We start from the raw sequence: 57671 nt of genomic DNA, 5'->3' as shown, positions 1-57671 counted from the left end.
TAAGCCTGCTGGTGGCGTGGGCAATAAGGGAGAGGTTGTGGATGTCAGTAATATCAAACGTCATAAGGTCGTTAAAAAAAGCCGTTTACTCAGATTGTGAGTGGTTGAGGTGTTATGAGGTAGAGGCATTAACTGCCTTCTACCTACACATTACGGAAGAGGATAAAGGTAAACTAATTCAGCAATTTAAACGTCTGGATATGATGGAGCGTTCCAAGAGTGGGAAGTTGCTACAGATATTTGATGGGCTGGATACAGTTAGAAAAAAATGGCTTAAAGAAATAAAAATATGCCCTGACGAACCTGTAACTGGATATAAATTTGCTCTTAAAAGAAATGGCAAGGAATATGCGATATTTAATATTTTCCTTGGTAGGGGAGGTATAGGTGAGATTCAGTTTGAGAAGATGCCTAGTAAATTCCAAAGTAAAGTAGCAAAGGTAGGCGATATAAAAGCTCTCTTATTCAAAGAAAAAGAATTGCCCCGTGAAACAACTTATGTCTTTAAAGGTGTAGTCACAGATGATGAGGAGCAAAAGTTAGAAGAGGATTTGCATAGAGGTTGAAGTTGCTCATCTAAACATGCGTTGAAGTGATTGAACTCACTGGGATTGACTGACCTCTATGAACCTTTTTCACTACCACCAGCGGATTAAGCCAGCTGGTGGCGTGGGTGTGCTCTATGTTTATGGCCTCGATGGCGAGTTACTTGCCGAGGTGGATGCCGGAACTGGGAAAACCAGCGCAAATATGAATATCAAGGAGATAAAATGGCTAGTCAGTATCAATACAATCCATTTTTAATAGGGAAAGATACATTTACCTCCAGCAAAGTAGAGCTTTGTGAAGATGAGGTAAGACAATCGAAGCCACACTATCAGTTAATTTGTTTCGGTAGTTCTTCTCGGTATCCTCTATGGATAGAACTAGGGACCAACCAACTAGTTGGTGGTAATTATCATTGTTTCTATAATGATGATGAACTAAAAGCGTTATACACGTTATTTCAGCAAGATGCGCAACGACAAGGTTATTCTGACCAGAAGCAAAACTGTTGGGCTAAAACACCTAATCCTTTTCCTATCGAGTTTCTTGAGGGGATGCCACAAAGTCTATGGGCTTACTTTTACGAAAGTGGCCGTAGACAAGCCGCTTGTGAAAAAAGTGTTCAGGAATTACTACCCATGTTCGAAAAGTGATAAGTGCTTGACTGAATGTAATATTTAGCTTGAAAATCAGTCGAGTAAATAATGCCACTTTGAACAATGTAACAGGAACAAGAATGATGAAGAAAATTGGACTACTGCTAGCGACGTTAACTGCATTTTCAGCTCAAGCGGATGTTTTCCCTAAAACAGAAGTTGATGCGTATCTAATGGCGATGCACTCTATGGCCCCAGTTAACGCGAAATACACCATTCAATACAAGGCCGCAGTGGAAAGTAGCTGTAAGACAAAGCTTAGTATTGAACAATTAAGCTCACGCGACTTTGCCAATGTTGTACAAGCGCTTGTTAGTAGTGAAACCGTTGACCGCTTAGGGCTTGATGCTAGTGGTGGTTCCCTCACTGACACGCTTCAACTGGTAGGGGCTAATATTAATTGTTCCGACCTAAGTGCCCCGTATAAAGCGGTATTGAGTGATGTTGAGTTCAACAAGAAGCATCAGCATTTGTCGAAGGTACTGCACACTTGGGATCAAGTTGTTACTGAAAGTCAGTTGAACTAATTGTGCTATATTGCTGGGGGATGTGTTTGAGACTTTGGACAATTAGTTAAAGTTTGTGCAAAATTACATCACTGACCTGGCTGATGGCGTTTCTGCTTCGAACCTCAGCTTATTACTTATCGTGCCCCAGCAATAAAACCTCTTTGATTTCCCCCTTTAAATCGACATAATGAGCATATGTAGTCAATATAATGGTGATATGTATGTCTGGAGTCGTTTTCCATCAAGTAAAAGAAGGTGAGTTCCGCCGTCTCGCGGAGACTCGAACAATGACCAAACTAATTGCGCAGGAATCTAAACTGCATCCTAATAAGTTTCATTTGGTTGGGATTGATAGTGGTAAAGGAATCGCGTATGCAATTAGACATGGAAGAACCAGTGACTTGAGAGTGTGGAGGCTTGATATCCTGGTAAATCAGGTTAGAGACATGGGGTTTGAGAATATAGAAGTACAACTCATAAACAAAACCCACGCATGAAGCATGGGCTGATAGTCTTAACATGCCGAAAGGCACTTATTTTTCAAGAATATAATCACGAAAGTCGTGGTTCTCAATTTCCAACTTCCCACGCTCTGGGCTGTAAATTAGCTCAAGCGACTTCAATCGTGTGACTGCATTTTTCACCGACCATTTTGTAACGTCTGTTTCTGGGTCGCCAGTGAAAGCTTTCACTTTGTCTAGTCCTGTTTTGGTATAAAGACCTTTTGACTCATTGGCAGCAACAAGCTTTAGGATCGCCACTTCGATAGGTTTCAGTTGTTCGTATGTTTTTGAAAAGTGGTCCTCTGACTCGATACGATCAACGTCATAACGATGGACACCAATATCTAGGTCATGAACCATGTTCAGGGCCATATTCTTTAACATTTCAACAAACCGAGCGGGAGCGCGATTTTGTTTGATTAAGATTTCTAGGGCTTTGTGTTTGTCGAGTTCGACACCACCAGTGACATTTTTGAATGCGGCCAACTCGAATTCAACGAAATCCATATCCAGCTCTTCAAATATCTGGGTTTGGCTGGAGTTGTAGAATGGAGCCTTGTTGTCTTTGAATAAGCGACTTAACCCCTCTCTACTTGAACCTGTGAAGATGCATTTGACGTTGTTATCCTCTCTGTTCACTACAAAACTGCGTAGAGCTGCCGTAAACGAGTCAAATTCTTTGCGAGTAGCCAAATGTTGAACTTCGTCAAGCAACAGTAAAACAGGCATATCCAGCTCGTTTAAGCGTTGAAATACAGCGAACAAGTCAGCTCTCAGTTCTCCCTGAGAACGCTCTACTTCAACTTTGCCACCAGCTGCACTAAAACCTAACTTTTTGAAGTTGAGAGCTTTGCCAAGCTTATGTAGAAATCCTTCATTCCTTTCACAAGCATCAATGACGGATTTAATGAAGATGCCTTCTGGGTCGTCTTTTTGCATCCAAAAATCTACATAGATAGGTAAGACACCAAGTTCACGAGCCATAGGAATGATATCTTTTTGAATGAATTGAGTTTTTCCTCGCTTGCGTGGAGCGAAGATTGAAACTCGTTGAAGAAGACCTTTGTCCATCCCGTTAAGGATAAACGTAGCAAGCTGTGTACGAGGATAATGCCAGATATCCATTGTCGTGCTCCTTTGGTAAATTGTGTTATCAATGATACCACAAAATAGAATTGTGGTAGATTATTTAACACAACCAACCACAAATAGGATTGCCATCCTAAAGCAGATCACTCTTTTACTAAGTAGCTCTTTGTCATGTCCCTCAATTTGCCCAAAAAAGGGCAAGTTCTCATCTCTTAAAAAAATGTCATGTCGGTACACTAAGAGCATGATGCTCTGGAGATTGATCTTATGGATATGATAAACGGCTGGCTATATGAAGTTCAGAGAGCCCTTGATAGTTCTTTAGGTGATATACCCTTTGATTGGCGCTGGATTGCTGCTGTGATTGGGTTCTTTTTAATATGGAGGCTGTTCTCTTTTGGCTTTGCCATCGTTAAGTTTGTCATCGTTGCGGCAATAGCTGCTGCCATTTATGCTGCTGTTGTTGGCGATTCGTCAGGACTTGCTGGTGGTAGTTTCTTTGGATTTTAGTACAGTTTGGTAGCTAAATATGAGCATTCTGATATCGGATGGAAGTGAAACGCTCGATGCAGCAACCGCAATTTCTGAGTTGCCAGATTCGTACACGGGTCATTGTTCTGTCGTAACAATCAATGAAGAAATAGTTGCCACTGTACCTAACCCTCAAATTGCATTTTCTATTGCGTGTTACGCGATTGGAACAGAAGGGGGTTATGGAAGTGTTTATGTTCGTCCGGCCAAAGACGGTGAAATTCTCACCCATACAGATTTTGACAGTTGGGCGTACTAGCTGGACTTTCACATGTGAAAGTCTGCATAAAGAACTCGCATTTAAAAGGTGTTGATATGCCAATTATTACAACAAAGGCTATTAAAGCAGAAAGTAACTCAGAGGATAGTCGTATCATTGCAGGTGAAAAACAAGAGCGAGATGTGGCTTTTTATTTACGTCGAGCGTTTAAAGATAGCGAAGAAATTCACGTATTTAACGATTTTACCTTCACGTATAATGGTGAAAAAGCACAGATAGATCACTTAGTATTGCATAAATACGGTTTCCTAATACTTGAATCAAAAAGTATCTATGGGGAAGTCAAAGTTAACGAGAGTGGTGAGTGGTCCAGAAGTTATAAAGGTTATTGGTCAGGTATTCCTTCTCCGATCAAACAAGCTGAGTTGCAACAGCAATTATTGAAGAAAGCTCTTGTTGATAACGCTCCTAAGTTCCTGGGGAAAATGTTAGGTGTCCAGCAAAATGTTGGTGGCCGACGGTGGGACTCGTTATGCGTTGTTTCTAACTCGTGTATTTTGCACAGAGATAATATACCTGCTGACATTAACGAAAGAATCATTAAAAGCGAAGCTGTAGCTGATGCCGTTAGGAGAATAGGTGAAAAAGGAAAGCTTAAAGCGTTTTTAGCAACAGAACCTTTTTTTACTAAAGAAGAGTTGCATAGCATAACTGAATATTTATTGGATGAACTTTGTTCTAACAGGTCAGTCGATAACTCTGGCTCATTACATAAAGAACAGGAAAACGAAATGCTTGTTCGTAATGAGGTTGATTCAAAAAAAATCCGCTGTAAAAAGTGTGGTGAGGCTGAGCAGCTTACAGCATGTCATGGGAAGTTTGGTTACTTCGTAAAGTGTCTTTGTTGTGACACTAACACTTCAATGCGAACTCCTTGTGCTCATTGTGGAAGCAAGAGAGCTAAGGTAACAAAGAAAAAGTTAGAGTACTGGTTAAAATGTGAATGTTCAGAATCGTATTTGGTGTTTGTGCAAAAAGAGCGCGTGGAGTCTGAGCAAAATACCGTTTCTTAGACTTTCACATGTGAAAGTGGAGGGGAGGGGTTGCGTTTTCAAAAAGCATGATAAAGTAAGTATGAATATTAACTAAATGAGGTCCTTACGGCGATGCCGGAAGGGATCTTAAATACCGGAGATAAGACTATGATGATTCTAACCACTCTTTCTGAAAAACTAGATGACCAAACGAGCCGAGTATTCTGGCGTGTGGGCACTAAACGCAGTGGAATTCTTGATGTAAAAATCGACTTTTCCCATGAAGATTCTGATTTGATTTCAGAATTATCAGCCATTCAATACCTACTCTTTGAAGAAAAAGTAATGGGTCGAGAGCCGGGTTCTGGTTCTGGCTACAAACTCGTTGTGTCAAAGGGAGCAATCAAAAAGCTTGCCCGTGGTAAATCTACGAAAAAACATGCACAAAAGTTTGCAGCATTTCTTCAAAACCGAATGGCTGGAGTGCAAATAGAGGTATCACAAAGTCGTGAGTTCATGGCCGACCCAAAATCATGTGTAACAGTGCTCTTAGATGCAAATCGCCAGGAATATGCAAATACGCATGATGCCGTTGAAACACCAGCAATGGGGACCGTTTATGTTACCGCTCACGCTGTTGAACAGTATAAAGAGCGATTGAGCACTGGAGATCCCAAAAAGCCCTGGGCGAGTTTAGTCAATCGACTTAAACATCCTGAGTTGAGAATTCGAAATTTGCCTGCAAATGTTTTGGCCCATAAAGCGAAAAAATACGGTACTGCCGACAATGTAGAAGCTTGGGGGCATCCAACTTCCAAATTCACATACCTTATTGTTAACGATAATGGGCGTCGCACCTTAGTAACTGTTTTTGAGCGCGAACAATAACCTTGGAAGGAATAAAATTGGATAGTGCAACTAACTACATAAAGGATGGTCACGCACGGATTATGGGTAACAGAAAAATCGCTGTATTAATTGATTCAGAAAACACTCCACACTCAAAGCTAAACCTGATTATTGAAGAGCTTTCTAGTTTTGGGCAGATCATCGTTAAACGTGCATATGGCGATTTTTCTGCTGAACAACTAAAAAACTGGAAGCAGCCTTTGAATGAGTTAGCGATTCAAGCTAAGCAGCAATTTGCCTATACATCTGGAAAAAACTCGACAGACTCTTTAATGATTATTGATGCAATGGATCTCTTGTACAGCCAAAGGTTTGATGCTTTTGCTTTGATATCCAGTGATAGTGACTTTACAAGTCTTGCTACGAGATTAAGAGAGTCGGAGATACACGTCATCGGTGTAGGAAAAGCGATGACTCCGACTTCGTTTAAAAACGCTTGTGATGACTTTGTAGCGATAGAGAACTTAAACGCTGATGTTGATCTTGGGGAGGCACAACCAAGCTCTAATCAAGACTCAGAACGCGAATTATGGCGATTAATGCATCAAGCTTGGCAGAACTATCGAGATGAATCGGGCTGGGCAAAACTAGGTGAAATAGGCAAGTACTTAAAGAGACTGAAGCCAGATTTTGACCCTCGAAACTACGGGTTGAAGAAGTTATCTGACTTTTTTGATAAATATCCAACGCGCTATAGAACCCGTAACACTAAACGCACTGGTATGGAGTTTCAGCTGATAACAAAGGCAAGCAAACAAAAATGATGTGCTGCCTTCGCTGACGACATACTGCAATCGGGTAACTCAAAAATGCCCCATTCTAAGCTAGAGCTGTTCTGTACCTCATTTCTAAGCGAGGTTATTTGACCTATTTTTTCTTATGTCACAAAGTGCCTATGGATTTGGTGGCAATTCAATGTACTCGCCATCTGTAGGAGTGAATTTTATAGGTAGGGTTGGCATGTTTGAAGTGACTAAGAGTAACCCTTTAGTTATTAGTTTCATCTTGTGCTGATATTGCACTGCGATCTAACCATTTAAGGTATTGAATAAACTTTGTATATAAAGAATAAAAATGGCGTTACCCAACACAACGAGTTCAAAATTAGAAAGGGGCCTGATGGTGTCCACTTATTTAGCCGCCAAAATGGGCTTAACATACTTCTAGATGATGAAATCCCACCTGAGTCCGATTGGACTCTTAGTCCTAGGCAGGTTTCTATCGCACTTACTAATAACTGTGACTTGAGGTGTGCGCATTGTTATGCGCCAAAGCATCGTTCAACTCTGGATAAAAGTAGAGTAAAAGATTGGTTGCTTGAAATGGATAGTATGGGTGTGTTTGGTATCGGCTTTGGTGGAGGTGAGCCAACATTGCATGAAGACTTGGTTGAACTTTGCCAGTTTGGACAAGAAGAAACCAAGCTAGCAATTAGCTTTACGACGCATGGTCATAGTTTAACTCCTGAACTAATATCTCAGCTAAAAAGTCATGTGAACTTTATTAGAGTAAGTATGGATGGAACTTATAGTAATTATGAGTCTATAAGGAAGAGACCATTTAAGCAGCTGTTAAGCAATTTAGAATTATTTAAAGGGCGTCTCCCATTTGGGATAAATTACGTAGTTAACAGCAAAACTATTGACGACCTACCAAATGCCTTGGAACTGTGCAAGGAGCTAGGTGCTGATGAGTTTCTGATTTTACCAGAGGTACCTGTGGGGTTTGGTAAAAAAATCGATGATGTAACACTAAGTAAATTAAAAGAAATTGTCGACAGTCGAAGAAAAACCACAAAAAGTATGAGGGTATCTATAAGCTCTGATTACAAAAATCAATTTGTCACTGCTATCGGTCTTCAGAAAGAGAGCGACCTGCAAGGCTTTGCGCATATAGATGCGTCAGGTGTTTTAAAACTGAGTTCGTTCGACAAGAATGGAGTTCCTATAGGTGGTGGTTCTCTAACTAATGCTTATCGTCAGTTAACAAATACTATAAGGGTTGAATTAGAATGAAAATTTGGCAGGGCTACGGTGCGGAGCACTCTTTAAATCTAGTAATCGTTGGTGAGTTCAAGGATGTAGAAAAGGCTGAAAATTTTGAGCAATTAGTATCAACGATTAGTTCTTTTCTATGCAGTGATGAATCGAATTTTGACGTGGATGCAGATAGATATGGTGATGAAGTGCTTGAGTTCCTTCGCAAGCAAAATCTGTTTTGTTTTTCTCCCCAACAATTAGCGCAATTTATGTATGACCAACGCCTCGAAAGAAAAGGTTCAAAGATAACCATATCTTCAGATGACGACCTGAATGTATTCATATCTTTACTGATTCATGAAGGAGCGAAGGTCGAATGCTTTTCAGCACACGATTATCCTGATTTAGTTAAAAAAGAGGATTAACTAGTGCTTGATTGGGCTAAGTTTGAACATGTAGCTGGAGAGCATCCTAACGCGCATGCATTTAGTTTTGAAAGCTTATGTAGAGGAATAGTCATTCGACAATTTCGAAATCATGGGCCAATAAAAGAGTTAAAAAATCAACCAGGAGTGGAGTTCCATCTTGAGCTTGATTGTGATGACCCAAGATTGGGAACAAAAGGGTTAAAGGTTGGATGGCAATGCAAATGGTTCCAATATAAGAGTGACGGTGGCTTAACTACCGGGGCAAAGAGCCAGATTAAACACTCGCTGGATACAACGAAAAAATACTTACCAGATTTAAATGTATGGATTCTTTGGACACACAAAACCTTAGCGAAGGCTGACCAAACTTGGTTCTATGATTTACAAACAAAATATGGCTTTACATTACATCTTTGGAATGAAAACGACTTAGAGTCTTATCTCTCAGGCCCAGCAACAGAGTTAAGGGCTAGTTATTTTGGAGAGCTGGCTTTAACACCAGATATGTTAAATGAACAGCATACGAATTCAGTGGCTCCGATTAGAAATCGTTGGATTCATGAAGTTCATCAATCTACGGGCGTAGAGAGAGATATAAGAAGAGTGCTCGGTGAACCTAGCGCATGGTCTGATATATATGCTGCGAAAGTTAAACTAGACGGTTATTTGTCAACTATTTCTGAGTTATCGAGGCATAAGGATTATGTAGATCTTTCGTCTGGTCTAGAAGAATTTATAGCCTTTTGTAAACAGGTTATATTTAGCTGTAAGGTCTTTGAGTCTACAGTGTCAGGCAGAGAAATAGGTAGAATTGCGAACTTTGCTCAATCTTCAGAGCAGACAAAAAACATAAGTCAGTTACTAAGGTTAACAAGAAGGCAGAACCTACCGCTTTCTCTTTATTTGACCAATGCGAATGCAGTTATCAAAGATATCAAAAAGCTGTTGTCAGAAGCTGTAGAACTGTTTTCTCATCAACTAGTAGCTGTTATTGGTAAAGCTGGCAGAGGTAAAACACAATTAGCTGCTGAAGTTACAAGCCAAAATGATGACAGGCTAGCTGGAATACTTCTTCATGGAAAAAAACTTCGTAAGGGGGGAACGCTTGATTCTCTGGTTCAAAATATGTCCTTTGCCTCTAACGAAGTTAGATCGTTTGAATTGTTGCTTTCAGCTATAGATTCGGCGGGAGAAAGAAATCGTTGTCGAGTTCCAATAGTTATTGATGGATTAAATGAGGCTGAAGACCCAAGAGAATGGAAGAACTTATTGGCAAGCATAGAGACTGTATTACCTCGATATCCAAATGTAGTTCTCGTCTGTACATTGCGAGATGGTTATCAGTCTCGGAAACATGTCGGTGCTGTCAGAGCTAATAGTTCATCAAGAGAAGGGTTTGCACAGCAAGCGCTCCCCAATGATTGCTTTGAGTTACTGTTAAAAGGGTTTAGTGACGAAGTAACTGTCCAAGCTATAGGTGCATACTTTAGATATTATAAGATTAGTGCTAATCCAATAGCGGCTCCGCAAAGTTTCTTCAGTCATCCTTTAAACTTGAAAATCTTTTGTGAAGTTATGAATCGCCCAAGGAAGACTTGTGTGGTGGTTCAAAGTTTTCCGTCATCCATATACTCATTGTTTAAAGAGCAAGTCACACATATCGGACAAACTATCTCTGAAATGACTAACCTGTCTATCAGATACACAATTACTGAGGTAGAAAACGCAGTCTACTACTTAGGCGAAGCTCTGTGGGAAGCAAACGGTAGAGGTGTTTTAGAAACAGACTTTTTGCGGAAGTATAATCCACAGTCGACAGATTGGGACAGTAATATTGTCAACTTGCTATCTCAAGAAGGTTTGATATTCAGAGATCTGGTTCGTCGTGGAGAATATCGCTTAAGCCCAGCGTATGATCGACTAGGTGGATACATTATAGCTTTCTATTTAATGGAGCACTATTGTCTAAATCGAGACGTATCGCTATTTAGTTCACAAGGTTTTTTAGCGAAAATTTTCGAAGATGTGACTTTACAGCATGAGCTGTCAGAGGACATCCTACATGCACTTGTCGCTATTGCACCGCAGTATAATCTGCCACACATTTGGCAAATAGTTCCTTCAACATACAAAAACGAAGTTTTAAGTTTGTCGCATTTGATTGAACCTAATTTCATTTGTGATGAAACAGTATGCGAATTGAAAAACTTAATACTTAATGAAGGGTTGAAACAAAAATATATTGAATCTTTAGGAGACGTACGATTCGCAATATCTCACCCTCTAAACGCAAAGTTTCTAAGTGATATATTGTTAGACATGTCTATGGTGGACAGAGATCTTTCATGGGGAGAGTACTTTCGAAGAAACCATGATGAATTGATAAAAGGCATTCGATTTAGGGCTGAATGTTGGAAAAATAGAGAGTTTTCAGATCCAGAAATAGAAAAACTAAGGCTAATTACAACAATTTGGTTCCTTAACTCAGTCGTAACTGAGCTAAGAGATGTTTCAACTGAGGCTTTAGTCTACTATGGAGTGCATAACACTAAGAGTTTCCTAGAAATAGTCAAACCTATTCTAGTGGCTGATGATGAATATATATTAGAGCGGATAATTGCAGCATGTTACTCAATAGTCAGTATTTCTTTGGATAAATCTGAAAACTTAGGTGAGATAGAGGCGTTCAGCAAACACATAGTAGCTGTTTTTTTCAGCCATGATTCGAAGTACGCTACAACCAACATATTGGTTAGAGAATATGCCTCATGTCTAGTGAAGCGTGCGAGTTTGGAATCTCAAATTAATATTAGTGAATCAGAAGTTAAAGCAGCTACTGAACCTTTTGAACAAATGCCCAGAAGTGAATGGAATGAAGAAATAACTGATGGTATGAGCGGGCATTTATCTCCTCTTAAAATGGATTTTGAGAACTATACTATTGGTCGTTTGGTTAAAGATCGTAGCAATTACGACTATGAACATGAGGCTTATGCGAAAATTCGTAATCAGATACTATGGAAAGTATATGATTTGGGGTGGAGCGAGGACAAATTTGGCAACTTAGACAATCAAATTTCTTCGAGCGGTTATCACCGGAGACACGAAACAAAAAAAGTAGAGCGCTATGGCAAAAAGTACTCTTGGATAGCGTACTACCAAATGGCAGGAAAACTACTCGATTCGGAACAGTTGGAGTTCTGGGGGGGAAGGTTTATAGAAGGAATTGACCCTTTCTTTCCTAGTAAAAGGTTAAAAATCTACCCTCTTAGTGAAAAAATGTACTTAGGCGATGAAGGGTTAACTACAGAAGAATGGATTAACTATTCGGAAGATCCGAATCTGGTTCATCTCAGCGATTGTGCAAGTTCTGAAAATGAAAATTTGATTTTGGTTGATGCATTTATAGTCGAGGAATCTGAGGAATTAAATCGTCATTTCTATGCTTCTGTAAACTCCTTTTTAGTTTTCGATGAGTCGTTGAAAGACTTTGATTTTGATAGCGAGGAATCTAGCAAATTGGAGTTCCCCGAAATCGCCAAATTATCTGATGTTTATTTGGGAGAGCTTTATAGCTCGTGGAGTAAAAGCCTTGAACCCCAAGTTATCAAGGAAGAAGATGGTGAAGAAGAAATAGAAGTTGAATCAAACGTGTTCTTTGATGGAAGTGCTTTTGTAAGAACATCTGGAACACATACAATGACTGTTCCTAAATATAAGGAGCATTCGCTTAAAGATTTTATCATCGAATATAGTTCGGAACATTCAAGTGGTAGTTTTTCTATGCCGATGCTAGCTGCTAGTTTTGTTAAAGAGCATGCGCTTAAGTTTGACTGTGAGCGGCTTTGTTACTTCAAAGACGGACAACAAATCTCAAAGTATATAGTTGAAGATCTAGACGGATACTCTAACTCTCGGAAAAGATTCTACTTGGATAAAGAATTCTTAACTGCTGCACTGAAATCTAGTGGCTTAAGAATAATAACTCGGATTAAGGGTGAAAGAAGAGTTTCTGACGTCGGGTATAGTGGGGATTTTGCGTACAAAGATTTTGAAAGTATAGACTTTCTGAGAGCTAATTATTGATTGGAAAGGGAATGCGTAACACATTCCCTCTGTTATTTTTAGTGGATGAACAAAAATGGGCACTAAGATCGAGGTTTTGCCGTACCTCAGGTAATCCGTTAAATTCTAATTTAGCAAAGTCACTGACACGTTTCTGTCCAAAACCTTCACCGGATGAATTTTTACCCGTGGCATTTTCCAACTCAAAAATGCCCCTTTTCGAGTTAGCAAATTGCATATTTTGCAAATTGGTTTTGCCCCATTCCTTCTTAGACCTTGTATCTACTTCAAATTGCAGGCTTCCGTTTAAGGTTACTTTACCTAATGGCGGACATCAGTAATCTATTGGGTTCCTTTTCTCTGTGGCTTTTTAAGCGGATAACTTTTTTCAATGGTGCCGCGTACTTTGAACGTTAACATAGAGGCTCAGGGCGCTATTTTACCCCCTTAAAATAGGCAAAATGAGGGTTTTTAAGATCTTGATTTTTAGTGTTTTTATTTTGTTGATGTGATGTGGCTTTGATGGTAGTGTTGCGTCCAGTTCATCATAGGAGTCAACATGGAAACCTACCGTCACACATATCGACACCACAGTTTTTCACATCAAGATCTAAGTGATATTACTTTCACTGCTTGCACCTTTATCCGATGCGATTTTCGACGTGCTAACTTGCGTGATGCGACATTTATTAACTGCAAGTTCATTGAACAGGGTGATATCGAAGGTTGCCATTTTGATGTCGCAGACCTTCGCGATGCAAGTTTCCAACAATGCCAGCTTGCGATGGCAAACTTTAGTAACGCCAATTGCTACGGTATTGAGTTACGTGAGTGTGATTTAAAAGGGGCCAACTTTTCCCGAGCAAACTTTGCCAATCAAGTGAGTAATCGTATGTACTTTTGCTCAGCCTTTATTACTGGATGTAACCTGTCTTATGCCAATATGGAGCGGGTCTGTTTAGAAAAATGTGAGCTGTTTGAAAATCGCTGGATAGGGACTCACCTCGCGGGCGCATCACTGAAAGAGTCAGACTTAAGTCGAGGTGTTTTTTCTGAAGATGTCTGGGGACAGTTTAGCCTACAGGGTGCTAATTTATGTCACGCCGAACTCGACGGTTTAGATCCTCGAAAAGTCGATACATCAGGTATCAAAATTGCCAGCTGGCAACAAGAACAGCTTCTCGAAGCGTTGGGTATTGTTGTTTTTCCTGACTAGATGCTTACGAATACCTGCTGATAAACTATACACAACATTAATACATTTTCTAATTCAAATCACCAGAGCTAGATCAATACTTCTAGCTCATTCTTGTCCAAAAGTTTGCTAGAGATTGAACAAACTTTGTCATTTCCACAGTGCTTCTGGTAACAATGCACCTTAAAAATGATCAAACTTTAACTTTTGCATCCTGTCGCTGATATTGAACTAGCAAGGGAGTATTACGTCAGGTCTAGACGCCCAGTAATTTCAGAGAGCCCAGTAGCTATTGAGGATTTGGCTGACAATAATCCAATCCAGAACCAAGAAACTAAAGAAGACTTGCTAACCGAAAAAAACAAGCGCAAGGTAATATTGGATTGAGACAGGATGCACATTGTTCTGTCGATACAGTTCACCTAAACATTGATGATTTTTCTCGCGGCCCTTTGAGGCCGTTTTTTTATCTGTAATTGTTATGTTAGTACCACGATATGACATTGCAGTATCATAAAGTGAGTGTTAGAATCTTTCACATGTGAAAGTGGCGATGTTTCGTCACTAGGAATCTCATTTGCAATCGGAGAGCGAGGTAAACATGGCAAAAGCTATCGCCTATGCCAATCAGAAGGGAGGCGTGGGTAAAAGTACTATCTGTATCCAGCAAGCCTTCGATTTGGCAGAAAAAAAGAAAAAAGTCCTGGTACTGGATTTCGATGGTCAGGGTAATACATCTTCACGTTTGGCTCCTCGTGTGGAGTTGGAAGATGGCAGCTACGAGCCAGTATATAGCGGTACTAAAGTAGCTGAATTGTTCCTTGATAACTGCTCAAGCATTCAAGTAACGGAGTGTCCATGTGGTGTTGATTTGATTTACACGCCCAAAAACGATCCGGATTTGTTTGAGATGGAGGCAGTGCCATTGGAACAAGCAATGAACCCAGCTCGACACTTAAAAGAACTAATCAAAGACTATGATTACGTGTTGATTGATTGCCCACCGAGTCTTGGCCGTAAGCTGGTTGCTGCACTGATGATTGCGACGCATGTTGTATGTCCTGTAAAACTATCTGGCTTTGCGGTTGATGGTGTAGAGGGCTTGCTGACGACCATTATCGGTGTTCAGCAACAGCACAATCAAAACTTAGAAATCCTGGGCATTGTCATCAATGATATGGATCGTTCAGTGAACCACAACAAATCGTTTACTGAGCTGAAAAAAGCTATCCCAGAGTTGATCTTTAGTAACATTATTCAACACCGTCCACCGCTTGATTCTGCAACTACAGATGGAGTTCCAGTATGGTCTCTTCGCTATGGTCATGTAGCAGCAAAAGAAGTGCGAGCGGTGCTGGACGAGATTGTAGAGAAGGTAGGTTAAGATGAAACTAAATAACCTAAAAAACCTCAACCAGTTAGCTCAAGCCGCCCAAAAAAAGCAGCCAGATGGTAAGGTAATTCTGACGGTTCCTGTTGATGAAGTTATTTCAAAAGAACAGGTTCGTAAACGGTTCCGTAATATCGAGGAACTGGGTGATTCAATTTTGGAAGAAGGCCAGCAATCCGCGATTGTGGTCTACCCGAAAAATGAAGACGGCAAATATGTCATTCAAAAAGGCGAACGTCGCTGGAGAGCATGTAAAGCCAAAGATATTCCAACAATTGACATCGTTGTTAACGAAAAAGAACAAACGGACTTGGACGAAACAGCGGGAGAATTGATAGAGAATATTCAGCGCGATGATTTGGCTGCACTTGAAATTGCTAATGCTTTACAAGTATTCATTGATAATGGGTGGCAGCAAAAAGACGTTGCAAAACGTATCGGTAAGAACACAATTTTTGTTTCAACGCACCTTTCATTATTAAAAATGCCTGACTGCGTTCGAGAATTATACGATAATGACATTACAGCTGATACGGAAACACTCAATAACTTACGTTTGCTATTCGAACTGAATGAAGAGCGATGCCGGGCTGTCTGTGCCGTTGCTATGAGTGATGGCATGACACGTAAGCAAAGTCGTGAGTTGTTGAATGATGCAAAACGTATCAAGAATGGTGATGAACCAACTTCAAATGAAGATGGTGCAGTAACCAATAACTCTGAGCAGGATAATAATTCGAATTCTGACTCAGAATTGGGTGAAGAGAAGGGTGGCAACTTTACACAAAGTGATGTGGAAAGTTCTGATGATACAACGGGCGATAATGTTGTTCATCAAGCTACGGGAGAGGAATTTACTTCTGATGATGCTTCATCTCAAGGCGATACAAACGCGCCGGGTGATAAGCAGGTTGATGAAAGTGATGATGCAACCGATGATGCCGAAGAAGAAGGCATTGAACCTCCTCTTGCAAAAGGTAAAGACTGGAAAGGGGCTGACCCACGTAAGTTAGTCATCACCGTGAATATTATCGGTGAGAGTGAAAATAAGCGTGGTGTACTGATGACAGATCGTATTGCTACTGAACCAAATGTGGTTTGGGTTAAGACTCTTGTTGGTGAGAAAAAGGAAGTAAAGCCAATAAAAGTAGCGGTGACTGACATCGAGCTCGTAAGCGTTGAGTAAGGTAAGTATGGAATGAAGTTATCTCAGGATATGAGTCGCAAGTTTGAACTGGTAAATGCGCTGTCTAAGTTAGATAAGCCCAGCTTGCACGATCTCCATTCAGAGACCAAGATTCCTGAGTCCACTATTAAACGCCAACTGGCGATGCTTCGTGATGAGTTTGATATGAAAATTATATTCATCCGTGAATCGAGGGGAGAGCGAGGAGCTACAGGCTACTATATGATAACGGACTGGGGTATTTTGGACCGTGAGAAGTTCATCTTGCGGCACGGAAAGCTCTGATTGTAATATCCAACCTCAAATTAGCCCTGGCATTGCGCCGGGGCTTTTTTATGCCTGTAGACTTTTAAAATTTTATAAGCATTATAAAGTGATGCTGTAATATTGAGGAGGTAGCTCCTTTAGTTTTTTGGAGGTCTCAAATGAAAGTTCTTCATCTCCCTGTGAAAGCTCTGTATTTCAGACAAATGCAAACCGGGGAAAAGAAGTATGAATATCGTCTTCAAACGGATTACTGGCGGAAACGTCTGGAGGGTCGCGAGTATGATGAGGTGCATATCAAGCTTGGCTATCCAAAATCTGGGGATACCGAGAAGATTTTAGTTCGACCGTGGAAAGGTTTTGAGGAGATGGTTATTACTCACCCTCATTTTGGTGATGCTCCCGTTAGCGTGTTCGCAATCAAGGTCAATGAGTAATAGGAGATGTACTGATAATGGATTCAGAATTGAAGCAAGAAAGCAAATTTTACCGGGACTTTGAAGATAAGTTGCTACACGTTATAGCAAAAGCCCATGTGATAAACCTGAGCTGTATGAGCAAAGGTGAAGCAATGCGACTGGTTGCTCATTTAGAAAACCTAAACCCTGAAAAATATCCAGAATTTTATGGGGTTAGCAAGTCGCTAATAAACGTTACGAGTTCAAATCTGATTGTTACATTGAACAACACTATTCAAAAAATGAGTTCAAGTCTGTCTGCGCGATTGGCTTTGATCAATCCTGAAAATACCCGCTAGTTTGTACAGAAAAGGGCAATTACTCCCATTGGTATATAGCGTAGGTAGGGGCATGATTGCCCTTGTATCTAAAAAAGTAGCGAGGCTCCGATAATGAATGAGCAAAAGAACCGGGCATTCTGTGAGCAGATGGCTGCGGCAACGGTAGAGCTTGGGACACAAGAGGCACTCTTGTATGGCTAGGTACATGATAGCCATCGCACACGATCAGGGAATCTCATTACAGTTTGAGTGCGATCTTGGTTCTTTAGAAGTCCAACCAAATGAAATACTGATAAAACACTAAAAATTACAGGAGTTGGCTATGAGCAATGCACTGAGAGTTATTACAAAACAACTTTCAAAAGAGTCTGATCCCGCGTTCTTAGAGTTTACAGCTCGGATAGTTGAATCTATTGAATTGGTTTTAGGTTATGAACCAACAGTTGAGAAAGTACGCGACTTGTTGGGAAACAAGAAAAAAACCGTAGCCTTGTTGAATTCTAGTCACAATGAGTCCGTTGTTAAGTTAGCTCTGGAGATCTCACAGTACGACGATAGCCACTACGACACATTACTTTCGGCAGGTATGTCTGCTTTAAACCGATACTTGTCAAAGAATAGCGGTTCTGTTTCTGGTTGTATGTTCATGCCTGGAGATATCACTGCGAAAGAGTTGGCCGAACGATTTAACGGAGAATGGATGTTCTTTAGCGATGATAAGAAGCTTTCACTTACTACAGGAGAAATGTCGTGACGGAACAAAACGAAATGGTGGCATTAGATGGCTATAAATTGCATTCCAAAGTAAAGCGCTTTTTTATTTACGTGTTTATAGCTATGGCTGCCCTGAACTTTATTCAGTTGATTACCAATTTTTACTTACCAGAAAAGCTCTTAATTATCGCAAATGGATTCGCATTAATTTGTGCTGTTTTGAGCGTTATTGATAAGGCCCACTTGTGGGAAAAAACAAGCAGTGATGGGGAAGGCCAGTGAATCGACGTAGACTGTATTTTTTGATAGCGTTCTTGGGTTCGTTGGCATTAGTCAGTGCAAAATTGAAATGGCCTGGGTTCATTGTTGGTGGTATGAGTATTGGTTTTGCTCTTCGATGGTTTCTCATCCACCAGCCTCTCAATCAAGATTCTCGCCCGTTAGAACGAATCGTAACGATCTCTGGAATAGGGCTTTTCATGGTTTTGTCCGGTGGCCTTTTTCATCTGGGGGATAATCCTGCCTTTATCGACCTTATGTTTATGTGGGGGTGTGCATCCTCGGGAGTTGCCTTAGCTGAACTGGTTAATGTGAGAAATCCGGATCGAAGTGAGGGAACTCGAAGTGAGCACTAAGATATACAATGGGTTAATTCTGCGCAATACAACGTTAGAGCAGGCACTAACCAAATTATGCTCCTTGCGCTCTGGTTGCGTTGATACGGCCAAAAAAGCCATCGCAAAACTGGGAGCTAGAAAGCTTGCATTTGATGCAGATATCTCGGCAAACGTAACCATGCTCCAAAAGGATAGAAGCTGCCAAACTCTGTCAGATCTGAGAACTATGTTTATCGAGGAAAAGCATAAAGTTTTGGTGGACGGTATTCGTAGTACGGATTGGGACTTCACTTTTAATGTCTGCTTAATTCCCTGGGGACAACATACATTAGGTTTGTACTACGTTGAAAACGATATTGGGTATCGCCAATCCTTAATCGACGTTGGATTTCAAGATTATCATTACCAAAACTCGACAGATAAACCTAACGATGTGACTGATTCAGAATGGAGACAAAGAGAACTCGCTTGGGAATCAGTGTTACCTGGTTGGACAAGACCAATAGAACGCGGTTTGTCTTACAGCGTGGTTGATTGGGATGATTACCAGAGTGCTGTTCATAGTAAAAGTCTGATCCAAGAAAACATCCCTTCACAAAGCATTAGACGCAAGCGAGTGGCGGTAAGTTTGACAGAGCTGGAGTTGACAGCGAGTTTTCCTACTTCATCTGCGTTTGAAATTGTTGAAAAAACCAGAGAGCTATATCCGGATAGAATTGATGACGTATTGCTCGGTGATGTAACGGTAGTACGTTTCTAAAATAGGGGGGGGGGAGTAATGCTGGATTTTTTCTTTATAGGCCCATTAGTCATTGGTTTGGTTTGTTGGTTTAAAGCCCCAAATGAGGAATGGGAGTCACTCGCTAAAGATTTTTCAAAGCGCTGGGCGTTAAGCCTTATAGCTATGATCGCTGCTGCCGCGTTGGGAGGAATAACGATGCCAAATGGACCAGAAAGTAGTGAGTCAGCATGGCTCATATTTGTTGGAATCATTTGGTTTGTATGCATTGTTACGATGCTTTGGGTTGCCCTAACCACACTAATGCAAGCGATTAAATTGAAGAAACAATAATAAGGAACCGAGTATGGCTCACGTAGATCAATATATTGAAGATTGGTTAATGGTGTTCAGAGCTGCGGGTATAAGCGATGAAGTTGCCCAGGAGGAATTTGGCTTGTGGTGTGAAGGGCTCGATGGCGAAATTAGCAATGAGTACACCCAAAACGCACTATCTGTCATCAACGCAGCTGAACAGGCAATTGAAGAACTACAAGGAATTGCTGGGTGAGAAGAAAGCGTTCAAACTGGGTATCCGTAAGTCATTTAAGCGCCTATGCCGCTGATCCATCTAAATTTTGCCAGCACAGAGGACAAGCATACAACTCCGAGGCTGCAAACGCTGGATTAAAGGCTCACGCCCAAGCAGGAAGTGGTAACAGTCTTTTACCGTGGTTAGTGATTATTGTTGTAGCCATATTGGTTGCTATTAACTGGGATTTGTTATGACTGGGGAACTAGTGTTTTTGCTGGTGGCGTCAATCGGCCTATTGATGGTTATTCTCAGAGGGCTGTCCATAAAGAGGCAGTTCCATATGCCTTGGTACTGTATCGTGCTGGGGGCTGATATAGGCGGTTGGAAAAAGCCTTGGTTTATTAAACGCCGAGGAGTCTGCGGAGCCCCTGATGCAGTATTTTTTGATCCATTGCGTTTTAGATACATTGCAGGAGAATTTAAAAGCAGAGCGTTCAATGGGCGAATAACAATCCGTGAAAAGTACCAGCTCACACTTTATACCGGGTTAATTCAGCGATTCTGGCTACCTCAAGCACAGGGTGTCATAGCCTATGGTTGTGGGCGAGTATTGAAGCTGGACTATGATAAGACACTTTTTAAAAAGCTTATGGCTCTTCGAGGCGAAGTCAAATCTGCCAGAAAAAATTGGAGGCCAGTCGATCACAGACCGTTGTATAAGCGATAGACAAAACTTTTTTACAGGGTTAATATATGATTCTGTAATCTGGCTGAGAGGTCAATGTTATGGCATATAACCCAAACAGTGATGAGGTGTGGGGTAAAGAACTAAGGGTGTATAGTTCGATGAGTGAAGCTGACTACCACCGAGTTCTCCAGCAAGGCGCTTTTGCTTATCAAAGTGGAACGCCATACGCAGAAAACCCGCACAATGATCACGAGTCGAAAGCAGCATGGATTGAAGGCTGGCAACTCGCAGCATTTCATGAACGGATGTCTACCACTCGAACCGTGCAATAAGTTTAATTTGATAAACCAGTGCCTGACAGTGTTCGTCGGCACCTTAATAAAGCGTTATTTTATGAAAAAGTTCCTAAATGTTTTCCAGTTGCCTACTGGATATCAAGTACGTATTGGTAAAAAAACAAAGTCTTTCAATGCCGGAGTATCTAGTGATAACGCGCTTAATTCAGCGTTATCCTTTCGCCTGGATATGTATAAACAGGGGGTCTTACCCGCTAATTGGAATGTTGGTTATTTTGAGCCCAATGCTATCAAGATTATTGATCAGGATAAGCAGAAACGTTCACGTTGCACCATCCGAACAAAGACAGATCGGAAGCCCACACACATAGAGGCATATTGGTCAAAGTTCAAAAACCTAGCCGAAGCGCATTCCTTTTTGAAGCGCGAATACAGCAAATGGTGTAGAGAGCACAATGCAATAGCTAAGCTGTATAACCAAAAGCGCAATGAGATTCTGTTCATCTCGGCCCAGAAAGAGAAAGAACAAAAAATATCAATCCTAAGTGATGGCATTAAGTTTGATGCGAAGCTTTGGAACGAGTGTGTGGCCGAATATGAAGGAGTGATGCCTGTTCCTAATACAATCTCTGATCATGTCCAGGTAGAGGCTTATAGTGACAGTGGTGAGAAGGATATCGACCTTAGCCACCATTTCGCTGTTAATGTATCTGATCAATTGGAGCCATACCAGTCTTCCGAAGTTCTCCATGAACTATTGGACCCGGTATACGATATCCTACATGTTGATAACCATGCTGCATTAAAACTAATGCCAGAAGTAAAATGTAGCTACAAAGCTATGCGTGAGAAGTTACGCAAGATTAAGCCAAACCGTAATGTAAAGGGTGCGATTTGTGCTCCATTTTCTATTGAGACAAAGCTTAAATCATCGTTCCTCGATTTTGCCATACCAGCGTACTGGGATGGACTTCCTTTAAACCCATCCAAAACAATCGTTAATCTAGCCAGTCATAATGGGATCATTCAGGCTGCAAGTCTTTTAGCGACAGCTTCATTTATGTTTATGGGCTACATGCAAAAGCAGCGTATGTTGCAATCGGATGAGAATATAGAACTAGAATTTCCTGTGTTCGAAATAAGTGAAAAGATGCTGAATTCTGCAATTGACTCTATCTACCAAGCGCTTCTATTACAAATGGGACGGAAGGCACTGAACTCGATGGGTAAGTGCGAAGAACGATTAAATCTGTGGCATGACGTTGATGTCTGTGACGTCTACGACGATCAGTTTGGAACTGCTGTCCAGATGGGGCAATGGCAGTGCTTTATGCCCCGAAGCAACAACGCGACGTTGCGTAAACTTCAACTATTGGTGCTGGTGGCAAAAATTGAGCATAACCTAGAAGAAGGCTTTGTTCGTCGTCAACTGTCGAAAAGTGGTATCGGAATTACACCCGTTGATAAATTGAAAGATAAGTACAGCCATATTTCTCATGATTCAATTGAGCGATTTGAACAACTCCGGGATCAGCTCTATGTATCCTCAAAGAAATTCTACCCCTTAGTTAACATGAGTTCTTTGCAAACCCCCAAACCTGATCAAGTGTTTATGGCAAGATGCCGTCATTGCGGCCATGTTCCGAATAAAACCATGCGCAAAAAAGATGGGGTCTGGTTTGGAGCAATCCAGTGCCCCAACCATTTAGACGAAGCGGTATCCGGTGAAAGGGAATATGAAGCCGAACTTCATGAATTAGTGATTGAGTGGCAGAAACGTAACCTGAAAAACTTTGATTTTTCTAAGACATATATGTGGGACCTTTCCAGAAAATCATTCTCTACTGAGCTTGGACCTTTCCTCGATGAAGTAAAGCGTCGTCTTTCCGATATGGTTGAGTACAACAGTCTCGCAATATCACTTCCAAAAGAGATCGTAAAGGACAGGCCAGGGAAAAACTTTGCGAAGCGTATCTATGCGAATTATCTCTGGGCGTGTTTTTTCTATGATGCTTATCAAATCAAACTTTCAGAACTAAAGAAGGAGACCGCACGATGAAATCAGGTCTTGAACGGTTGAAGGAAATAGTGACACAAAGTGCGTTTTATCGTTCTCCGAATTATTCCGTAAACGTTAGCTTTAAAGACTTATTCAAACCCGTTGGTGGTTTGCTTGCCTACAATAGCTTGGTGCAAGAGCTAACAGAGGAGATAGCTTTATCTCCTTATGAGATACTTGAAAAGTTAACCCCTGAGTTTCAGCGTTCCAATCAGAAGTGGACGAAAAACATGCAGCAATGTTTCGTTGAAAACCTCTTGTGTGGATGTGAAACGAAAGTACAGCTTTATGATGTGAAAGGCAGGGGGGGAGAGCTGGATGATTCCCTTATCTTAGATGGGTTACAGAGGCTTACCGCTATTGCGGCGTTTCATTCTGGTGAATTCACTGTATTTGATGAACTGTATTGGGAAGACTTAAAATCTGGAGGTATTTTCCCAAGGTTGAATTTGATCGTGAACATCTACCAGTTTGATTCTGATATTGAGGCATGTCGTTTTTACATTCAGATGAATAAAGGAATTACCCATTCTGAGGCTGATTTAGAAACTGCATATTGCTTTATGCGCAAGCACGGTGAAAAAGTCTAGGTAGTCATTATGGTGTGCATTTTAAGGTCTAAACGGATTGAGTCATCTCGTCAGATATCACTTTGTGGAAAAGTTGTATCTGGTAACGGAGCTCATTATAGGAACATCACCGCTGCGAAGAACGGAGCTCAGCCAGTATGCAAAGACTGTTTAAATTCGCTGGGAATGACAAGATATCAATTGCGGCCAACTAAGAAAAAGAAGCCTAAAGTTAAACCAAAAATGGCAAAGAAGGTTTCTAGGAAGGTGCATGAGTCCTCTGCGAGACAGCCAAAGTTCAATAGACAGGATGTGTTAGATAACAAGGAACTGTTTATTGGGTGTGCAATGGTTATGTTAGAACAGCAGGAAAGGTTAGAACAGTTCCTTGAGAATAACGCTAATGCCCAAATTGCACTTGATTACTACTATTACGGGCAAACAGCTAGAATGACTGCTGAAAAGTACAAATCGACGCAGGTCAGCATTCCAAATAGAGCCAGAACGGGTCTAATTACGTTTAGTGAAGAAATTGAATGCAACCCATTAGATTGGGCATCATGGCCCGTACAATCTCTCTGGGAGCTAAAGAGAACGTTATTAAGTATTGCTGTTGAAGCTGTGCCAGAACAGTTAAACAACTAAGAGGAAAAATCATGCACCAGGAAGTAGATCCAAAAGGGCTAACGTGGCCTATTAAACCGTCAATTGTTGTTGATTGATGATTTGGTTGCATGCAGGTACAGTTAATGTGTGCTTATCACCAGAGATCCCACCAGCAGTTTTTTCGCTCAAACAATGTTTTGAAAACGTGCCTTTCAAAAATGAATCTCAAAAAGGCTGGGCTAAGGTGCTTCGTGAAATCGCTGACAACTTAGAACAGAATGACCAATAATAATACCTAGTGGGGTTAGTATGTTGGATTTTGCAGGGATTTGAAAATAAGTACTTTGAAAAGCTTGTTGTTAAAAAAAATATTTTTTCTAATGTCTAATATATATAAAAACTAGGGAGGCTGTTTAGCCCCCCTTGAAATTACAAAATCTAAACAGCAAAAGATTGTTTTACTAGTTCAATGATCTTATCACCAGCATATTGGGTTTTAAACTCAACTTTTATATCTTTACTAATTTGGTTGAACAGCTCTTTAGCGTGTTCAATTTTTCGTTCTTCTTCTTTGCGAAGATTATCTTTTCCATCAACATTTTTCGTCTCAATGATGAAGTTTAGGTAATCACCCGAGTCAGTTTTAACTACATAAGCAAAGTCAGGTGAATAGGAGTAACCTCCAGAAACAGGTATCTTGATTGAGTTTTTAGGTATTTTGGTAGGCTTTGTTGCGTAATTCAGCGGAACTAAATCCAGAACCTACGATCTGATTAGCTACATTCACTTCCTCTCGTAGCCCTATGCCTAAACCTCGTTATAAAACAACCAACTGGAAGCAATACAATCAATCACTCATTAACCGTGGCTCTCTGACCTTTTGGATTGATGAAGAGGCGATAAGCGGTTGGGCGCAAAGCAAACAGAATAAGCGCGGGAGGCCACGTCGGTTCAGTGATTTAGCTATTACGACAGCACTCATGGTGAAACGAGTTTTTTCTATGCCGCTGAGAGCGCTGCAAGGATTTATCGACTCGATATTTAGGTTAACCCATGTACCGCTAAGTTGTCCGCATTACACCTGCATCAGTCGTAGAGCCAAACAAGTAGAGGTCTCATTTAAGACTAAAACGAGAGGAGCGATACAACACCTAGCCATTGATGCAACTGGCCTTAAGGTTTATGGCGAAGGTGAATGGAAAGTCAAAAAACACGGGACGGATGGCAAGCGGAGAGTCTGGCGAAAGCTTCATATTGCCGTCGACACAAACACTCATGAGATCATTGCCGCCGAACTAAGTTTATCAACGGTTACAGATGGCGAAGTACTCCCGAACTTACTGAAACAAACACGCCGAAGTATCCTTGAGGTGTCTGGTGATGGCGCTTATGACACAAGAGCGTGTCACACTGCTATTAAGATTAAGGGAGCCATTGCGCTTGTTCCCCCACGAGAAGGGGCAGCCTTCTGGGAGCGTGGTCATCCTCGAAATCTCGCCGTGGGTTGCCAGAAGTTATACGGCTCAAATAAGTATTGGAAAGAGCGGTATGGATACCACAAACGTTCACTCTCAGAAACAGCGATGTATCGAGTTAAACAGTTGCTAGGAGGGAAACTGAGCTTAAGGAATTACAATGCCCAGGTGGGTGAATCTTACGCGATGATAAAAGCGTTGAACAAGCTTACTAGGTTAGGTATGCCTGAAACTTGTCGTATTGACTAAGAAATACGCGAAACGGGGTTGCTCTATCTCTAAATTTAATTACGCAACAAAGCCCCTTGAAGGCGAGATATATCGAGCTGATTAGAAAGTGTTGTTTTATTTTTTTTAGTCGGCATTCCTCTACTGAAAACGGAACTATGATAGAAGAAATCACTTACAGCATTATTTTCTAAGACATAACTAATGGAGGGGGAGTCTATAAAATCCCTATATAGTATAAACTTAGGGACGTTAACGCTGTATTTAGTTTTTCCACTATGTCTAACAATTGAATTCACTACTCTTTTGGGTAAAAAATGCGTGTTATATATTAGGCTTCGAACTTCAAAATTATCATAGCCTAATGAGTGTAATTTTTTACATTCAGTCTTTAGGAGCTTCTTAATTTCGAATTCATATAGATCTAGGTAACACCTTGTAGATTTATTTAATATTCCTAAAAATAACTTTTCTACTCGTTTTACTTTACATTGTTTGTACAATGGCAGTGCTACAGCGACCCCTAAAGAACTCTTATTTGATAGTGCGTTCACAGGGAAATTGTTGTCGATTCTTGGTTTTTTGTATCTATCTACGCTATTCATGAAATCTGTCGTTGGAGTGGTTATTTCTCTACACTTTTCCTGTTTGAATTTAGCTAAGCTATATAAATAAAGGCTATTAATCACTCTTTGCCTATCATTATCCATCCAGCCTAGATTAAGATACAGGGTGTGGTGTTTGAAAGCAGCTTTGGCGTGTTCTCGGTTATGATACATAATGGACCCTTAAAAATTTAAAATGCTAAATATCACTCTGTTTAATGGATGTTCTAGTGTCAGTGAGCCTATTTGATTATCAGTTATATACCGGGGCCTAAGCCCCGAGACGTTAGTCAAATAACTCTTCCAGAGATTTTTTCTTCCGAGAGTATGGCATCGTCGATTTACAATCAGGATACCCAGTACAACCCCAAAAAGAGCTAGCTCGCTTTTTACCTGGAGCCTTGCCTTTACGTAGGCGCATTGGCTTGCCACAGTCAGGACAATCAGGACAATCCTCAGCAGCAATACGCTTTTCTGGTTTCCCACGATTGTCAGGAAAAGTCTTTTTACATGTCTCGTTCTGACACCCCCAAAAAAAGCCATTTTTCCCTTTTAGTCGCTTCAACTTACCACCACAATTGAAACAATCATGAGTAGGACCTTCCGCATTTTTGAAAGCCTTAGCTAAGATGCCTTCTGGTTGAGTTAGGGTTGGAGCATTCTGCTTGAGTTGTTGGATCATTTGAACAATCCAACCTGAGATTTGCTGCATAAAGACGGACATGTTTCCGTTCCCTGTCGCTATCTTCTCCAGTTCCTGTTCCCAAGCCGCCGTCATGCCTGGGCTTTTGATCGCTGCTGGTACGACAGCAATAAGTGCGTGAGCTTTATCCGTGGCGATAAGGAGCTTTTTCTTTCTCTGCAAGTACCCTTTATCGACCGCACCCTGAATAATGCCTGCACGGGTAGCTGGGGTGCCGAGGCCAGCGGTGTCTTTTAGGACTTGCTTAAACTTTTCTTCTGTGACAAAGCGAGCAATGTTTTCCATCGCGCTTAGTAGTGTGGCTTCGGTGAAATGAGGTGATGGCCGAGTCATTTTGTCAGTGATTACCGAATCATTGATCAAGGCTGGTTCACCCTGGCTAACTTTCGGTAATTTCTCTTGCTCTTTTGGTCCATCAAGATCATCGCCTTCATCTTGAGGGGATGATTCTGCATCATTGTTGAATAGTACTTTCCAACCTTGACGTAAATGTGTTTTGCCGTTGGCCGTGAACGAATGATTGCCGCATTGAACATCAATTGTAGTTTTGTTGAATTCAAAAGGACTGTAGAACTGGGCGATGTAGAAACGACGAATTGCATCGTACAGATTGAACTCTTTTTCGCTCATGGCACTTATGTTGGTTTTGGCCGGAGTTGGAATGATGGCATGGTGAGCGGTGATTTTTTTGTCATTGAACGCTCTTGATGATCTCGATTGGTCTGCTCCAGCCACCAGCCCTGAAACACGCTGATCCGAAAGAATCAGAGCTTGAAGAATATCGGGGATATCCTCTTTCTGTGATTCTGGCAGGTATCTGCAATCTGTACGGGGGTAGGTGGTTGCTTTGTGCTTTTCGTACAAAGCTTGTGCTGCATCAAGTGTTTCTTGCGCACTGTACCCCCAACGTTTGGCCGCGTATTGCTGTAAACTAGTCAAATCAAATGGAAGAGGGGCTGATTCCTTGCCAGCTTTTGTTTCAGCCTTACTTATAAGTGCTTGCGCTCCTTTTACTTGAGCGGCTACTTGCTCTGCATAGGCTTTGTTTGTACATCGCCCTTGATCGTCAGAGCACTCTTCTGGCGGCACCCAGTGAGCAAGGAATTGACCGTTTTGAACAGATACACCGACGTCCATCGTCCAGAACGGTGATGGTTTGAAGTTGGCTATTTCACTGTCTCGCTGGCACACAAGGGCGACCGTGGGGGTGATTACTCGTCCTATATGGAGCGTTTGCCCGAAGCCAACCTCTCTTGCAAGTACTGTATAACAGCGAGACATGTTCATACCCACTACCCAGTCAGCTCGCTGGCGAGATAGGGATGCGTAATAAAGGGGTATCGTCTCCTTGCCATCTTTGATGTTTCGAAGTGCTTTTCTGATACTGCTTTCATCAAGAGCAGTTAAACAAACTCGTTTTACGGGGCCTTGGTATCGGAATCTATCGAGTAGGGAACGAGCGATCGCTTCGCCTTCTCTGTCATAGTCAGTCGAGATATAAACTGTGCTGGCTTTTTTCACCAGCTGCTCGATCACTTTATATTGCTTGGAAGAGCTACGCCTCACCTTGCTACGCCATGATTCAGGAGAAATAGGCAGTGTTTCAAGGGACCATGCTTTATATTTCTCGTCATAGTCATCGGGCATATAGAGTTCTAATAGATGACCAAGAGCCCAGGTTATTGCCCGGCCACTTCCATCATGAATAAAACCGTCGCCGTGCTGAGTTACTCCCATCACAGCTGCGAGGTCTTTTGCTTGGGATGGCTTCTCACAAATGTACAGATCCATTTAAGCGCACTCCTTTGGTTTGAGCGCGATGTCTTGAATACCGTTTTGCTGCGTAGAAAGGTTGGTCAGCTGTTTCCAGTTTTCGGAGGCATCGGCTATTAAGGGGGATTTCTCTGTGCCAGCAATAAAAGCTAGGTTGGCAGAGATAACGACTGCTGCTTCTTCCGGAGTGCCACTTTGTCCGGCCTCAACCAGCATGATGTTCAGCTCATCAAAGAGCTCAGCTTTAGCTTGAAGAACGAGAAGCTCTTCTTCCGTCAACTGAGTATGTGATGAGCTGGTGGTTACTTTATGGCTTTGCATGGGTTTACCACTGTAAATGGGCGAGTAGAACTGCGAACGATCTTGCGCTGTTCATTCGTCATTTTTTGTGATGTGCAAAATTGCGTCCAAGCGGTGAGATAATCTTGGTAAGTGTGTTGTGGCGGATTGCACTGACCAACCAGATCGCTTGGGATACTGCCTGTTTCGCCTTTTTCTTTCTCGATGAACTGCCAATCGCGTTCATCCATGCCATTACCGCTATCACAGAAACGCTCCCAGCGTGATAGTTCGTATAAGGAGTACCCTTTGCCTTTCACACCAGAAGAAAGTTTTTTGTATGCGGAAATGGCATCTTCCATGTTGGAACCATTTTTATCCTTCTGCTGTTTTATCAATGCGCTTTCATTATTCGCGCCGAGACTACTTGTTGGACCTAATACATGGATGTAATCGGGTTTGCGAAATGCTGCTCCACCCAGTCCTAAATCTTCATAAGAAACATTGAGACCACGATCTACACGATCTTGCTTCTTATGTGCTTCGATATCAGCACTGCCACGATTTTCAGCAATATTCAAAAGGAAGTAATAGGCATCGACATCATCATCAGACGCAAGCAGTTTGTCAGCCTTCGCTTCGTAGATAGGAAGGTTCTCTTGAATCCATTGATCTGTCGGCTGCTGAGGAATGCCGTAGCGTTGGTGCAATTCTGCGTTTGTTGGTGGGATATCTTTGGTTGAGGAACACCCAGCCAAAATAGCTAACCCTACAAGTACTACTAATTGCTTTTTAATCATCTGCTTACCCATTGAATTGTTGCTCCAACCATTGTTCATCAATGGTGTCGATTGTCCGGCCATCACTGTTGCTTAAAAGCTTACGAGTAATGACTGTTGTCCAGTTATTAACAAGAGACATGTCAGACTGAGCCTGATGCAAAGCCTCTTTGTCTCCCTGCATGTTGTTAGCGGTTACTGCCTGTGCTTGGCGCTTTAAAGCATCAAGTGCCAAATAGGCAGCATCGGGCAATGTTCTTTCCATACAACTCTCCTGATACCAAATAATGATGCTGTGTATTTTATCTGGTCACTCAATCATCTCTGACGCCTCAAACTGCCCAAAATGGACAGGAGGGGAGATATGAGAAGACAAAAGGGTCTGCGAGCATATACGCACGGAAAAAGCGCAGGTAAATAAGAACCAGATGATAAGTAGTGCCTTTAAAAAATTATTTGGTGGGCGCGGTGAGAAAAAAGTAGAGGTAGTAGCTTCCCAGGTTAGGGATTTAGCTGACGAAGAGATACCTCGATACCCGCCGTTTGCCAAAGGGCTACCAATGGCCCCAGTCGATAAAGTGTTGCAGACACAGAACGAACTTATTCAAAAAATCAGGAGCACTTTAGGTTTTACTCAAGAAGAGTACGACCGTTTAGTCATGCCTGTAATTGGCCGTTACGCGGCGTTTGTTCATTTATTACCAGCATCCGAAGCTCATCATCATCGGGGAGCTGGTGGATTGTTTCGTCATGGGCTGGAGGTTGCCTTTTGGGCGACACAGGCATCTGAGTCAGTTATTTTCTCAATTTCAGGCTCCCCTCGTGAACGAAGAAACAATGAGCCGCGATGGCGTTTGGCATGTTGTTTCTCAGGGTTATTGCATGACGTTGGTAAGCCATTGTCTGATGTTGTGATCACAAACAGCGATGGTAGTAAAACGTGGAACCCATATTCAGAAACTCTGGTTGACTGGGCTAAGCGCCATAATGTGAGTCGTTATTTTCTTCGTTGGAGAGATAGAGAACACAAACGGCACGAGCAATTTTCGCTGCTGACCGTCGAACGAATTTTGACTCCAGAGGCTTTGGAGTTTCTAGCTGATCCCGGTAAAGACATTGTTGAATCCATGCTACAGGCAATATCAGGTCTTAGAATCAATGACCCGGTAACAAAGTTAATGCTTAAAGCTGATGGTGAAAGTGTTTCTCGTGACCTCAAACAGAATCGCCTAGATGTCGATGAGTTTGCTTACGGTGTTCCTGTTGAGCGTTATGTATTTGATGCTTTACGTCGATTGGTTAAAACGGGCAAATGGAAAGTCAATGAGCCTGGCGCGAAGGTGTGGCATTTACATCAGGGTGTGTTCATTACATGGAAGCAGGGAGCCAGTGATATTTATGACTTGTTAACGGAAGATAAAATTCCTGGCATTCCTCGTGATCCAGATACCTTGGCTGATATTTTAATTGAGCGTGGTTTTGCTCTGAAAAACGTATTACCAGAGCATGGCAAAGATGTTTTCTATCGTTATTGGGAAGTTATCCCTGAATTACCTCAAGAAGGGGAAGAAGTCACAGGGAAAATCAAAATGCAGATGCTGCGTCTTGAATCGTCGGAGTTGGTTTTTACCACTGAACCGCCTGCGGCCATCGCGGGTGAAGTTATTGGCGATGAGGACGAACAGGAACTTGATGCCAGTGAGCTTGATGACGATGCACCGGAAGATGGAGATGAGAACTCTGATTCGCTCACCGCTACACCAGAGCCTATTGGTTCTCTTGATGATGGATTCGAAATTCCAGATTTTATGGCAGCACCGCCCTCAACGGACTCTCAATCATCGGAACCGAAAGGTGGCACTTCCACCGATACCAAAACAAGCAAGAATGACGATAAAGCTGATGCCCCAAAAGAACCATCAGCACAAGAAATCGCTCAAACCGCAGCACCATTAGCATTAGACGATCCATTGAAAGGGCTGAAAGATGCTGGTGGGGCATTAGGAGTTTGCGATTTTCCATTCGATGCATTTGGGCTCAATACCGAGCCTGATACAACACAAAAAGACAAAGCTGAAACGCCAAATGTTCCAACAGAACAAAGCGAAGAAGACACATCTTTACCCGGCATAGACAACATTCGCTCGGGCAAGAAGCGTCAGCCTAAAGCATCCGCAAACACGGCAGCATCCTTGTCACCGAATGAGTTTTTTGGCCCTGAACCGAGCGCAATATTTGATGCCCCACCAATGCCGCCAGAGGATATGTTTGCACCAATAGATGCTGTCCCTTTGGATGCCTATGACTACTCCCATGAGATGGAAGAGCGTGAAGAGTTTGTTCCAACAGAACATTTCCAAGATGCAGAGACATATTCTTTCAGCCAGCAGGATAAATCGAGTGATGTTGATGTGCGTGGTCATTTGGAGAATGTTCTAAGTGGATACGGCGCGGCAGAAAGTATTTTAAAAGAAGCCATTATTCCTGTGCTGGATGGACACAAAACATTAGGTGAAGTGCTTTGCTTTATGAAGAAAAAAGCAGTGATCCTTTATCCAGAAGGTGCCCGAGCGCTTGGGGCTCCAGCCGAAGTCTTGAACACGTTATTTGACGCTGGCGCTATCGTGCCTGACCCAGTTCATCCAAACCGGAAGGTTCATGATTTTAGTGGCATTAAAGGGTTGTTACTTTCTTCTGATATCTCAGATGTTATCAAAGCTGCGATAGAACAAGCTGAGAAAGACTTTGACCCAATTCGTGAAGTTAGTGCGCTAAATGATAAACGCCAATCTGGCAAGAAAGCTGAAAAGGCACACTCAGAAAAGAAAGTTAAGAGCCAGAAAACCAACCAATCTACGCCGAAAAAGCCTAAACCTGCAATGGATATTTCAGCATTACTGCCCGGAGAGCAAACAGGTGGCCGCTCATCTGAGAATAAAAGAATCGCACAACAAACGGCACAAGGTAAGAAGGGCACAGCAGCTAAAACTCAAACCGAACAGCACAAAAATGAGAGTGAAAACAGTGCTTCTAATGAGGAAAAGCAAAATGTGTCACGTTTACCTAAGCGCCAAAAACCAAAGACAACGGTAAATAAACCACCAAAAGAAACGCGGCCAGTGAGTCTGGATTTCGATTCTGATTTAGAACTGCCAATGACAAAAGTGGTCGGGCAAATAGATCTAGAAGACGAGGAACCTAAAAAGCCTCAGAAGGCGAAAGAAATTAGTGATGAGGACTTTTTACCTCCTCAGTCTGACATTGATGCAGAGGAGGCCATTAGGCTTCTGAAAGAAATGATAAAAAACCAAAAAGGACGATGGTTAGTCGGTCCGGTCATTAAGGAGGATGGGTGTTTGGTAACAAGCGATAAGGCTCTGGAGAAAGTAACTGGTGAGTGTACGAATCTTAGCAAATCTATGCTGAGAGCATTACTCGCTAGTGGGCAACGACGCCCAAGAATGACTATTCGCCAGGGGAATTTAAGGTTAGAGGTGGAGTAAAGATAGATGAGCATGGATTATGACCCACTTGGGTATGAAATGCCGTGGAGGCCAAATTTTGAAGGTCGTGCAGCGCTAGGGTGGGCAGCTGCCAGCGGTGTGGCCTTGACGGTTAATCAAATGGCAGAGTCAATGCCTCCGGAACCGTTTTATTGGATGACTGGTATTTGTGGTGTTATGGCAATGTCCCGAATCCCAAAAGCCATGATGTTACATCGTCTCCAGAAGCATCTATTTGGTCGTGAACTGGAATTTATCTCTTTAAAAGAGCTAGAAAAAATGATGGCTGGCTCAGAAGATGATATGTGGCTTGGTCATGGTTTTGTATGGGAAAAGCGTCATGCTCAGCGTGTATTTGAAATCATCAAACGTGACTGGCACACCTTTACTGCTCAAGAGCCTTTAATCAAGAAGACGGTTCGCGTCCTTAAAGGCAAAAAGAAAGAAGATCCAATGGGGCAAACATGGATTCACGGTGTTGAACCAAAAGAAGAGAAGTTGATGCAACCGTTGAAGCATACAGAAGGCCACACGCTTATTGTAGGTACAACAGGTTCAGGCAAGACTCGTATGTTCGACATTATGATCACGCAAGCTATCTTGCGCAATGAAGCAGTGATCATTATCGACCCTAAGGGTGATAAAGAAATGAGGGACAATGCAAGGAGAGCTTGCGAAGCTATGGGCCATCCAGAGCGATTTGTTTCCTTTCACCCTGCGTTCCCAGATGAATCCGTGCGATTGGACCCTTTACGTAACTTTAGCCGTGTGACGGAGATTGCGAGCCGTTTGGCCGCGTTGATACCTTCGGAGGCAGGTGCAGATCCATTCAAATCATTTGGTTGGCAAGCACTGAACAATATCGCTCAAGGTCTTGTACTGACTTATGAACGTCCTAGCATTGTTCTGTTGAAACGATTTTTGGAAGGTGGTGCCGCAGGTCTGGTTATCAAAGCCGTACAGGCTTATTCAGCACGAGTTATGGAAGACTGGGAATCAAAAGCAGCACCATATTTGGAAAAAGTGAAAAATGGCAATAGAGAAAAGCAAGCCTTTGCCATGATGAAGTTCTACCAAGATGTTATTCAACCAGAGTTCCCTCACTCAGATTTGGAAGGCTTATTGTCGATGTTCCAACATGACTCGGCACACTTCGGGAAAATGGTTGCTTCACTGCTTCCTATCATGAACATGCTTACCTCGGGTGATTTAGGAAAGATGCTGTCTCCCGATTCAAGCGATGTCGATGATTCCAGGCCAATAAGTGACTCAGCCAAAATAATAAACAATGGCATGGTTGCATACATTGGTCTGGATAGTTTGACCGACAGTATGGTTGGTTCTGCAATCGGCTCTCTTTTCTTATCTGACTTAACAGCTGTTGCTGGTGATAGATACAACTTTGGTGTCAACAATAAGCCCGTCAATATCTTTGTGGACGAAGCCGCAGAGGTGATCAATGACCCATTCATTCAGCTTCTCAACAAAGGTCGTGGCGCGAAACTTCGACTATTTGTTGCAACACAAACATTCGCTGACTTTGCCGCTCGGATGGGGAGTAAAGATAAAGCACTACAGGTTCTGGGAAACATTAACAACACATTCTCATTGCGTGTAATTGATCCTGAAACACAAAAGTTCATTACAGACAACTTACCGAAAACACGTTTGAACTACGTCATGAGAACGCAGGGCCAAAATACGGACGGTGAGCAGCCGATTATGCATGGGGGCAACCAAGGGGAACGGCTTATGGAAGAAGAAGCTGAATTGTTCTCTACGCAACTCCTGGGGATGCTGCCCAACCTTGAGTACATAGCCAAAATCTCTGGGGGGAAGATAGTCAAGGGACGGCTACCTATCTTGACATCTTAATGGCGAAATATGAGTGCGAATAAGTATAAAAATTATGAGGTTACTAGAGTGGTTGATGTGAATCCGCACAAGAAAGTACTAAGCGTGATCCGAAAGCGTGATCGAAAAAATGCACACACACTGGCACTGCTGTTTTTTGATTGGCCTGCAACCAATGATGTGATTGAGCAACTATGTTGTTTCATCACTGATGGGATCAAATCGGATAAGGAGCCAGTGATTTATCCGATTTTGGAAGAGGCATTAGATAAATATAGCGGTGTAGTGTTCCATGCGAACAAACGTAAGTACGAGGACCCGGTAAGACTAGGGGTTTTCTTGGAAACCATCATCACTGAAACAGCTAAAGCGCTAGAAATTGAGATTGAAGATTCACTAGGTAACAAGTGGTCTGTGGAGAAAGGTGAGCCTTTTTCTCACTGGCTTGCAGACCATAAAGGTGAATTATTCATTGTTCCACATCAACATCAGAATGAATGCAAACTTCGCAAGGCTTTGTATCAGTTAGTCGCTAGCGAAAGTGTAAAAACAGTATTAAGGAGAACCAATTATGAAGAAGCCGTTGTGGCTGGTCGCTTGGTTGCTAGTCATTGAAGTCTTGGTGATTCTTTTGCTAGTACCTGGTGATTGGACAGATAAAACAATTCAGCGTGAATCAGAGCTGGTGGAGCAGAACTTAGGCTATGAAGCTAGACAGTGGATTAGTGATACAGCTGGGGACTGGTACAAAACTAGTGTGCTTGATTCTGGCTTTTATGCTGCTATGTATCACACGTTAATTCCAACAGAAGAGGAACGTAGAAAGTCGAAAGGAATGGAGAATATGGGCCAAGCATGGTTCGTTTGGGTGGAGGGGCGAATTGAAGCCTTTACCAATGTAATTTACCAGTTCTACACGCGGTTAGCACTTTTGTCCTCCTGGGCACCGTATCTGCTCATCTTGTTCATCCCGGCGGTTTATGACGGTTTGATGAGTTGGAAGATCAAACGAACCAACTTTGACTATGCGAGCCCTGTTGTCCACCGATATAGCATTCGAGGAACGTTCTTCCTAAGCATGGGGCTGTTTATTACCTTTTTTGCTCCCATAGCTCTAAATCCAATTGTAATCCCCGCTGTGATGATGCTCTGTTGTGTGTTGTTGGGACTTGCATTCGGCAATTTACAAAAACGAGTTTAACCAAAGGATATTCAATATGAAAAAGACTGCTCTAACAATCATTGCCGCATTCATGCTTGCAGGTCCAGCAGTGGCGAAGACAGATAAACCCTATACGGAGGAAGTGGAAACTTTCTTTGAGACCTTCGAACTGATGTGTGAAAGTTGCGCCGAAGTTTCGGAGTTTATGGTTCAGACACTAGAAGAGAAGTGCGATCAACCGATAACCATAGAAAATATTCAGAATGTAACGAAAACACATCCTCTCTATGCATTTCTTCTGGCTATGGGGAACATGAACCCAGATGGAAAACCTCTTAGCTTTCAGTCTGCCGCTGACAACGTGGACTGTAACGATGGAATGAAGTGGGTAGAAAAGACCCAAAGCGCGATGAAAGCAGCATATCAAGAGCAGAAGAAGCAAGCGCAAAACGGATAAGTCACATTACATTGCAAAGGCGGCCATTTGTTGGCCGCTTTTTTGTGTCACTCACTTTCACATGTGAAAGTCTTAATGCTTCCCAAATGGACAAATACAGCGCTGTGAAATGAGCACGAGATCAGGTGAGAATAAAGAAAAATTAAATAGCAATCAGTTGGAGGTTATATGTCTTCTCATACACATACAGCAAATAGCTCTGAACGCTCTGGAGCATCATGGGGCGTAGGGCAAATTATCCTTTGGCAGTTAATCTTTGCCGTAGGTTTCTTTTTTGGTATTCAGTATGGCGATCTTGTTCGCTTGTTTTAACCTTTCACATTACCCGCTCTAAAAACGGCTTTATGCCGTTTCTCTCTTTATAAGACCACTTTTCGCCCAAGTTGCCCAAAAAGGGCGTTAGCCCGTGGCGTGTTTGTTGAAAAAATCTTCCAGAATTGGCGACATTGGAAATTGGAAGAGATATGGAATGAAGCCCGTCAAAATCCCACGTCGTATAGACGAACCGCCGCACATGCTGCTCTGGAGTGCAGATGAGCTGGCTCCTATGCTTCTTGGCCTTGTCATCGGAGTGATGATGGGCAAAGCCTTGATTTTTTTCTTAATCGGCTTGGCCGTGACCAATTTATATCGTCGATTTCGTGATAACCACCCTGATGGCTACATGCTTCACATGCTGTATTGGGGGGGATTCATCGCAACAAAAGCAAAATCTTTGAAAAACCCATTTATCCGGAGGTATTTCCCTTGAATTTAAAGGTGTATTTAAAAACCTGGGAGGGCACTCAGGCTGAAAATAAATGGGGGCGAGTCTTCGTCCTCGGTCTGATCTTCACCGTCTTGCTGCTAGCTGTGAAGTTGTTTAGCAAAGAGACCATTGTGACCGTTCAGCCTTGGACTTTGAATGAAGAAGCTTGGGTATCACAAAAAAATGCCTCTCAATCATACAAAGAGGCGTGGGGATGGGCTCTTGGAACGCTGATGGGTAACGTAACTCCCGGCAACGTTAACTTCATCAAAGAACGTATGGAGCCAATTCTAGCACCGACTATTTATCAAGAGTTTATTGATGCACTTGAAATCCAAGCGCAAGAGATTCAAGCAGACCGAATCACTATGCGATTCGAACCTCGTTTCGTCGAATACGAAGAAACGACTGACAAGGTTTTTGTGTATGGGCACTCCTTTGTTAAGGGGGCTGCTTTTGACGCAAAAGAGCAACGTACAGACAGAACATACGAGTTTGAGCTCCGCGTTTCGAACTATATGCCTGTCCTTGATTATATGACCACGTATGAAGGTCGCCCTCGAACGAAGAGTGTTTTAGACAAATTAGAACGTAAAGAAGAGAGCCGGAGAAAGCGTAATGAAGGTTAATTCGATTGTTTTGGCGCTTTCAATTGCGCTTGGTGTTTCAAGTGCAGTGAATGCATCAGATGATGAAATACCAGTTGTTCCTGTCAGTGTTATGAAGAACAACGTTCCAGCCCCCGTAATCCCTGATTCAGTAGCAAAACAAAGAGCTACAACTACTCAGGCCAATAGCTCGAATTTGGCTGGTGGTTACACTGAAAACTCACAACTGGTTATGGAGCCTGGGGTTAATCAGATCATCCCTATTGCTATCGGTCATCCCAACCGAATCGTTACTCCATTTGGTAAGCCGGAAGTGACGTCAACATCCTTACAGCCGGGGCAAAATAAAGGTGAATGTGGGGAAATATGCATCAAAGAGAATGTTATCTATGTGGCTACGGCAAAAGAATACCCAGTAACCATGTTCATTACAGAAAAGGGCTCAGAAGCTCGTGCGCTGAGTTTAACAATGGTTCCTCAAAGAATCCCACCTCGTGAAGTGTTTTTGAAGCTCGACAATAACAGCTTAATACCTGGCATGTTTGCAAACAACAAAGCTAAAAGCTGGGAGCAAAGTCAGCCATATATCGAAACACTTCGAACAGTATTCAGAAAACTGGCTCTTGGTGAAATCCCTAATGGCTACTCCATGAATCGAACTCCAAGCAATGTTCAATTACCTCAGTGTGCGCAGCCTGGTATTTCAGTCAATTTTGCAAATGGACAAATGATGATGGGGCATCATTTGACTGTATTTGTAGGTATTGCTCGAAACGTCACAAGTGAACCTATTGAGTTCAAAGAGCAATCTTGCGGAAACTGGAGTGTTGCTGGTGTGACTTCATGGCCGCATAAGGTTCTTGAGCCAGGTCAGAAAACCGAAGTGTACGTGGCAGTAAAACAGCGCGAGAAAACCGAATCGGCTACTCGTCGTCCTTCACTGTTGAGCGGAGGAATGTAAACGATGATTAATATGAATTGGTGGAACGAGCTCGATCCAAACAAAAAGCGTTGGGTTGCTGTTGCAGGTGGTGTTTTCGTTCTGTTTGTGGCTGTGAGTCTTTTTTCTGATGAAGGTACAAGTGACTCCAGCAATAAAAGTCGTAAAGAAACCATCCGTCACGTATTAACTGACAAGGGCACTCGTGAAGCGGGTATGGATGCATTGGTTGGCAATCTTAAAACAACGAAAGCTGAACAAGAACAACTGCGACGTGAACTGGACAAAGTAAAACGTGAACTGGAGAACACTAAGTCGAAGGCTGGTGCATCAGTTGATATAGGTAAGGAACTCGAACAGCTGAAACGCGATGTTAAGGAGCTTTCTCAAGAAAATAGAAACTTAGCGCGAGATTTAGAAAAAGCTCAGAAAGACGCTGAAAAACGTTCAGGGAAGCCTACAGCTGGTGGCGCTGAAACTGGTTTGACAGAGGAACAGGGCGCTCAACAAGCTGGTGGATACACCTCTACCGAAAAGCTTGATTACAAGGACCCTAATGAGTTCTTTAAGAAAGCTCCACTACCAGCTAACTCTCACAGCAAACCAACGGGTAAGGAATCGGATAGATCAGGTAAACCTACCGCTCAACCGGGCATTCGAATTGTTAACTACACAGAATACAACGAAGCAGAAGAGAAAGCGGCGGAAGAGCAGGAGGACCAAGACAACTCTATCTACTTACCTGCGGGTTCAATTCTTACTGGTGTAACGATCACTGGTATGGATGCTCCTACCGCAAAGGGAGCAAGAAAAGACCCTTTCCCAGCAACAATTCGACTCCAGAAGGAAGCTATTTTACCTAACCGATTCAGAGCCGATGTTCGTGAGTGTTTCTTGATTGTATCCGGTTACGGCGATCTGAGCTCAGAAAGGGCATATCTACGAGGCGAGGTTATTTCCTGTGTTCGTGAAGACGGCGGCGTAATTGAGTCTCGCTTGGACGGATATGCAGTGGGTGAAGATGGTAAAGCTGGTGTACGTGGCCGCTTAGTATCTAAACAAGGTGCAATGATAGCCAAATCTTTGACGGCTGGTTTCTTGAGTGGCTTTGCTCAAGCGCTTGATACAAACCCAGTTCCAGTTATCAACACTAATCCAACAGACACACCTGTATATCAACACGTGTTCAATGAAAACACTATGCAGAGTGGTATATCAAAAGGCGCATCAAGTGCGATGGAGAAGGTTGCTCAGTTTTATCTTGATATGGCTGAGGGAATGTTCCCTGTAATAGAGGTCGATGCAGGTCGTCAAATTGACGTAATTATCACCAAGGGGCAGCAACTAAAACTTAAATCGCAGGGGACAAAATAATGACGAAAAAAACACAAAAGCTGACCAGAAAGGGCAGTTTCACAGGGGGCTTTCCAATGGTTAAGCCCATAAAATCTACAGTGTCGATGATTTTGGGCAGCGCTTTATTGCTATCAGGCTGTACCTCAATCGGCAGTGATGAGTATAGCTGTTCAGGTATTCCTGATGGTGTTCAGTGTATGTCAGCGCGAGATGTCTATGCGGCGACAAACGATGGCAATATCCCACGCTCAGTAAAGCCTGGAGAAGAGCCTGTTTCTGTTCCAGGAGAGATAGCCAACTCATCATCGACGGGAGATTCAGTGATAGACAATTACGTCACACCGCGCCTCCCGAATCGTCCGGTGCCTATTCGTACTCCAGCACAGGTCATGCGCATATGGGTAGCCCCTTGGGAGGATACCAATGGTGACTTGATTGTGACTGGGTACGTTTACACCGAAATAGAACCGCGCAAGTGGGTAATTGGGGAAGGGACTCAACAAGATGTACCTATGCTCAAACCCTTGCAAACGATAAAACCCAAAGCTAATTCAGAAACTAAATAGGAGAACTTAGCAAAATGAACGTCACATCCACATCAAACAATAAAGTCAACCTTTTGTTCTGGGTGGCGTTGGCTCTGGTGATCAGTTTTATGTTTGCCAATCAAGCCCACGCTGGTACAGGCGGTACAGAATTTGATGATATCTGGACCACCATTACTGACTGGACTCAAGGTACGCTTGGCCGAATCATCGCAGGTGCAATGATCTTGGTAGGCATCGTTGGTGGCATCGCTCGTCAAAGCTTGATGGCATTTGCGATGGGTATCGGCGGCGGTGTCGGCTTGTACAACAGCCCTACCGTTGTTGAATCTATCATGACAGCAACTCTTGAAACTGCTGACAAAGTTGCCCCAGTTGCAATTCAACTAAGCAACGGATTAGGTATGTGATTTCATACGTAACAGTACTTTGTAAGTACTTGATATAACGGGCAGTTGAATATCTCAACTGCCTTTTTTAAGATTGAAAATCAGGAAAAAAATCATGGAAATCACAAATAAGGCTAACAATAAAGCCAATCTTCTTTTCTACGTCGGTTTAGTAATGATCGTTGGACTTATGTTTGCGAACCAAGCTCACGCTGGTACTGGTGGTACAGAGTTCGATGACATTTGGACCACCATCACCGACTGGACTCAAGGTACACTGGGTCGCATCATTGCTGGTTCAATGATTTTGGTAGGTATCGTTGGTGGTATCGCTCGTCAAAGTATCATGGCATTCGCAATGGGTATCGGCGGTGGTGTTGGTCTATACAACAGCCCTACGGTTGTAGAAGCGATTATGACAGCTACATTAGAGTCAGCTGAAAAAATTGCTCCAGCAGCTATTCAGTTCAGTAACGGCTTAGGGCTATAAGGTCTCAATACTCACTTTAACCCCTCCTTTTATACTTGGCATTTTTGGTTTCAGTCGTCAGAAAATGCCAAGTGATTTCCCTCCCAGAAAAACGCTTTAAAAACGCTCAAATTGGGCAGTTACACAGTCTGTGTATAGCCGATTACTCCAGTAACCTCCTGTATTGGGTTCTTGTAACCCTATTCAATAGCTATTGGAGAAAACATTATGAATAAGTTCAAGCTAAGGCTACCAGTCTTGCTTGGTGCGATGGCCGCAATTGCTGCACCATTAGCTCAAGCGGAATTGTTAGAATACAGCTTTAATACACCTGATGGTGCAGAACGCACATTATCTCCAAGCACCGTTTACGCCAACCCAACAGGGAACATAAAGTTCGCGTTGAGTGCAGGGATCGACCGTAAGGTTAAAATCTCTATCGTAAGGCCAGACGGTTCAGTGGTGAATTCGGCTACGAGTCACCTGCTTGGAGGCGCAGACCGTATTACAGTTAATGGAAAGTCCTATTATGGTGCGGAGTTAGAACTAGCCGCTCCGGGGGAGGGCGAGTACTCATTTAAGGCAGAAATTCTTACGTCTGTTGGAGATTCTGTTCAAACAGATACATACCCAATTATTGTAGATATCACACCTCCTGTTATTTCTGGGGAGATTCAGTGGGTCAGAAGTGGTTTTAGTATGGGTAGTATTGATGTCTTTAACCACGGTTATGCGGGTAAAGAGTTGAGATTGGAAGGGATTGATGATGATAGCGGTATATCGTCAGCAAAATTCTTTACCATCGACTCTTCTGGGCAAAAACGAGAAACGAACGCATCCTTGGATACAGTTCAGGGAGTGGCATCTTTACCTGTCGGCAGTGCAGTCAGTAGCTCGATGGCTCCTGAAAATCAAGCAGAGTATACTCTTGGTTTTTCAATCAGTGACGAAGCAGGAAACCAGACAGAAATCAGTAGAGTTTCAACGATTGATAAGGTTGTTCCCCAGGTCTGGACGGAAGTATTCGATAGTTCCGAAGGCATTTGGAAACCCTACACATCGGGTATGAATGTTTATGAAAACCCTGTTCAAATTCGTTACAAACGAAGAAAGCAGGAACATACTGCATTTAATGGAACAAAATATGGATGGGGAGATACAACCTATGATTCGGAAGATAATGAATTTATTTACCGAAATGTAAGTTTAAACTACCCTCAAAAATACTCATATTTCCATTTCTTCACCCAAGCTGGTGGTTACTCAACACATCGTTACGCAGATTTTAATTTTAATCTAGCTGGTGGGGCTTCTCTTGGTCCTAAACCAATAAAGCTTGAATATCATCTAAGTGATGGTGGGTGGGTCTCAAGTGAAAGACCACGCTACTCTCACCCTTACGTGGTGGATAAGGTCCGTATACATTCAGAAGCAAGGCCATATAACCAGAAAGCTTGGCTTAGTGGTTTTGGAGCTTGTGTGATCCCTGCAAATGAAACGTTTTGTGAGGCTGAGGTCAATGTAAGTAGGACATCAGGGCGAGGATACAGCCCAATTCAGTATTATGTAGCAAAAGAAGATGGATCATTTTCAGTGCATGGTGGGTATCTGTACACATTTTGGGATATGAATCCACCAACAATAGATAATGTCTCTGTTGATAAAACATTAGGCCAAATGACAGTACGGGTTATTGATAATGATAGAGTCAATAACTGGCAGATAAGTCATTGGGACACTAATGTGTTTAAAGCATATGCTGATAATGGTGAAGAACGGATCGAGCTGCCGCGTTCATCGTACACTTCACCTGACTATAAAACTAAAATTGCGACGTTTGATTTTGCTAGTCTGACCGATGGTAACTATTCCCTGTCTGCCGAAGCGATAGATACCTATGGGAACAGTGCTACGCAAAGTTATGGTGAGCAAATCTTAGTCGATAACACGCCACCAACGTTATCTGTCAATGTTACTGATGATGTCCAGTCTTTGGATGACGTTGTTATCAATCTTTCTGATAACTTAGACAGTACACCGAAGGTAACGTCGATTGCTTTAGTCGGCGGTCCGGCGGATGAATCTGTTCAATTGTCATGGCGTGAAGAGTCAAATGGTCGATTCCGTTTGGAATACCCTGTGATGTTCCCTTCGCTGGCAGAAGGTGAGAGTTATACTCTTACCGTAAAGGCTGTAGATAACCAGAGTAACGAAGCGACAAAAGCCGTAGTGTTTAACTATAAACCTCGTGAAATTACGCTTTCAGGCGGATTTAACGGCAATATGGCTATTCCGGCAGTTCCGTATGAGTTTACCTATGCAGACGGTAAGAACATCATCGAAACTGAACCTCTAACGTTAAGTGATGGTTCGGTCGTAACTGGCTCATACGACGTAATGGTGACATTGCGAAGTGATGCTCAAATTCCTTTGGTGGTAAACGGTATTCGAGTTGAACCAGGCCAAACTGCTGACATTATGAAAAATCATAGCTTTGCTTCTACTGGAGGACGATTAAGTATTCCAGTTCGAGCTGTTGATGGTGCAGATGCTGGCACAGCAAGCCTTTTGGTTATGACTACAGCGCCTAACTCACCAGTTTTGGTAGCCAATATCAAAACATGGAAAGCGAGTGAAAGCTTAACGGCCAATACCTGGGAAGTTCGACAAGTCATCGACAACTTCAATGTCCAAGTCTCTGCCGACTCAGGTGTACCATGTCGCTATTCGACGAACCTGCAAGAAGCTCAATCATCAGATCCTATCAAAGACCCTGTATGTTTTGTTGAGTGGGAGCAGATTCCAGATGAAGCCGAAGTGGTAAACAGTAATCGAGTTGCTGGTATATCTGGTCAAGCATTGCAGATCGGTGAACAGGATGTCACTTATGGTGTATATCTGTTTAACGGCGAAGATAAGGTAAAAATCGGCGGCGGTAACAGAAAGCTAAATGTGGTCTCTGCTTTGGGTTCAGTAACTTACTTACCAGAGTCAGATATTGCTCAAGTAGACCGTGTTATCCAGAACTTAAATGTTCAGTTACGACAAACCTCAGGTCCAAGCTGTATCCTGACGATGGATGCTGAAAAAGCCAAGCAAGATGAGAGTGGACGTGTATCCGAAGCGGCGCACAGAAGCTGCTTATTTGAGTGGAAAGAAGTTCCAGAAGGGCTGCTACAAGATACTCGATACGACACACCAACACTAATTGGTTCATTGGCAGAAAAAGCAACGGTTCCTTTAAGTTGGCGCGTTAGCATTTTCTCTCGTAGTGGAGCTCGTGTAGCGTTAGCGGATGAGACCTTTAACATCGAGGTTGTTGACCCAGCGGTTCCTCAAGTTGATCTGATGACCGATTATCACTTCAAGGACAACATCTACATCGTTCCTATGACTGGTGATTATTTCGGTGATGTCCAAGTGAATGCGAAGCCATCAGACTTGAGGGTTTCTATATCTAGGAACAATGAAACACTTGAGTCAGAAGTGCATTCATCCGGTATGGGTACAGCGATGAAGGTGAATCGTCGTATTCGAACAGATGACCGCAAACTGTGGGAAGAAGTAACTTACCAAGTTGACTCTTCATATGAAAAAGTACCTGAAATTAAGAGCACTAAAGAATATCGACTGATTGCAATGCCAAGCAAAGGTATTCGTCCAATGCTGTCAATGGATGGTAATACTGTTCTCGATATCCAAACGCTGAACGTAAAAGTCGATATACGCGATTTGTACCGTGGGAACGACGAATATGATGAAGCAACTATGGGGCAGTGGAAGGTTCGTCTGTCTCGTCAGATCTCTCCAGGAGAGATTGAACCAATGTCAGAATGGGTGGATGCAGAAAACGGTTCAGCTGAAATAGCAGTTGAAATGTCGAAAGTAGACTCTAGCTACATTCGATTTACCGCAGAAGCGAAGCTTGTTAGCCCAGTTGAAGGATATGAACGTATCGAGGCATCTCCAAGCCCAATTTTTGCTACGGTTCTTCGTGGTAACAAAATTGATGGTGAGGTTACAACTCGTCGTTTATCAGGTGCAGCTCCTTTCAATGCCGCTTTTAAGTTAGGTATTGTCGATCGGCTTGATTATCGTTCAGTTGGAGATGTCTTCTGGGAAGTGAGTAATGACGATGGTCAGACATGGAATGAACATGCTACAGAAGAGCGTAGAAAGTACAGTTTCGTAGAGAGTTTCGGTGTTGGTAAATATCTAGTTCGAGCTAAAGTTGTAAACGTAAACTCGGGCTTAGAAAAGTACACTGAAAATGTAGAAATTGTTTCGTATGAAGCGCTTGAAGTTGATGTTCCTGGTCCTGATACGCTCTTGGTGGGTAGTTCTTCTGAATACTCAGCGACCATTATGGATGGCGAGAACGCATTTGATGCAAGTAAAGCTGTGATTGAGTGGTCAGAAGATGGTGGTAAGACTTACACTACTGCGGCTCCACGTATCACGCTAACCAGAGAAGAACCACAACGAGTTAAGCTAATTGCTCGTGTACGTTCGACGATGGCTCCAGAAGATGATGCGTATGCGTATAGCCAGGCCAAGAAAACCGTAGAGTTTAAAGCTGTTAAAGCTCCGCGTATTCGTATTGATGGACCTCGTTTAGTAGAGAAAGACTTTACTTACAAACTAACCGCAGATACTCGACTGCCTTATCGAGATTTGGATGCCGAAGTTAAGGGTTTCTTCACGCTTCCTGATGGAACCATTATTGAAGGCAACACTGCTGAGTACGTTCCAAATCAAGCAGACTTGGATCAAGCTCGTGTTGAAATCAAATACACAGCATGGATCGACGGTTACAAGGAGTCTTCTACATCGGAAACGGTATACAAAGCTCGCGTATGGCAATATGTCTGGCCTGAGTTTGCACTCAGCTACAGAGCAAATGCAGATGTAGCACCAGCTATTGTTAGCGCTTCTGTTCGTCCTGTTGGATTCCGAGGCAAGCTTGAAGAGCCTACCTACGAATGGATCTTACCGGAAGGTGCAAAGCTTAAAGATCAACGAGACACGTCTCGCTCTTTTGAAATCACAGAGCCGGGCGAGCACCTTGTGAAGGTCATTGTGCGCGATGCTCGTGGTAACGAAGCAGAAGCTCAGTTAGCGATAACGGTAGGTCAAGCTGAAAACTATAAGGTAGAACTAGAATACTCAGGTTCAAATAAGCTAGATCGTGAACCTCTGGATGTTTTGGTTCGTCCATATATTGAAGGTGGACACCCAAGAGACCGAATTAATGTGATGCAGTACACCGTTAATGGGAAGTCTCTTGAAGACACTGGTCGTTATGGAAGAATGACGCTTGACGCGGGAGAACACACAATTAACTTCCGTATTAAGTCTGAAATGGGCAAAGAAGTGGAGAAAGAGTTGAAGATAAAAGTTATCGAAAACCAAGCTCCGGTTTGTTCTATCGACCACAGAGAAAGTACATTCGCATGGCTTGTGTATGCCTCATGTGATGATGTCGATGGTCGTGTAAAAGGATTTGAATGGACGCTTAATGGTGAACCTGTTGCCTCTTCATCACGAAGATTGACGATCAGCAAACGCAGCTATGATGCAATGCCAGAAGTTACTTTGACTGGTATAGATGATGCTGGTGGTCGCAGTGATCCTGTGACCCTTCAATAAAAGTATGACTATCTAAACCAAGCCCGGCACTCGCCGGGCTTTTTTGTCTCTCCGCTCTAATTGACCAAACAGGGCAACTACAGATGCAGGCTTGTATCCATATCCCGAATAAACTGCCAACTGATGAAAAAGTAACTGACGGTTAAAGGATAGGTATGTTGAAACAAGCAATAGCACCAGTGCTCATGCTGCTTAGTACTGTAGCAACAGCGAAAGATTTTACTGCTGCTGATGTGCAGAAAGCAGAGGCAAAGATTACTGGAATGGTTGAGTTGCCAATTTATGGCATCAATGCAGTAGAAAGTGACGGTCAAATCGTGTTTTTGTCAGAGAATGGACGCTTTGTTATTTCAGGACAAATCTACGATCTCTGGCAAAAGAAGCCTCTCAGTACGTTGACAGAAATGCGCGATGTCGCTGACCGATTTAGGCTACGTGACATGAATGTCGATATAGATGCGATGAATGTGGCAAAGCTTGGGACTGGCCCAAAAGAAGTAGTGGTCTTTGTTGACCCTCAGTGTGGTGCCTGCCACCAGCTAATGGAAGAGGCGAAAGCTCTTAAAGATGAATACACGTTTAAGTTTGTCGTGATACCTATTCTTGGTGATAAGTCAAACCGTTTAGCTCGCGCTCTGTCTTGCATAACTGACCAAGATAAAGCGTTTGAAGCGCTTAGCCAAAGAAAGCTTGGTTCCTACCCAACATCATGCAGCAGTAAACGTCATGATCTCACTCTGCTTACCGCACAGTTACTAAATATTCGAGGTGTTCCTTATTTGATTGCACCTGATGGGCGAGTCAACGCTGGCCGACCACAGAATATGGACCTGAAAACATGGCTGGAGAGCGATAAATGAACATTATTACGATAAGAAAAAAGCTCCAAGAAAAGCTTATCCCAGAGCATTTAAGAGCTGCTGGGATTGTCCCCGTGCTTGCGTACTCAGAAGATGATTACACCTTCTTGATGGATGATAAAAGCATTGGCTTTGGTTTCTACTGCCATCCTCTATGCGGGGCTGACGAAAAGATTCAAGAGCGTGTTAATGGTTTTATGAACCAGGAGTACCCGGCCAAAACCACCATGCAGTTTATCTTGTTTCGATCTCCTGACTTAAACCATGAAATGTATCGAATGATGGGGTTACGTGATGGTTACAGAGATGATCTGTTGACCTCTTCAATCGAGCAGCGAATGGAGTTTCTTCAAAAACATACGACCGAGAGAATGGTTGCCAAATGTAAGAAAGGAACATTTGATCTTGGTCTAATCCACGACCTAAAACTGTTCGTCACCGTAAAAGTGCCCATCAAACATGCCAATGAACCGTCTCAGGAAGAACTAGACTCTCTGGCAAACCTACGGACTAAAGTTGAGTCTTCACTAAGAACGATTGGTGTTCACCCTGTCCCCTTAACTGCTGTCGGTTACATCAGAACAATGAATACCATGCTCAATTGGGGGCCTGAGGCATCATGGCGAACAGATGGTTGCGATTGGGAAACAGACAAGCCCATTTGTGAGCAAATTTTTGATTACGGCACAGATTTGGAAGTTGATAAGAGCGGTCTACGTTTAGGCGATTATCACGTTAAGGTTATGTCTGCGAAGAAAATGCCCGACTCTTTCTATTTCGGTGATGCAATCACCTTTGTTGGGGATCTCAGTGGGGGCAACTCAGCTATTCGTGAAAACTACATGGTCGTGACAAACCTGTTTTTCCCAGAGGTTGAAAACACCAAGAATGCACTTGAAAGAAAACGTCAGTTTACAGTAAACCAAGCATACGGGCCTATGCTGAAATTTGTTCCAGTACTTGCTGACAAAAAGCATGACTTTGATGTTTTGTATGAGTCATTAAAAGAAGGCTCAAAACCTGTCCGTGTAAGTTACTCATTGGTGCTTTTTGCTCCTACAGCTGAACGCGCTCAAGCAGCAGCAACAGCGGCGCGTAACATCTGGCGCGAGAACCGCTTCGAGATGATGGAAGACAAATTTATCTCGTTACCAATGTTTATCAATTGCTTGCCATTCTGTACCGACCGAAAAGCCGTAAAAGATCTGTTTCGTTATAAAACCATGACCACTGAACAGGCATCAGTTCTATTACCGGTATTTGGCGAGTGGAAAGGGACTGGCACTTTCCACTCTGCATTGATTTCTCGTAACGGACAGCTAATGAGCTTGTCTTTGCATGATAGCGACACGAACAAAAACTTAGTGGTCGCAGCGGAATCTGGATCGGGTAAAAGTTTCCTTACCAACGAATTGATATTCAGTTACTTGTCTGAGGGGGCTCAAGTTTGGGTTATAGACGCAGGTAAGTCATACAAAGACCTGTGTGAACTGCTGAAAGGGGACTTTGTGCATTTCGCCGAAGGCTCCAACATTTGTTTGAACCCATTTGAACTGATCACGAACTGGAAAGAAGAAGAGGATGGTGTTGTCTCTATCGTCAAAGCTATGGCATCCGAGAAAGGCTTGTTGGATGAATACCAACTCGCAGGTTTAAAGCAAATTATGAACGAGCTCTGGGAAGTTATTGGCCGTGATATGACTGTAGACCACATCGCTGATAAGTGTTGTGAGTCTGATGAGCAACGAATTAAAGACATCGGTCAACAGCTATATGCATTCACATCAAAGGGTAGTTACGGTAGCTACTTCTCTGGTTCGAATAACGTTAACTTCCAAAACCGTTTTACAGTCCTGGAGCTTGATGAGCTACAAGGCCGCAAGCATTTACGTCAGGTTGTTTTGCTGCAAATGATTTACCAGATTCAGCAGGAAATGTTCCTCGGTGAACGTAACCGTAAAAAAGTCGTCATCATTGATGAAGCATGGGATCTGCTTAAAGAGGGTGAAGTTAGTACATTTATGGAACACCAATACCGTAAGGCAAGGAAGTACGGTGGAAGTATTGGTATTTGTACTCAGTCGATCAACGACCTGTATGAAAACCCTGTGGGTCGCGCTATTGCTGAGAACTCAGCTTCCATGTACCTACTTGGTCAGACAGAAGAGTCAGTAGAATCCGTAAAACGAAGTGGCCGTCTGTCTCTTTCCGAAGGTGGTTTCCATACCCTAAAAACTGTTCACACCATTCTAGGTGCTTATTCAGAAATCTTCATTAAATCAAAAGCTGGCATTGGTGTTGGCCGTTTGGTTGTAGGTGATTTCCAAAAACTACTTTATTCAACAGACCCGGATGACATCCGAGATATCAATAAGTATGTAGATCAGGGCTTAAATATCACTGACGCAATACGTCAAGTAATGCATCAACGTGGCATGGCCGCATAACTAAAAAGGAAAGGATGATGAACTTTAAATCAATTTTAATTGCGGCGTTGTTAGGTGCAGCTGGTGGATTTGGTGGTTCTTATTACTTCATGGTCAAAGAAACCGCAGCACTTCATGACCGATTAGCGTTAACGCCTCCAGTAGTTGTTGTGGATTTCACGAAAATTGCGAGCTCATACCCATCCGGAGCTGATGAGGCTGAGATCGAACAATTGATGCTTAAAACAAACAACGCAATCTTCAAACTCAAAGAAGCGGGGTACTTGATTATTGATGGTGCCGCTACTTTAGGTGCCCCTGAGGATATTTATTTACCTTCGGAGGTAATACTGGAATGAAGCTCATTGTTAGAAAAGAATCTTGGAAGCGATTTGCTTTAAAGGCTGCAATTGTACTTGCTCTTCTTTGGGTTGCTGGGACGTCCTTTGCGGGACGTTACCGAATCGGTTATGACCCTCAATTAGAGCGATGTTTACCTAATCATTCTGTCTACCTTATCGACCTAAAAGATAAAGAACTCCATAGAGATGCTATTTACGCCTTTTCAGCAAAGGGTATGGAGCCACTTTATGATGATGGAACAAGGATGTTAAAAGTCCTTTCCGGGATGCCAGGCGATACTGTTGAAGTCAATAAAAACTGGGAAGTTGTAGTGAACGGAGAGGTTAAACAAGTAGGGTTACAACTGGCTAATAAGTTGAATGTTCCTGCTAGTCATTTCTTTGGGAAAGGTGTTCTTCCAGAGAAACATTATTGGTTTCTCGGGGAAAGTATATCGAGTTTTGATTCACGCTATTGGGGAGCTGTAAAAGATGAGCAAATCATTGGCCGCGCATATCCGCTTTTCTAAATTGTCTGTATTAGTTGCGGCCCTCATTTCAAGTTCTGTTTTTGCTAGTAACAGTCCTCTAACTAGCGAGGATATGGCTATCATCGAGCAAGGAAGAGAGTTGGCAGAGAAGGCTCGCCAAATGGAAGAGCTTCCTGATTGGGCGAAGAATAAAAATCTAGATCAATCTCAGGTAGAAGCACGTCAGTTTTTTCAGCAATTACAAGAATCTGACCCCACGCTGAAAGCAATGGCAGAAAGACAGGCCGAAAAAAGTGTCTACACAGGGCACTCCACTCTTATTTTTGCATCTTACTCATTGGGAAAAGAAGGGCTGAAAGACGTCCTTGATACGGCATCAGGTGAAGATGATGTGGTAGTGGTTTTCCGTGGAATTCCGGATGGTATGAGCATTGGTGATGGCATCAAAGCTGTTCAAAAATTAGCAGAGCAAATGGACCCAGTGCCTAATGTCGTTATCAACTCTGTTTTGTTCCAAAAACATAATGTCACGTCAGTACCAACAATAGTCGTGCTTGAAGAAGAAACTAAGCCTGGACACGATCCCAAAGAACTCGCAAAAGTTACAGGTTTATCGACGCTGGAGTGGATAAGAAAAGAGGTGGATGCTGGTGAGTCTGGCGACTTCGGAGTTCGAGGTCCAGCAGTTGAAATTGCGGAGCAAGACTTTATCGAGAGAGCTAAAGCTCAACTAGCGGGTATTGACTGGGAAGAAAAGAAAGATCAGGCAGTAAAGCGGTTTTGGCATAACCAGCAGTTCAACGAAAGACCACGGGCACCACGATATAGAGAGCGATTGCTTGACCCAAGCATATACCTATCGAAGGACATAAGTACCGCTGAGGGAGTTGTGTTTGCTCGTAAAGGTGAGGTTATAAATCCACTTTGCGCTCACGGCGAAGAGTGTAAGCCGGGAACTCGTCAGTTTACTCAGGCCGTTATCATTTTCGACCCTTTAGATAAAAAGCAAATGGAACTGTTGACTGAACTTGTCCCTAAAGTGCAGCAAGAACGTGGGGTTCAAAGAGTCACATATATTGCTACTCAGTTTGAGCGCGATAGTGGTTGGGATTCATATAAACATGTTACGGACACAGTTGACGCTCCTGTTTATCTGCTTACGCCGGATGTAGTTAATCGCTTCCAAGTCGAGTACACGCCAACAGTAATTACAGCTCAAGGGAATAACTTTTTGGTAAGGGAATTTGATGTTAAGGAGGCTGTGGAATGAACCTGATCCCTGCATTTCAGACGATTACCTCAAATGGTAGCAATACTGTTGGAGCAGAAGTACTTTCTAGATGGCACCATCAAGGTCAAGTCTATGGTCCAGCAGACCACAAAACACCGATTAATTGGGGTATGGTGGATTTAGAGATAATGAAATCTCTGATTCCCCTTGTCCCTGTTATCGAAAGGCTTTACCCCAGTATTTTTATTAACGTATCGCCACAGACATTGAGCTTTTCAGACATGCGAATGAAGTGGTTCAAATTGTTGAAAGAGCTTACAGATAAAGCCCCATTCCAAGTAGTTATAGAAATCACGGAAAAGGTAACACCAGAACAGTTGGATAACGCATGGTCCTTACTTAGTCAGTTCAATGTTGCTTTAGCTATGGATGACTTTGGAGAAGATCACTCATCAGTTAGTCGCCTAACATCTTACTCTTGGCAATTTTGCAAAGTTGAAATAGGACAATTGAAGGGTTTGGCAGGTAACGCGGCGGTTCAGTATTGTCGTCTTAACAACATAACACCGATTGCAGAACGAGTTGAAAGTGTAGCTCAATCAGAAGTGGCAAAACTTCTTGGATTAGAGTGGCAGCAAGGTTTTTTGCATGGCAAACCCGTCACGTTCGACCTTGAAGTGAACTCATTAATAAAACAAGCACAAGTATCTGAGCCAGTTAGAGTTGGAGTTATGTCGTGAATAAAATATTGAATTCAATTTTATTAGTGGCCCTATTTGCCTTGGCGGGGACTGCTAAAGCTGATCCAGGATGCCAGAATGCAGAAGTCATTGGCCCTAAACTTTTTACTGATATCTGTTGGTCATGCATATTTCCGATTCGAGTGGCAGGGGCAACAATGAGCGGAGGTGGTGGTTCTTATCCGTCTGATGCAGTTGGGAGCCCTTTGTGTGCTTGCCAAGATAACAATGGGATACCACGACCAGGTGTAACTACGTCAATGTGGGAACCTGCTCGTTTGGTTGAATTTCAACGAGTTCCAGGGTGCTCTTCTGTGCTTAATGGAACTAGATTCCCCTTTGACAGAACGTTCCAAGGTCATCATGGAGAAGGAACGATGGACGGTGGTGATGGCTCATTTATGCATTATCACTTTTACGCCTTTCCTCTTATGACAATGTTGGAACTGTTCGTGAAGAAGACCTGCAATGCTGATGGTTACTCTGATTTAGATATTATGTACCTGTCCGAGTTAGACCCTACTTGGAACTCTGATGAACTTGCATTTTTTACTAATCCCGAAGCTGCTGCTGTCGCTAATCCTATAGCAGCGGCAGCATGTACAGCTGACGCTGCGGCTGCGAGTATTGGTAAGCCTCTCAAGCAGTTGTTTTGGTGTGCAGGTAGTTGGGGGTCAATTTACCCTTTAAGTGGAAACCAAAATGGTGGAAAAGGGGTGATCAAAGACAGTAGTCTACTTGCAACCCGTGTTCTAACAGCTTTGCATCGTCGAGGTTTGTCATGGAAGACGATGGGTTCTGATGCAATGTGTAATGGTGTCATAAGCCCAACATTACCCAAAACACAATACAAATTTACCTTATTGCATCCAGTCGCAGAAACAAATTCTTCACATGTTATCGGAGAGTCAACGTTAACGTGGGGGATAGGGAAAACAATTCCAGCAATAGGTCAAGATCCTATTTACACGATATGGCGCTGGAATGATTGTTGTAATAACTAAAGCTCAACAAAGAAATCACTAATAACTAGCCCCGTTTTGGGGCTTTTTCTTTATATGGAGGACATGAGCAGCGTAGGTAAACGACCCCAGTGTTGTCCAAAATGGACAGTTCCACAGTCTAAAGAAACTCGGTCGGGCGACTATCATGGCGATATATGTTGAGGGGTAATAAGAACGGGTTACAGGAATAAAGTAATGAGAAATTATACAAGGTTGATGAGGGCTGTCGCTTCTCTGCTAATAGTGACAACCCCTTTCTTGCCGATACATGCCTATGCTAACGGCAATAGCGCTAGTGAGGCAGGACGAGAAGCGCAAGTTTTAGCAAATGATTTAGTGTCTTCGTTCAAGTCCGCTCCAGGAGGAGTTAACAACGGAAATATTAGTTTTCCAACACTTGAAAATGGTCAATTTCAAAATGGTGGTGGAACTATAAATGTAAATGATTTATTTCCGGGTACAAGCAGCTCCAATAGTGACCCTTCAAGTTATTACTTCCCAGATGGAAACCCGAACTTAGGTGAACTAGAAGGTGTCTATAATGACAACAATGGTATGGATTCTATTGGTGGTAATGCAAAAAGCTCTCTATGGAGTGATGCTAATAGTGGGAGCCCCACCATATCAGGAGCAGCCTACAAAGTTCTCTTGGATGCAACAAACCAATCAAAGCCTGATTTCAGCAATGACCCCTTGATGAACCTTAGTAAGAAAACCTATGAAGACATTGATGTGATATCAGAAGGTTTTGGTGATTGTTCTGCTGAAACAATCATTAACAACAATACAATTGCAACGCATATACCAGATTATAGAACTTGTGAAAGGGTAACGGATAAAAGTGCCGATTGTGAAGTGTTGCATGAGTATGACGCTGAAATCATAAAATACCATGATGGCCCATTTAACATTAAGCCGTGTGGGGATGATTGTATTGAACTTTGGATCGGTAAAGTTGGCGATAACTACTGGTCAGGCTGGTGTACAATCTATGAGCAGGCAACACAGGTTAGAGTTGATAATCCTGATGCAATCATTTCAGCGACACTAGAATATGCTAAGTGGGATGACTATATGCAAGTATTAGTAGGTCCTCCTGGCAGTGAAAACAAAGTATGGCAAGGTCCGAATAGTAACTTCCCCCCAGAAACTCCCGGTGCATGTGAGCTAAGTACAAGTTGGCAAACTAACCCCAACACTGATGTGACGTCTCACTTTAAAAACACAAAACCAGGCGATGTGGTTAGTTTTAAAATCAGAGTTTCTGTTGCTGGTAATGGTGAAGGTTTTGGTCGGATAAAAATTAAGTACGATCGTTCAAAAGCAGTATTCAAAGACACATGGACCCCGCAGAGTTGTCTCGATGCAGCTGTAGGTATCCGAGATGGTTTTGCTTCTGGTCAATTCTCTTGTATTGAGCAACCATCTGATGTAAATGCGTCTGGTTGTGTAGTAAAAAATGGATTTAAAGTTTGCGAGGACATGTTGAGTGAGCCTCCTTTGCCTGGGATACCTAAGTTATGCACAAAAGTCAGAGTAAAAGCTGACTATGACTTCTACAAGGGGCAAATGGAGTGTTGGACTGACCCACAAGGAGAAATACAGTGCCCAAATAATCAAGGTGGCAACCTTGATTCATGTAAGGTTCTGGAAGATAACCCGCAGTGCGGTTTTGTTAGTTCTAAGTGTGTGGAAGGTGCTCAGGGAAGTTCAGGAACATGTTATGTGCAAGAAGATACCTTTGATTGCGGGACGGATGTTGATGTACCTACTTTAGACAAAGAAACAAACTTTACATGTGGTGGGCCAATAAAATGCATGGGTGACGAGTGCTTAGACGTTAATAAGACACAAAGTACCGACTTTGCCAGAGCTGCCGCACTGCTGAATGCTGCTCAGTTTATGACACAAGATATGGCGTGTACTGGTACTGATGGTAACGATAACCCAACAGGTACAGAAAACGTTATTTGTAAGGCTTTTGGTGGCGATCCAGGTGAATGTAAAAAAGCTGTTGGGGGGGCTCAGGATTGTTGTGAGAAACCAAGCGGCCTATCTATGGGAGACTATCTGACTCTTATGATGTCAGTTCCTAAACTGGATGGTGCCATTATGTCACTGGATAACGGCAGTGCAATTAAAGGTGCTTATCAAGCCATCCGTGATCCAGCCATTAGTGGTTGGACCGAAATCACCAAGCCGTTCACTTCATATATTGAGAACATTACAGGTGCGATTGACAACTTTACTAAACCAATCACTGACTTGGCAAAAGAGGCAATTCAGGCTCTCAAAGATGAAATCACCAAAATAACCAGTAAAGCTCTAGGGAATGCATCTGCATCAGGAAGCGCTGGTGTACCAGCTGGCGCATCGGAAGGTATGATGGAGCAAATGGTAGGACAACAGGCAGCGAGTGTACTAAGTGGTATTATGGCCGCGTATACCGCTTATGTTGTGGCTATGATGATCATTCAAATAGTTTGGAAGTGTGAAGAAGAAGAGTTTGAATTGAATGCAAAAAGAGCATTGAATAGCTGCACTAAGGTTGGTTCATATTGCAAATCAAAAGTGCTGGGAGCATGTATCGAAAAACGCGAAGCATACTGCTGTTTTAGCTCTCCACTATCACGAATTATTCAGGAGCAAGTAAGACCTCAGTTAGGAATGAACTTCGGCCCTGCAAAAGCTCCTCAGTGCGATGGTATTCCACTGGATCGTTTATCTGAGATTGACTGGACACAGGTAAATCTGGATGAATGGTTAGCTTTGCTGAGAGTTAATGGTCACTTTGACGATCCTGCTGGTATGACTTTAGACCGCCTTACTGGATCTGGTAGTGCGTTTAATGTTGATGGAACTCGACTTAATGCTCAAGAGCGAGCTGAGGAGAGATTGAAGGGGTCTGATCTCGATAAAACAAGAAAAGATGCGGGAGACTCCATCCTTCCAGATACAGGTGCTCCAGGTTATTAAAAAGACCAGTTGTATACACATTAAAGGCGCTCCCA

The 57671-nt window shown here is 42.7% G+C and carries 58 protein-coding genes; 51 read left to right on the top strand and 7 right to left on the bottom strand.

Annotation, left to right across the window (positions count from 1 at the left end; all coding sequences use genetic code 11):
* Nucleotides 1-41: 41 nt before the first annotated feature.
* The 4 genes from R7070_RS13940 to R7070_RS13925 all read left to right on the top strand — a co-directional run bounded on the left by R7070_RS13940 (nucleotide 42) and on the right by R7070_RS13925 (nucleotide 2208).
* Complete coding sequence (locus R7070_RS13940) at nucleotides 42-566, top strand: hypothetical protein (RefSeq protein WP_101905910.1); 525 nt, start codon at nucleotides 42-44, stop codon at nucleotides 564-566.
* Between the two features lie 204 nt (nucleotides 567-770).
* The gene (locus tag R7070_RS13935; protein ID WP_014386653.1) at nucleotides 771-1199 is read left to right on the top strand and encodes a hypothetical protein; all 429 of its coding nucleotides are present in this window, start codon (nucleotides 771-773) and stop codon (nucleotides 1197-1199) included.
* Between the two features lie 83 nt (nucleotides 1200-1282).
* Nucleotides 1283-1729 (top strand): hypothetical protein, encoded by a 447-nt coding sequence (locus R7070_RS13930; protein WP_014386654.1) that lies wholly within the window; start codon nucleotides 1283-1285, stop codon nucleotides 1727-1729.
* Nucleotides 1730-1932: 203 nt separating this feature from the next.
* Nucleotides 1933-2208, top strand: coding sequence for a hypothetical protein (locus R7070_RS13925; RefSeq protein WP_014386655.1), 276 nt, complete (start codon nucleotides 1933-1935; stop codon nucleotides 2206-2208).
* Between the two features lie 36 nt (nucleotides 2209-2244).
* Here the strand turns inward: R7070_RS13925 and R7070_RS13920 are convergent, their stop codons facing one another.
* Nucleotides 2245-3339, bottom strand: a complete 1095-nt coding sequence (locus R7070_RS13920) for a hypothetical protein (protein ID WP_014386656.1) — start codon at nucleotides 3337-3339, stop codon at nucleotides 2245-2247.
* 231 nt (nucleotides 3340-3570) lie between these two features.
* Between R7070_RS13920 and R7070_RS13915 the strand changes: the two genes are divergently transcribed.
* From R7070_RS13915 to R7070_RS13800, 24 genes are all read left to right on the top strand, one after another.
* The gene (locus tag R7070_RS13915; protein WP_014386657.1) at nucleotides 3571-3813 is read left to right on the top strand and encodes a hypothetical protein; all 243 of its coding nucleotides are present in this window, start codon (nucleotides 3571-3573) and stop codon (nucleotides 3811-3813) included.
* 19 nt (nucleotides 3814-3832) lie between these two features.
* Nucleotides 3833-4093, top strand: a complete 261-nt coding sequence (locus tag R7070_RS13910) for a hypothetical protein (RefSeq protein WP_014386658.1) — start codon at nucleotides 3833-3835, stop codon at nucleotides 4091-4093.
* Nucleotides 4094-4149: 56 nt separating this feature from the next.
* Nucleotides 4150-5127, top strand: a complete 978-nt coding sequence (locus tag R7070_RS13905; protein ID WP_032073006.1) for a nuclease-related domain-containing protein — start codon at nucleotides 4150-4152, stop codon at nucleotides 5125-5127.
* A 129-nt stretch (nucleotides 5128-5256) separates the two neighbouring features.
* Nucleotides 5257-5976 (top strand): hypothetical protein, encoded by a 720-nt coding sequence (locus R7070_RS13900; protein WP_032073007.1) that lies wholly within the window; start codon nucleotides 5257-5259, stop codon nucleotides 5974-5976.
* A 62-nt stretch (nucleotides 5977-6038) separates the two neighbouring features.
* The gene (locus tag R7070_RS13895) at nucleotides 6039-6761 is read left to right on the top strand and encodes an NYN domain-containing protein (RefSeq protein WP_041154780.1); all 723 of its coding nucleotides are present in this window, start codon (nucleotides 6039-6041) and stop codon (nucleotides 6759-6761) included.
* A gap of 291 nt (nucleotides 6762-7052) precedes the next feature.
* The gene (locus R7070_RS13890) at nucleotides 7053-8012 is read left to right on the top strand and encodes a radical SAM protein (protein WP_101905913.1); all 960 of its coding nucleotides are present in this window, start codon (nucleotides 7053-7055) and stop codon (nucleotides 8010-8012) included.
* Complete coding sequence (locus tag R7070_RS13885; RefSeq protein ID WP_101905914.1) at nucleotides 8009-8401, top strand: DUF6375 family protein; 393 nt, start codon at nucleotides 8009-8011, stop codon at nucleotides 8399-8401. Before R7070_RS13890 ends, R7070_RS13885 begins: the two co-directional genes overlap by 4 nt.
* A 3-nt stretch (nucleotides 8402-8404) precedes the next feature.
* Entirely contained in the window at nucleotides 8405-12490 is a 4086-nt protein-coding gene (locus R7070_RS13880) for a hypothetical protein (protein ID WP_101905915.1), read from the top strand.
* A 538-nt stretch (nucleotides 12491-13028) separates the two neighbouring features.
* A complete protein-coding gene (locus R7070_RS13875; RefSeq protein ID WP_012537714.1) occupies nucleotides 13029-13685 on the top strand; it encodes a quinolone resistance pentapeptide repeat protein QnrS2 in 657 nt (218 codons plus the stop codon).
* A 580-nt stretch (nucleotides 13686-14265) separates the two neighbouring features.
* Nucleotides 14266-15048, top strand: a complete 783-nt coding sequence (locus R7070_RS13870; RefSeq protein ID WP_041154764.1) for a ParA family protein — start codon at nucleotides 14266-14268, stop codon at nucleotides 15046-15048.
* Between the two features lies 1 nt (nucleotide 15049).
* Nucleotides 15050-16240 carry a ParB/RepB/Spo0J family partition protein gene (locus R7070_RS13865; RefSeq protein WP_014386680.1) on the top strand — a complete coding sequence of 397 codons (1191 nt, stop codon included), beginning with the start codon at nucleotides 15050-15052 and terminating at the stop codon, nucleotides 16238-16240.
* Nucleotides 16241-16252: 12 nt separating this feature from the next.
* A complete protein-coding gene (locus tag R7070_RS13860) occupies nucleotides 16253-16525 on the top strand; it encodes a helix-turn-helix domain-containing protein (RefSeq protein ID WP_014386681.1) in 273 nt (90 codons plus the stop codon).
* 140 nt (nucleotides 16526-16665) lie between these two features.
* Nucleotides 16666-16941: a hypothetical protein gene (locus R7070_RS13855; protein WP_014386682.1), complete on the top strand. Its 276-nt coding sequence runs from the start codon at nucleotides 16666-16668 to the stop codon at nucleotides 16939-16941.
* Between the two features lie 17 nt (nucleotides 16942-16958).
* Nucleotides 16959-17261, top strand: a complete 303-nt coding sequence (locus R7070_RS13850; RefSeq protein ID WP_014386683.1) for a hypothetical protein — start codon at nucleotides 16959-16961, stop codon at nucleotides 17259-17261.
* A gap of 304 nt (nucleotides 17262-17565) precedes the next feature.
* Nucleotides 17566-17997, top strand: a complete 432-nt coding sequence (locus R7070_RS13845; protein WP_046224216.1) for a hypothetical protein — start codon at nucleotides 17566-17568, stop codon at nucleotides 17995-17997.
* The gene (locus tag R7070_RS13840) at nucleotides 17994-18239 is read left to right on the top strand and encodes a hypothetical protein (RefSeq protein WP_014386686.1); all 246 of its coding nucleotides are present in this window, start codon (nucleotides 17994-17996) and stop codon (nucleotides 18237-18239) included. Before R7070_RS13845 ends, R7070_RS13840 begins: the two co-directional genes overlap by 4 nt.
* Nucleotides 18240-18581: 342 nt before the next feature.
* Entirely contained in the window at nucleotides 18582-19334 is a 753-nt protein-coding gene (locus R7070_RS13835) for a hypothetical protein (protein ID WP_046224215.1), read from the top strand.
* Between the two features lie 18 nt (nucleotides 19335-19352).
* Complete coding sequence (locus tag R7070_RS13830; protein WP_032073016.1) at nucleotides 19353-19646, top strand: hypothetical protein; 294 nt, start codon at nucleotides 19353-19355, stop codon at nucleotides 19644-19646.
* A gap of 13 nt (nucleotides 19647-19659) precedes the next feature.
* Nucleotides 19660-19863, top strand: coding sequence for a hypothetical protein (locus R7070_RS13825; protein ID WP_014386690.1), 204 nt, complete (start codon nucleotides 19660-19662; stop codon nucleotides 19861-19863).
* Between the two features lie 214 nt (nucleotides 19864-20077).
* Nucleotides 20078-20554 carry a hypothetical protein gene (locus R7070_RS13820; protein WP_046224213.1) on the top strand — a complete coding sequence of 159 codons (477 nt, stop codon included), beginning with the start codon at nucleotides 20078-20080 and terminating at the stop codon, nucleotides 20552-20554.
* Between the two features lie 59 nt (nucleotides 20555-20613).
* Nucleotides 20614-20847, top strand: coding sequence for a hypothetical protein (locus R7070_RS13815; RefSeq protein WP_014386693.1), 234 nt, complete (start codon nucleotides 20614-20616; stop codon nucleotides 20845-20847).
* Nucleotides 20848-20908: 61 nt separating this feature from the next.
* Entirely contained in the window at nucleotides 20909-22870 is a 1962-nt protein-coding gene (locus R7070_RS13810) for a hypothetical protein (protein ID WP_014386694.1), read from the top strand.
* Nucleotides 22867-23460: a hypothetical protein gene (locus tag R7070_RS13805; protein ID WP_276415819.1), complete on the top strand. Its 594-nt coding sequence runs from the start codon at nucleotides 22867-22869 to the stop codon at nucleotides 23458-23460. Before R7070_RS13810 ends, R7070_RS13805 begins: the two co-directional genes overlap by 4 nt.
* Before the next feature lie 291 nt (nucleotides 23461-23751).
* Complete coding sequence (locus R7070_RS13800) at nucleotides 23752-24084, top strand: hypothetical protein (protein ID WP_133305456.1); 333 nt, start codon at nucleotides 23752-23754, stop codon at nucleotides 24082-24084.
* Between the two features lie 399 nt (nucleotides 24085-24483).
* Here R7070_RS13800 and R7070_RS13795 read toward each other — a convergent pair whose 3' ends face one another.
* Nucleotides 24484-24762 (bottom strand): hypothetical protein, encoded by a 279-nt coding sequence (locus R7070_RS13795; RefSeq protein ID WP_276456104.1) that lies wholly within the window; start codon nucleotides 24760-24762, stop codon nucleotides 24484-24486.
* Nucleotides 24763-24848: 86 nt separating this feature from the next.
* Here R7070_RS13795 and R7070_RS13790 point away from each other — a divergent pair, with 86 nt between their 5' ends.
* A complete protein-coding gene (locus R7070_RS13790) occupies nucleotides 24849-25769 on the top strand; it encodes an IS5 family transposase (RefSeq protein ID WP_159408532.1) in 921 nt (306 codons plus the stop codon).
* Nucleotides 25770-25804: 35 nt separating this feature from the next.
* Here the strand turns inward: R7070_RS13790 and R7070_RS13785 are convergent, their stop codons facing one another.
* From R7070_RS13785 to R7070_RS13765, 5 genes are all read right to left on the bottom strand, one after another.
* A complete protein-coding gene (locus tag R7070_RS13785; protein ID WP_014386699.1) occupies nucleotides 25805-26527 on the bottom strand; it encodes a hypothetical protein in 723 nt (240 codons plus the stop codon).
* Between the two features lie 112 nt (nucleotides 26528-26639).
* The gene (locus R7070_RS13780) at nucleotides 26640-28847 is read right to left on the bottom strand and encodes a DNA topoisomerase 3 (RefSeq protein WP_014386700.1); all 2208 of its coding nucleotides are present in this window, start codon (nucleotides 28845-28847) and stop codon (nucleotides 26640-26642) included.
* A complete protein-coding gene (locus R7070_RS13775; protein ID WP_014386701.1) occupies nucleotides 28848-29150 on the bottom strand; it encodes a hypothetical protein in 303 nt (100 codons plus the stop codon).
* A complete protein-coding gene (locus R7070_RS13770) occupies nucleotides 29132-29908 on the bottom strand; it encodes a hypothetical protein (protein WP_128740496.1) in 777 nt (258 codons plus the stop codon). Before R7070_RS13770 ends, R7070_RS13775 begins: the two co-directional genes overlap by 19 nt.
* A gap of 4 nt (nucleotides 29909-29912) precedes the next feature.
* Nucleotides 29913-30152, bottom strand: coding sequence for a hypothetical protein (locus R7070_RS13765; RefSeq protein ID WP_014386703.1), 240 nt, complete (start codon nucleotides 30150-30152; stop codon nucleotides 29913-29915).
* A gap of 163 nt (nucleotides 30153-30315) precedes the next feature.
* Between R7070_RS13765 and mobH the strand changes: the two genes are divergently transcribed.
* The 22 genes from mobH to traN all read left to right on the top strand — a co-directional run bounded on the left by mobH (nucleotide 30316) and on the right by traN (nucleotide 57636).
* Entirely contained in the window at nucleotides 30316-33390 is a 3075-nt protein-coding gene (gene mobH, locus R7070_RS13760) for a MobH family relaxase (RefSeq protein WP_014386704.1), read from the top strand.
* 6 nt (nucleotides 33391-33396) lie between these two features.
* Nucleotides 33397-35265, top strand: a complete 1869-nt coding sequence (gene traD, locus R7070_RS13755) for a conjugative transfer system coupling protein TraD (RefSeq protein ID WP_084735634.1) — start codon at nucleotides 33397-33399, stop codon at nucleotides 35263-35265.
* A 48-nt stretch (nucleotides 35266-35313) separates the two neighbouring features.
* Complete coding sequence (locus R7070_RS13750) at nucleotides 35314-35859, top strand: hypothetical protein (RefSeq protein ID WP_226977599.1); 546 nt, start codon at nucleotides 35314-35316, stop codon at nucleotides 35857-35859.
* Complete coding sequence (locus tag R7070_RS13745) at nucleotides 35816-36445, top strand: DUF4400 domain-containing protein (RefSeq protein ID WP_014386707.1); 630 nt, start codon at nucleotides 35816-35818, stop codon at nucleotides 36443-36445. The genes R7070_RS13750 and R7070_RS13745 overlap by 44 nt, the downstream gene beginning before the upstream one ends.
* Nucleotides 36446-36461: 16 nt before the next feature.
* On the top strand, nucleotides 36462-36863 hold the full coding sequence (locus R7070_RS13740) for a hypothetical protein (RefSeq protein ID WP_014386708.1): 402 nt from the start codon (nucleotides 36462-36464) through the stop codon (nucleotides 36861-36863).
* 168 nt (nucleotides 36864-37031) lie between these two features.
* The gene (locus R7070_RS13735; RefSeq protein ID WP_153274586.1) at nucleotides 37032-37175 is read left to right on the top strand and encodes a hypothetical protein; all 144 of its coding nucleotides are present in this window, start codon (nucleotides 37032-37034) and stop codon (nucleotides 37173-37175) included.
* A gap of 157 nt (nucleotides 37176-37332) precedes the next feature.
* Complete coding sequence (gene traL, locus R7070_RS13730; protein WP_014386709.1) at nucleotides 37333-37614, top strand: type IV conjugative transfer system protein TraL; 282 nt, start codon at nucleotides 37333-37335, stop codon at nucleotides 37612-37614.
* Nucleotides 37611-38240 (top strand): TraE/TraK family type IV conjugative transfer system protein, encoded by a 630-nt coding sequence (locus R7070_RS13725; RefSeq protein WP_014386710.1) that lies wholly within the window; start codon nucleotides 37611-37613, stop codon nucleotides 38238-38240. Before traL ends, R7070_RS13725 begins: the two co-directional genes overlap by 4 nt.
* Nucleotides 38230-39180, top strand: a complete 951-nt coding sequence (locus R7070_RS13720; RefSeq protein WP_014386711.1) for a type-F conjugative transfer system secretin TraK — start codon at nucleotides 38230-38232, stop codon at nucleotides 39178-39180. Before R7070_RS13725 ends, R7070_RS13720 begins: the two co-directional genes overlap by 11 nt.
* A 3-nt stretch (nucleotides 39181-39183) precedes the next feature.
* Nucleotides 39184-40533 carry a TraB/VirB10 family protein gene (locus R7070_RS13715; RefSeq protein ID WP_014386712.1) on the top strand — a complete coding sequence of 450 codons (1350 nt, stop codon included), beginning with the start codon at nucleotides 39184-39186 and terminating at the stop codon, nucleotides 40531-40533.
* Nucleotides 40533-41081 (top strand): type IV conjugative transfer system lipoprotein TraV, encoded by a 549-nt coding sequence (gene traV, locus R7070_RS13710; RefSeq protein ID WP_014386713.1) that lies wholly within the window; start codon nucleotides 40533-40535, stop codon nucleotides 41079-41081. Before R7070_RS13715 ends, traV begins: the two co-directional genes overlap by 1 nt.
* A gap of 14 nt (nucleotides 41082-41095) precedes the next feature.
* Nucleotides 41096-41470: a TrbC/VirB2 family protein gene (traA, locus tag R7070_RS13705; RefSeq protein WP_014386714.1), complete on the top strand. Its 375-nt coding sequence runs from the start codon at nucleotides 41096-41098 to the stop codon at nucleotides 41468-41470.
* A gap of 94 nt (nucleotides 41471-41564) precedes the next feature.
* The gene (gene traA / locus R7070_RS13700) at nucleotides 41565-41939 is read left to right on the top strand and encodes a TraA family conjugative transfer protein (protein ID WP_109320306.1); all 375 of its coding nucleotides are present in this window, start codon (nucleotides 41565-41567) and stop codon (nucleotides 41937-41939) included.
* A gap of 207 nt (nucleotides 41940-42146) precedes the next feature.
* Nucleotides 42147-47567 carry an Ig-like domain-containing protein gene (locus R7070_RS13695; RefSeq protein WP_101905925.1) on the top strand — a complete coding sequence of 1807 codons (5421 nt, stop codon included), beginning with the start codon at nucleotides 42147-42149 and terminating at the stop codon, nucleotides 47565-47567.
* 155 nt (nucleotides 47568-47722) lie between these two features.
* Nucleotides 47723-48427, top strand: a complete 705-nt coding sequence (locus R7070_RS13690; protein ID WP_014386716.1) for a DsbC family protein — start codon at nucleotides 47723-47725, stop codon at nucleotides 48425-48427.
* On the top strand, nucleotides 48424-50874 hold the full coding sequence (traC, locus tag R7070_RS13685) for a type IV secretion system protein TraC (protein WP_014386717.1): 2451 nt from the start codon (nucleotides 48424-48426) through the stop codon (nucleotides 50872-50874). The genes R7070_RS13690 and traC overlap by 4 nt, the downstream gene beginning before the upstream one ends.
* A 14-nt stretch (nucleotides 50875-50888) precedes the next feature.
* Nucleotides 50889-51212, top strand: a complete 324-nt coding sequence (locus tag R7070_RS13680) for a hypothetical protein (protein WP_014386718.1) — start codon at nucleotides 50889-50891, stop codon at nucleotides 51210-51212.
* Nucleotides 51209-51724 (top strand): S26 family signal peptidase, encoded by a 516-nt coding sequence (locus R7070_RS13675; protein WP_069541826.1) that lies wholly within the window; start codon nucleotides 51209-51211, stop codon nucleotides 51722-51724. The genes R7070_RS13680 and R7070_RS13675 overlap by 4 nt, the downstream gene beginning before the upstream one ends.
* Complete coding sequence (locus R7070_RS13670) at nucleotides 51687-52955, top strand: TrbC family F-type conjugative pilus assembly protein (protein WP_014386720.1); 1269 nt, start codon at nucleotides 51687-51689, stop codon at nucleotides 52953-52955. The genes R7070_RS13675 and R7070_RS13670 overlap by 38 nt, the downstream gene beginning before the upstream one ends.
* Nucleotides 52952-53656: an EAL domain-containing protein gene (locus R7070_RS13665; protein WP_014386721.1), complete on the top strand. Its 705-nt coding sequence runs from the start codon at nucleotides 52952-52954 to the stop codon at nucleotides 53654-53656. Before R7070_RS13670 ends, R7070_RS13665 begins: the two co-directional genes overlap by 4 nt.
* Nucleotides 53653-54660, top strand: coding sequence for a TraU family protein (locus tag R7070_RS13660; protein ID WP_014386722.1), 1008 nt, complete (start codon nucleotides 53653-53655; stop codon nucleotides 54658-54660). Before R7070_RS13665 ends, R7070_RS13660 begins: the two co-directional genes overlap by 4 nt.
* A 195-nt stretch (nucleotides 54661-54855) precedes the next feature.
* The gene (gene traN / locus R7070_RS13655) at nucleotides 54856-57636 is read left to right on the top strand and encodes a conjugal transfer mating pair stabilization protein TraN (protein ID WP_014386723.1); all 2781 of its coding nucleotides are present in this window, start codon (nucleotides 54856-54858) and stop codon (nucleotides 57634-57636) included.
* The last annotated feature ends 35 nt before the right edge of the window (nucleotides 57637-57671 follow it).

Source organism: Vibrio sp. 1557 (genome assembly GCF_033340175.1).
GTDB classification, from domain to species: Bacteria; Pseudomonadota; Gammaproteobacteria; order Enterobacterales; family Vibrionaceae; genus Vibrio; species Vibrio alginolyticus.
The sequence above is the reverse complement of the archived record's forward strand: the minus strand, read 5'-3'. Positions and strand labels throughout refer to the sequence as shown.

Bases quoted from the DNA above. Each gene is read 5' to 3' on its own strand.
- R7070_RS13940 (WP_101905910.1), top strand. From the start codon at position 42: ATGTCAGTAATATCAAACGTCATAAGGTCGTTAAAAAAAGCCGTTTAC.
- R7070_RS13935 (WP_014386653.1), top strand. From the start codon at position 771: ATGGCTAGTCAGTATCAATACAATCCATTTTTAATAGGGAAAGATACA.
- R7070_RS13930 (WP_014386654.1), top strand. From the start codon at position 1,283: ATGATGAAGAAAATTGGACTACTGCTAGCGACGTTAACTGCATTTTCA.
- R7070_RS13925 (WP_014386655.1), top strand. From the start codon at position 1,933: ATGTCTGGAGTCGTTTTCCATCAAGTAAAAGAAGGTGAGTTCCGCCGT.
- R7070_RS13920 (WP_014386656.1), bottom strand. From the start codon at position 3,339: ATGGATATCTGGCATTATCCTCGTACACAGCTTGCTACGTTTATCCTT.
- R7070_RS13915 (WP_014386657.1), top strand. From the start codon at position 3,571: ATGGATATGATAAACGGCTGGCTATATGAAGTTCAGAGAGCCCTTGAT.
- R7070_RS13910 (WP_014386658.1), top strand. From the start codon at position 3,833: ATGAGCATTCTGATATCGGATGGAAGTGAAACGCTCGATGCAGCAACC.
- R7070_RS13905 (WP_032073006.1), top strand. From the start codon at position 4,150: ATGCCAATTATTACAACAAAGGCTATTAAAGCAGAAAGTAACTCAGAG.
- R7070_RS13900 (WP_032073007.1), top strand. From the start codon at position 5,257: ATGATGATTCTAACCACTCTTTCTGAAAAACTAGATGACCAAACGAGC.
- R7070_RS13895 (WP_041154780.1), top strand. From the start codon at position 6,039: ATGGGTAACAGAAAAATCGCTGTATTAATTGATTCAGAAAACACTCCA.
- R7070_RS13885 (WP_101905914.1), top strand. From the start codon at position 8,009: ATGAAAATTTGGCAGGGCTACGGTGCGGAGCACTCTTTAAATCTAGTA.
- R7070_RS13875 (WP_012537714.1), top strand. From the start codon at position 13,029: ATGGAAACCTACCGTCACACATATCGACACCACAGTTTTTCACATCAA.
- R7070_RS13870 (WP_041154764.1), top strand. From the start codon at position 14,266: ATGGCAAAAGCTATCGCCTATGCCAATCAGAAGGGAGGCGTGGGTAAA.
- R7070_RS13865 (WP_014386680.1), top strand. From the start codon at position 15,050: ATGAAACTAAATAACCTAAAAAACCTCAACCAGTTAGCTCAAGCCGCC.
- R7070_RS13860 (WP_014386681.1), top strand. From the start codon at position 16,253: ATGAAGTTATCTCAGGATATGAGTCGCAAGTTTGAACTGGTAAATGCG.
- R7070_RS13855 (WP_014386682.1), top strand. From the start codon at position 16,666: ATGAAAGTTCTTCATCTCCCTGTGAAAGCTCTGTATTTCAGACAAATG.
- R7070_RS13850 (WP_014386683.1), top strand. From the start codon at position 16,959: ATGGATTCAGAATTGAAGCAAGAAAGCAAATTTTACCGGGACTTTGAA.
- R7070_RS13845 (WP_046224216.1), top strand. From the start codon at position 17,566: ATGAGCAATGCACTGAGAGTTATTACAAAACAACTTTCAAAAGAGTCT.
- R7070_RS13830 (WP_032073016.1), top strand. From the start codon at position 19,353: ATGCTGGATTTTTTCTTTATAGGCCCATTAGTCATTGGTTTGGTTTGT.
- R7070_RS13825 (WP_014386690.1), top strand. From the start codon at position 19,660: ATGGCTCACGTAGATCAATATATTGAAGATTGGTTAATGGTGTTCAGA.
- R7070_RS13820 (WP_046224213.1), top strand. From the start codon at position 20,078: ATGACTGGGGAACTAGTGTTTTTGCTGGTGGCGTCAATCGGCCTATTG.
- R7070_RS13815 (WP_014386693.1), top strand. From the start codon at position 20,614: ATGGCATATAACCCAAACAGTGATGAGGTGTGGGGTAAAGAACTAAGG.
- R7070_RS13810 (WP_014386694.1), top strand. From the start codon at position 20,909: ATGAAAAAGTTCCTAAATGTTTTCCAGTTGCCTACTGGATATCAAGTA.
- R7070_RS13805 (WP_276415819.1), top strand. From the start codon at position 22,867: ATGAAATCAGGTCTTGAACGGTTGAAGGAAATAGTGACACAAAGTGCG.
- R7070_RS13790 (WP_159408532.1), top strand. From the start codon at position 24,849: ATGCCTAAACCTCGTTATAAAACAACCAACTGGAAGCAATACAATCAA.
- R7070_RS13785 (WP_014386699.1), bottom strand. From the start codon at position 26,527: ATGTATCATAACCGAGAACACGCCAAAGCTGCTTTCAAACACCACACC.
- R7070_RS13780 (WP_014386700.1), bottom strand. From the start codon at position 28,847: ATGGATCTGTACATTTGTGAGAAGCCATCCCAAGCAAAAGACCTCGCA.
- R7070_RS13775 (WP_014386701.1), bottom strand. From the start codon at position 29,150: ATGCAAAGCCATAAAGTAACCACCAGCTCATCACATACTCAGTTGACG.
- R7070_RS13770 (WP_128740496.1), bottom strand. From the start codon at position 29,908: ATGATTAAAAAGCAATTAGTAGTACTTGTAGGGTTAGCTATTTTGGCT.
- R7070_RS13765 (WP_014386703.1), bottom strand. From the start codon at position 30,152: ATGGAAAGAACATTGCCCGATGCTGCCTATTTGGCACTTGATGCTTTA.
- mobH (WP_014386704.1), top strand. From the start codon at position 30,316: ATGATAAGTAGTGCCTTTAAAAAATTATTTGGTGGGCGCGGTGAGAAA.
- traD (WP_084735634.1), top strand. From the start codon at position 33,397: ATGAGCATGGATTATGACCCACTTGGGTATGAAATGCCGTGGAGGCCA.
- R7070_RS13745 (WP_014386707.1), top strand. From the start codon at position 35,816: ATGAAGAAGCCGTTGTGGCTGGTCGCTTGGTTGCTAGTCATTGAAGTC.
- R7070_RS13740 (WP_014386708.1), top strand. From the start codon at position 36,462: ATGAAAAAGACTGCTCTAACAATCATTGCCGCATTCATGCTTGCAGGT.
- R7070_RS13735 (WP_153274586.1), top strand. From the start codon at position 37,032: ATGTCTTCTCATACACATACAGCAAATAGCTCTGAACGCTCTGGAGCA.
- traL (WP_014386709.1), top strand. From the start codon at position 37,333: ATGAAGCCCGTCAAAATCCCACGTCGTATAGACGAACCGCCGCACATG.
- R7070_RS13720 (WP_014386711.1), top strand. From the start codon at position 38,230: ATGAAGGTTAATTCGATTGTTTTGGCGCTTTCAATTGCGCTTGGTGTT.
- R7070_RS13715 (WP_014386712.1), top strand. From the start codon at position 39,184: ATGATTAATATGAATTGGTGGAACGAGCTCGATCCAAACAAAAAGCGT.
- traV (WP_014386713.1), top strand. From the start codon at position 40,533: ATGACGAAAAAAACACAAAAGCTGACCAGAAAGGGCAGTTTCACAGGG.
- traA (WP_014386714.1), top strand. From the start codon at position 41,096: ATGAACGTCACATCCACATCAAACAATAAAGTCAACCTTTTGTTCTGG.
- traA (WP_109320306.1), top strand. From the start codon at position 41,565: ATGGAAATCACAAATAAGGCTAACAATAAAGCCAATCTTCTTTTCTAC.
- R7070_RS13695 (WP_101905925.1), top strand. From the start codon at position 42,147: ATGAATAAGTTCAAGCTAAGGCTACCAGTCTTGCTTGGTGCGATGGCC.
- R7070_RS13690 (WP_014386716.1), top strand. From the start codon at position 47,723: ATGTTGAAACAAGCAATAGCACCAGTGCTCATGCTGCTTAGTACTGTA.
- traC (WP_014386717.1), top strand. From the start codon at position 48,424: ATGAACATTATTACGATAAGAAAAAAGCTCCAAGAAAAGCTTATCCCA.
- R7070_RS13680 (WP_014386718.1), top strand. From the start codon at position 50,889: ATGATGAACTTTAAATCAATTTTAATTGCGGCGTTGTTAGGTGCAGCT.
- R7070_RS13675 (WP_069541826.1), top strand. From the start codon at position 51,209: ATGAAGCTCATTGTTAGAAAAGAATCTTGGAAGCGATTTGCTTTAAAG.
- R7070_RS13670 (WP_014386720.1), top strand. From the start codon at position 51,687: ATGAGCAAATCATTGGCCGCGCATATCCGCTTTTCTAAATTGTCTGTA.
- R7070_RS13665 (WP_014386721.1), top strand. From the start codon at position 52,952: ATGAACCTGATCCCTGCATTTCAGACGATTACCTCAAATGGTAGCAAT.
- traN (WP_014386723.1), top strand. From the start codon at position 54,856: ATGAGAAATTATACAAGGTTGATGAGGGCTGTCGCTTCTCTGCTAATA.